53 protein-coding genes (2 of these 53 running past the window's edge) are annotated in these 56739 nt (G+C 60.5%); 32 read left to right on the top strand and 21 right to left on the bottom strand.

All coding sequences use genetic code 11. The features are described from left to right. From EGM97_RS11720 to EGM97_RS11675, 10 genes are all read left to right on the top strand, one after another. On the top strand, positions 1–133 hold the 3' portion of the coding sequence (locus EGM97_RS11720; RefSeq protein WP_238964647.1) for an AraC family transcriptional regulator. 884 nt of this gene lie to the left of the window's left edge; the window shows 133 of its 1017 coding nt (coding positions 885–1017); the start codon falls outside the window, past its left edge; its stop codon occupies positions 131–133. A gap of 209 nt (positions 134–342) precedes the next feature. Then, positions 343–1314, top strand: coding sequence for an NAD-dependent epimerase (locus EGM97_RS11715; protein ID WP_238964648.1), 972 nt, complete (start codon positions 343–345; stop codon positions 1312–1314). Between the two features lie 23 nt (positions 1315–1337). After that, on the top strand, positions 1338–2081 hold the full coding sequence (locus tag EGM97_RS11710; protein WP_238964649.1) for a glycosyltransferase family 2 protein: 744 nt from the start codon (positions 1338–1340) through the stop codon (positions 2079–2081). Position 2082: 1 nt separating this feature from the next. Then, positions 2083–2376 carry a lipid-A-disaccharide synthase N-terminal domain-containing protein gene (locus EGM97_RS11705; RefSeq protein ID WP_053156733.1) on the top strand — a complete coding sequence of 98 codons (294 nt, stop codon included), beginning with the start codon at positions 2083–2085 and terminating at the stop codon, positions 2374–2376. A 67-nt stretch (positions 2377–2443) separates the two neighbouring features. Next, the gene (locus EGM97_RS11700; protein ID WP_238964712.1) at positions 2444–3904 is read left to right on the top strand and encodes an ArnT family glycosyltransferase; all 1461 of its coding nucleotides are present in this window, start codon (positions 2444–2446) and stop codon (positions 3902–3904) included. 247 nt (positions 3905–4151) lie between these two features. Further along, the gene (locus tag EGM97_RS11695; protein ID WP_238964650.1) at positions 4152–5816 is read left to right on the top strand and encodes an AMP-binding protein; all 1665 of its coding nucleotides are present in this window, start codon (positions 4152–4154) and stop codon (positions 5814–5816) included. Between the two features lie 16 nt (positions 5817–5832). Further along, complete coding sequence (locus EGM97_RS11690) at positions 5833–6594, top strand: SDR family NAD(P)-dependent oxidoreductase (protein ID WP_238964651.1); 762 nt, start codon at positions 5833–5835, stop codon at positions 6592–6594. 14 nt (positions 6595–6608) lie between these two features. Further along, positions 6609–7796, top strand: coding sequence for an acetyl-CoA C-acyltransferase (locus EGM97_RS11685; RefSeq protein ID WP_238964652.1), 1188 nt, complete (start codon positions 6609–6611; stop codon positions 7794–7796). A 9-nt stretch (positions 7797–7805) separates the two neighbouring features. Beyond that, entirely contained in the window at positions 7806–8933 is a 1128-nt protein-coding gene (locus EGM97_RS11680; protein WP_238964653.1) for an acyl-CoA dehydrogenase, read from the top strand. A 13-nt stretch (positions 8934–8946) separates the two neighbouring features. Then, on the top strand, positions 8947–9720 hold the full coding sequence (locus tag EGM97_RS11675) for an enoyl-CoA hydratase (RefSeq protein ID WP_238964654.1): 774 nt from the start codon (positions 8947–8949) through the stop codon (positions 9718–9720). A 257-nt stretch (positions 9721–9977) separates the two neighbouring features. Here EGM97_RS11675 and EGM97_RS11670 read toward each other — a convergent pair whose 3' ends face one another. From EGM97_RS11670 to EGM97_RS11640, 7 genes are all read right to left on the bottom strand, one after another. After that, positions 9978–11129 carry an acyl-CoA dehydrogenase family protein gene (locus EGM97_RS11670; protein WP_238964655.1) on the bottom strand — a complete coding sequence of 384 codons (1152 nt, stop codon included), beginning with the start codon at positions 11127–11129 and terminating at the stop codon, positions 9978–9980. 4 nt (positions 11130–11133) lie between these two features. Then, entirely contained in the window at positions 11134–12240 is a 1107-nt protein-coding gene (locus tag EGM97_RS11665) for an enoyl-CoA hydratase/isomerase family protein (RefSeq protein WP_238964656.1), read from the bottom strand. Positions 12241–12374: 134 nt separating this feature from the next. Further along, the gene (locus tag EGM97_RS11660; RefSeq protein ID WP_238964657.1) at positions 12375–13082 is read right to left on the bottom strand and encodes an HPP family protein; all 708 of its coding nucleotides are present in this window, start codon (positions 13080–13082) and stop codon (positions 12375–12377) included. 176 nt (positions 13083–13258) lie between these two features. Continuing rightward, the gene (locus EGM97_RS11655; protein WP_238964658.1) at positions 13259–14638 is read right to left on the bottom strand and encodes a UDP-glucose dehydrogenase family protein; all 1380 of its coding nucleotides are present in this window, start codon (positions 14636–14638) and stop codon (positions 13259–13261) included. Positions 14639–14798: 160 nt separating this feature from the next. Continuing rightward, complete coding sequence (locus EGM97_RS11650; RefSeq protein ID WP_238964659.1) at positions 14799–15719, bottom strand: LysR family transcriptional regulator; 921 nt, start codon at positions 15717–15719, stop codon at positions 14799–14801. Positions 15720–15756: 37 nt separating this feature from the next. Continuing rightward, the gene (locus tag EGM97_RS11645; RefSeq protein ID WP_238964660.1) at positions 15757–16296 is read right to left on the bottom strand and encodes a hypothetical protein; all 540 of its coding nucleotides are present in this window, start codon (positions 16294–16296) and stop codon (positions 15757–15759) included. Between the two features lie 30 nt (positions 16297–16326). Then, positions 16327–17130 carry a putative hydro-lyase gene (locus EGM97_RS11640; protein ID WP_238964661.1) on the bottom strand — a complete coding sequence of 268 codons (804 nt, stop codon included), beginning with the start codon at positions 17128–17130 and terminating at the stop codon, positions 16327–16329. A gap of 341 nt (positions 17131–17471) precedes the next feature. Between EGM97_RS11640 and EGM97_RS11635 the strand changes: the two genes are divergently transcribed. From EGM97_RS11635 to EGM97_RS11620, 4 genes are all read left to right on the top strand, one after another. After that, positions 17472–18713, top strand: a complete 1242-nt coding sequence (locus EGM97_RS11635) for an OprD family porin (RefSeq protein WP_238964662.1) — start codon at positions 17472–17474, stop codon at positions 18711–18713. A gap of 190 nt (positions 18714–18903) precedes the next feature. After that, positions 18904–20958 carry a 2Fe-2S iron-sulfur cluster-binding protein gene (locus EGM97_RS11630; RefSeq protein ID WP_238964663.1) on the top strand — a complete coding sequence of 685 codons (2055 nt, stop codon included), beginning with the start codon at positions 18904–18906 and terminating at the stop codon, positions 20956–20958. A gap of 148 nt (positions 20959–21106) precedes the next feature. Then, on the top strand, positions 21107–21985 hold the full coding sequence (locus EGM97_RS11625) for a hypothetical protein (RefSeq protein WP_238964664.1): 879 nt from the start codon (positions 21107–21109) through the stop codon (positions 21983–21985). Between the two features lie 73 nt (positions 21986–22058). Then, on the top strand, positions 22059–22238 hold the full coding sequence (locus EGM97_RS11620; protein ID WP_238964665.1) for a DUF2986 domain-containing protein: 180 nt from the start codon (positions 22059–22061) through the stop codon (positions 22236–22238). 121 nt (positions 22239–22359) lie between these two features. Here the strand turns inward: EGM97_RS11620 and EGM97_RS11615 are convergent, their stop codons facing one another. After that, positions 22360–22815, bottom strand: coding sequence for a type VI secretion system amidase immunity protein Tai4 (locus tag EGM97_RS11615; RefSeq protein WP_238964666.1), 456 nt, complete (start codon positions 22813–22815; stop codon positions 22360–22362). Positions 22816–23026: 211 nt separating this feature from the next. Between EGM97_RS11615 and EGM97_RS11610 the strand changes: the two genes are divergently transcribed. From EGM97_RS11610 to EGM97_RS11600, 3 genes are all read left to right on the top strand, one after another. Next, positions 23027–24073 carry a class I SAM-dependent methyltransferase gene (locus EGM97_RS11610; protein ID WP_238964667.1) on the top strand — a complete coding sequence of 349 codons (1047 nt, stop codon included), beginning with the start codon at positions 23027–23029 and terminating at the stop codon, positions 24071–24073. A gap of 133 nt (positions 24074–24206) precedes the next feature. Beyond that, positions 24207–25613, top strand: a complete 1407-nt coding sequence (potE, locus tag EGM97_RS11605; protein ID WP_275300737.1) for a putrescine-ornithine antiporter — start codon at positions 24207–24209, stop codon at positions 25611–25613. Continuing rightward, a complete protein-coding gene (locus EGM97_RS11600) occupies positions 25610–27895 on the top strand; it encodes an Orn/Lys/Arg family decarboxylase (RefSeq protein WP_238964669.1) in 2286 nt (761 codons plus the stop codon). Before potE ends, EGM97_RS11600 begins: the two co-directional genes overlap by 4 nt. A gap of 20 nt (positions 27896–27915) precedes the next feature. On the opposite strand, the gene EGM97_RS11595 is transcribed toward EGM97_RS11600, so the two are convergent. Continuing rightward, complete coding sequence (locus EGM97_RS11595) at positions 27916–28869, bottom strand: LysR family transcriptional regulator (protein ID WP_238964670.1); 954 nt, start codon at positions 28867–28869, stop codon at positions 27916–27918. 208 nt (positions 28870–29077) lie between these two features. On the opposite strand from EGM97_RS11595, the gene EGM97_RS11590 reads away from it, so the two are divergent. Both EGM97_RS11590 and EGM97_RS11585 read left to right on the top strand, forming a co-directional pair. Beyond that, a complete protein-coding gene (locus EGM97_RS11590; protein WP_238964671.1) occupies positions 29078–29827 on the top strand; it encodes a creatininase family protein in 750 nt (249 codons plus the stop codon). A gap of 96 nt (positions 29828–29923) precedes the next feature. Then, the gene (locus EGM97_RS11585; RefSeq protein WP_238964672.1) at positions 29924–31360 is read left to right on the top strand and encodes an aldehyde dehydrogenase family protein; all 1437 of its coding nucleotides are present in this window, start codon (positions 29924–29926) and stop codon (positions 31358–31360) included. 76 nt (positions 31361–31436) lie between these two features. On the opposite strand, the gene EGM97_RS11580 is transcribed toward EGM97_RS11585, so the two are convergent. Then, complete coding sequence (locus EGM97_RS11580) at positions 31437–32327, bottom strand: LysR family transcriptional regulator (protein WP_238964673.1); 891 nt, start codon at positions 32325–32327, stop codon at positions 31437–31439. A 167-nt stretch (positions 32328–32494) separates the two neighbouring features. On the opposite strand from EGM97_RS11580, the gene EGM97_RS11575 reads away from it, so the two are divergent. The 5 genes from EGM97_RS11575 (at position 32495) to EGM97_RS11555 (ending at position 38275) form a co-directional block, all read left to right on the top strand. After that, entirely contained in the window at positions 32495–33577 is a 1083-nt protein-coding gene (locus tag EGM97_RS11575) for a 4-oxalomesaconate tautomerase (RefSeq protein ID WP_238964674.1), read from the top strand. A gap of 143 nt (positions 33578–33720) precedes the next feature. After that, positions 33721–35025, top strand: a complete 1305-nt coding sequence (locus EGM97_RS11570; RefSeq protein WP_238964675.1) for a CitMHS family transporter — start codon at positions 33721–33723, stop codon at positions 35023–35025. Between the two features lie 92 nt (positions 35026–35117). After that, positions 35118–36371, top strand: a complete 1254-nt coding sequence (locus tag EGM97_RS11565; RefSeq protein WP_238964676.1) for an OprD family porin — start codon at positions 35118–35120, stop codon at positions 36369–36371. A gap of 134 nt (positions 36372–36505) precedes the next feature. After that, positions 36506–37198 carry a type 1 glutamine amidotransferase domain-containing protein gene (locus EGM97_RS11560; RefSeq protein WP_238964677.1) on the top strand — a complete coding sequence of 231 codons (693 nt, stop codon included), beginning with the start codon at positions 36506–36508 and terminating at the stop codon, positions 37196–37198. Between the two features lie 78 nt (positions 37199–37276). Then, a complete protein-coding gene (locus tag EGM97_RS11555) occupies positions 37277–38275 on the top strand; it encodes a Rossmann-fold NAD(P)-binding domain-containing protein (RefSeq protein ID WP_238964678.1) in 999 nt (332 codons plus the stop codon). A gap of 73 nt (positions 38276–38348) precedes the next feature. Here the strand turns inward: EGM97_RS11555 and EGM97_RS11550 are convergent, their stop codons facing one another. The 7 genes from EGM97_RS11550 to argH form a co-directional block, all read right to left on the bottom strand. Further along, on the bottom strand, positions 38349–39536 hold the full coding sequence (locus EGM97_RS11550) for an MFS transporter (protein ID WP_238964679.1): 1188 nt from the start codon (positions 39534–39536) through the stop codon (positions 38349–38351). Positions 39537–39597: 61 nt separating this feature from the next. Continuing rightward, positions 39598–40485, bottom strand: coding sequence for a polysaccharide deacetylase family protein (locus tag EGM97_RS11545; protein WP_238964680.1), 888 nt, complete (start codon positions 40483–40485; stop codon positions 39598–39600). Then, positions 40478–41317, bottom strand: coding sequence for a polysaccharide deacetylase family protein (locus tag EGM97_RS11540; RefSeq protein ID WP_238964681.1), 840 nt, complete (start codon positions 41315–41317; stop codon positions 40478–40480). Before EGM97_RS11540 ends, EGM97_RS11545 begins: the two co-directional genes overlap by 8 nt. Before the next feature lie 145 nt (positions 41318–41462). Continuing rightward, positions 41463–42287: an ABC transporter substrate-binding protein gene (locus EGM97_RS11535; protein WP_238964682.1), complete on the bottom strand. Its 825-nt coding sequence runs from the start codon at positions 42285–42287 to the stop codon at positions 41463–41465. Between the two features lie 38 nt (positions 42288–42325). Beyond that, entirely contained in the window at positions 42326–43090 is a 765-nt protein-coding gene (locus EGM97_RS11530; protein WP_053156602.1) for an amino acid ABC transporter ATP-binding protein, read from the bottom strand. A gap of 10 nt (positions 43091–43100) precedes the next feature. Next, positions 43101–43979: an amino acid ABC transporter permease gene (locus tag EGM97_RS11525; RefSeq protein ID WP_053156599.1), complete on the bottom strand. Its 879-nt coding sequence runs from the start codon at positions 43977–43979 to the stop codon at positions 43101–43103. A 58-nt stretch (positions 43980–44037) separates the two neighbouring features. After that, positions 44038–45465, bottom strand: a complete 1428-nt coding sequence (gene argH / locus EGM97_RS11520; protein WP_238964683.1) for an argininosuccinate lyase — start codon at positions 45463–45465, stop codon at positions 44038–44040. A 316-nt stretch (positions 45466–45781) separates the two neighbouring features. Between argH and EGM97_RS11515 the strand changes: the two genes are divergently transcribed. After that, complete coding sequence (locus EGM97_RS11515) at positions 45782–46747, top strand: LysR family transcriptional regulator (RefSeq protein ID WP_238964684.1); 966 nt, start codon at positions 45782–45784, stop codon at positions 46745–46747. 13 nt (positions 46748–46760) lie between these two features. On the opposite strand, the gene EGM97_RS11510 is transcribed toward EGM97_RS11515, so the two are convergent. Then, positions 46761–47168: a hypothetical protein gene (locus tag EGM97_RS11510; RefSeq protein WP_238964685.1), complete on the bottom strand. Its 408-nt coding sequence runs from the start codon at positions 47166–47168 to the stop codon at positions 46761–46763. A gap of 113 nt (positions 47169–47281) precedes the next feature. Between EGM97_RS11510 and EGM97_RS11505 the strand changes: the two genes are divergently transcribed. Next, positions 47282–47710 (top strand): DUF1810 domain-containing protein, encoded by a 429-nt coding sequence (locus EGM97_RS11505; protein WP_238964686.1) that lies wholly within the window; start codon positions 47282–47284, stop codon positions 47708–47710. A 599-nt stretch (positions 47711–48309) separates the two neighbouring features. On the opposite strand, the gene EGM97_RS11500 is transcribed toward EGM97_RS11505, so the two are convergent. Then, positions 48310–49011: a glutathione S-transferase gene (locus EGM97_RS11500; RefSeq protein WP_238964687.1), complete on the bottom strand. Its 702-nt coding sequence runs from the start codon at positions 49009–49011 to the stop codon at positions 48310–48312. 137 nt (positions 49012–49148) lie between these two features. Between EGM97_RS11500 and EGM97_RS11495 the strand changes: the two genes are divergently transcribed. Both EGM97_RS11495 and EGM97_RS11490 read left to right on the top strand, forming a co-directional pair. Next, positions 49149–49712, top strand: coding sequence for a TetR/AcrR family transcriptional regulator (locus EGM97_RS11495; protein WP_238964688.1), 564 nt, complete (start codon positions 49149–49151; stop codon positions 49710–49712). Positions 49713–49782: 70 nt separating this feature from the next. Beyond that, entirely contained in the window at positions 49783–50232 is a 450-nt protein-coding gene (locus EGM97_RS11490; protein WP_238964689.1) for an HIT family protein, read from the top strand. A 43-nt stretch (positions 50233–50275) separates the two neighbouring features. Here the strand turns inward: EGM97_RS11490 and EGM97_RS11485 are convergent, their stop codons facing one another. Both EGM97_RS11485 and EGM97_RS11480 read right to left on the bottom strand, forming a co-directional pair. After that, positions 50276–52516 (bottom strand): xanthine dehydrogenase family protein molybdopterin-binding subunit, encoded by a 2241-nt coding sequence (locus EGM97_RS11485; RefSeq protein ID WP_238964690.1) that lies wholly within the window; start codon positions 52514–52516, stop codon positions 50276–50278. 11 nt (positions 52517–52527) lie between these two features. Then, a complete protein-coding gene (locus tag EGM97_RS11480) occupies positions 52528–53001 on the bottom strand; it encodes a (2Fe-2S)-binding protein (protein ID WP_238964691.1) in 474 nt (157 codons plus the stop codon). A 277-nt stretch (positions 53002–53278) separates the two neighbouring features. On the opposite strand from EGM97_RS11480, the gene EGM97_RS11475 reads away from it, so the two are divergent. The 4 genes from EGM97_RS11475 to EGM97_RS11460 form a co-directional block, all read left to right on the top strand. Then, positions 53279–54421, top strand: a complete 1143-nt coding sequence (locus EGM97_RS11475; RefSeq protein ID WP_238964692.1) for a sensor histidine kinase — start codon at positions 53279–53281, stop codon at positions 54419–54421. A 66-nt stretch (positions 54422–54487) separates the two neighbouring features. Then, a complete protein-coding gene (locus EGM97_RS11470; protein ID WP_238964693.1) occupies positions 54488–55660 on the top strand; it encodes a hypothetical protein in 1173 nt (390 codons plus the stop codon). 159 nt (positions 55661–55819) lie between these two features. Continuing rightward, positions 55820–56455, top strand: a complete 636-nt coding sequence (locus tag EGM97_RS11465; RefSeq protein ID WP_238964694.1) for a hypothetical protein — start codon at positions 55820–55822, stop codon at positions 56453–56455. 182 nt (positions 56456–56637) lie between these two features. Then, positions 56638–56739, top strand: the 5' portion of a protein-coding gene (locus EGM97_RS11460) for a VOC family protein (RefSeq protein WP_238964713.1). The gene runs 324 nt beyond the window's last position; only the first 102 of its 426 coding nucleotides appear in the window; the start codon lies at positions 56638–56640; its stop codon lies off the right edge, out of view.

Raw genomic sequence — 56739 nt, 5'->3', positions numbered from 1 at the left:
TGCCGTCAGTTTCGTCGAAATTGCCTCGCGCCTCGGGTTCGCCGATGCAAGCTCGTTCTACAAGGCCTTTCGCAAGTGGTCGGGCTCCAATCCGGGACATTATCGGAGCCTGATTCTCAACGAATCTGATTGATACGCTCGCCGCGCTTTTTTATCCGTCCCCTTGTCTCTTTTCCCTCATAAAACCGTCATTTTTGTTTGATATAAGCCTCTGCAGGCGCTGAAAAAGCCAGACCATCAGGCAGAGTAGTGTATGCGAGTGACCGTTTCAGGTAGCGGCGATGTCGGTTTGAAAACCGTTTCCAATCCTGCTGTTGGTCAAGGTCCACAAGGACCGGACCTATGAAAATACTGGTCACCGGCGTGGCGGGTTTCATTGGTTTCCATACGGCCAGGCGGCTGTGTCATGACGGTCATCAGGTCATCGGCCTCGATAACCTCAACAGCTACTACAGCGTTGAATTGAAGCAGGCTCGACTGTCGCAATTGGCCGCCTACGGCAATTTCCGCTTCCGGTTGCTGGATGTGGCCGACAAACAAGCGCTGCTGGCTATGTTTGCCGAAGGCGCCTTCGACTGCGTCGTGCATCTGGCCGCCCAGGCCGGGGTGCGCCATTCCCTCGACAACCCCGATATTTATGCGCAAAGCAATCTGGTGGGGTTTCTCAATGTGCTGGAAGCCTGCCGTGCCCACAGGCCTGAGCATCTGATCTTCGCTTCGAGCAGTTCCGTGTACGGGTTGAATGAACGTATGCCGTATGCGACGACTGACCCCGTCGACCAACCGGTTTCCTTCTATGCCGCCACCAAGCGCGCCAATGAGCTGATGGCCCACGCTTATTCACATCTTTACGGCATTCCTACCACCGGCCTGCGTTTTTTCACGGTGTACGGACCTTGGGGGCGGCCTGACATGGCCCCGTTCAAGTTCACGGAGGCGATTCTGGGTGGCCGTACCCTTGATCTCTATAACGAGGGCGCGATGTCGCGCGACTTCACCTACATCGATGACATCGTCGAGGGGCTGGTGCGCTTGATACCACTGCCGCCCACCGATGGCGTCGGGGTACCGAACAAGGTCTACAACATTGGCTTCGGTTCGCCGGTAAAGCTTCTGCAATTTGTCGAATGCCTCGAAGAGGCGCTGGGCATGCGTGCGATTAAAAATTTCCTGCCGTTGCAATCGGGCGATGTGGTTGACACCTGGGCGGACACCCGCGAACTGGAAGAACGGGTGGGGTTTCGCCCGCAGGTCGCGGTACCCGTCGGTGTGCAGTCATTTGTCGATTGGTACCGCAGCTATTACGGCGTCTAACCTCTGATTCTTACTGGAATGTCATGCACGAAACCCCTTATGTGTCCGTCCTGATTCCGGCCAAAAACGAAGCAGGCAACCTCGTTCCACTGTTGGAGGAAGTTCGTACGGCGTTGGCCGACGAGGTCTTCGAAGTCATCGTGGTCGACGATGGCAGCACTGATGCCACCGCCGCTGAACTGCGCGCGCTGCAGGCCAATGGTTACCGCCAGTTGCGGGTGCTCAGTCATGCGCGCTCCCTGGGTCAAAGCACATCGGTTTTCCATGCCGCCGAAGTGGCGCGCGGACATTGGTTGGCGACCCTCGATGGCGACGGTCAGAACGACCCGGCGGATCTACCGAAAATGCTCGAACGGGTGCGCGGTTCCGAGGGCAAGCCTGGTGGCGTCAAGCTGGTGGCGGGGCATCGGGTCAACCGTCGGGACCCGGCGAGCAAACGGTGGGCCTCGCGATGGGCCAATAAACTGCGCGCCAGCCTGCTGAAAGACCAGACGCCTGACACCGGCTGCGGGATCAAACTGATCGAGCGCGAGGCGTTCCTGCGGCTGCCGTACTTCGATCACATGCACCGCTTCATTCCCGCGCTGATCCGTCGCCACAACGGGCGGATGCTGGTCCAACCGGTGAACCATCGCGAGCGCGGGGCAGGGGTGTCCAAGTACGGAAACCTCGACCGGGCCCTGGTGGGCATTCTCGATCTGTTCGGGGTGTGGTGGTTGATCAAACGCACCCGTCTTGACGTCAACGCACAGGAAACCGAGGTCTGACATGGGTAGAGAGTCGTTATGGCTGGTGGTCGGCTTCGGCGGGCAATTGGCATTCACCGGGCGTTTCGCCTTGCAATGGCTGTACAGCGAATACAAGAAACGCAGCCTGATTCCCGTGGGATTCTGGTACCTGAGCATCGTTGGCAGCGCGCTGCTGCTGGCGTACGCGATCTACCGCCAGGATCCGGTGTTCATTGTCGGCCAGTCCTTTGGTTTCATCGTCTACCTGCGCAACCTGCAATTGATTGCCAGGCATCAAGAGCGCAACAGCGGCGAACTGGGTAACAAGGGCTGACCGGGTGCGAATACGACTGTCTTCCTCGCGGCGGGAGCTGCTTGCGCTGGTGCTGTTGGCGTTGGTCATGGTGGGCGCCGGCCTGGGCTGGCGCCAGCCGATGAACGTCGATGAAGAGCGTTTCCTCGGCGTTGCCCTGGAAATGCTGCAGAACGGTTCATGGTTCATTCCCCATCGTGCCGGCGAAATCTATGCGGACAAGCCGCCGCTGTTCATGTGGGCCGTCGCGCTGTTCGTGCAACTGACCCACTGGCCGACAGTGGCCCTGTACTTGCCGGCCTTGCTGGCCGGGGCCGTGACCACCGCTTGCCTGTATGACCTGGGTCGGCGGTTATGGGGGCGGCGGGTCGGGGTGATCGCGGCGCTGCTGTTCCTGGCGACCTACCAGAGCTACAGCATCCTGCGGACCGGTCAGATCGACGGGTTCCTGGCCCTTTGGACGGTACTCGGAATCTATGGCTTATGCCGCCATCTGTTGCTCGGTCCCGCCTGGCATTGGTATTACCTGGCGTGCGCGGCGATGGGTTTCGGGATCATCAGCAAGGGGGTGGGCTTTCTGCCGGCGCTGATGCTGATTCCCTACGCCTATGCGGTACGCAAGGGTTGGAAGGGCGTGGTGCCCATGCCCGGCAAGGCAGCCGCCTGGTGGCTGGGGCTGCTGGTGGCATTGGCCGCCATCGCGGTATGGCTCGGGCCGTTGCTGGTGATCGTCTGGCATGGCAGCGCCGACAGCCTGGCCTACATCCAGGAAATCCTGTTCAAACAAACCGCTGGCCGCTATGCCAGCGCTTGGGAGCATCGCGAGCCGTTCTGGTATTTCTTCGCCCAGGTGATCCCCAAGTACTGGTTACCGATCTTTTTGTGGCTGCCCTGGTTGGTGCCGGCCTGGCGCAAGCAGCTGCTCAAGCACGACGGGCGGGTACTGGTGCTGCTCGGCTGGGTGGTGCTGGTACTGCTGTTTTTCAGCCTCAGCAGTGGCAAGCGCAAGTTGTACATCTTTCCCGCAGTGCCCGCGTTGGTCCTGCTGGTGGCGCCGCTGATCCCCTGGCTGCTGCGCCGTTGGTTCAGCCGCCGCCCGAGAGGCCGAACGGTGTTCGCGGTCCTGACGGTGCTGTGGCTGGGCGCCTGGTGCGCGCGCGGTTTCATCGAGCCTCACAAAGAAGGTATCAACCCCCACGAAACGATCATGGGCGAGGTGGCGCGACTGACCGGCAATGCCGATCTGGTGCTGGTAAGCTGGCGCGAAGGACACTGGCTGTTTGCCCGGCAACCCATCGTGCATTTTGGCTTCCATGGCAATCAGTCGCTGGAACAATCGGCCCTGTGGCTACGTAGCCATCCCCAGGCCCATGCCCTGGTGCCGGCGCGGAATCTGGCGCGTTGTTACGACCCGCAGAAGGCGCGCCGCGTCGGCGAAACCTCAAGGGCTGAGTGGTTCCTGGTCGGGGCCGATGCGGATAACCAGCAGTGCCAGCCTTCAGCGCCGGACAAGGTCTATACCTTCGCCTGGCGGCATCCTTTGCCGTAGTTGACACCGGCCTGCGGCCATCGCGAGCAGGGCTCGCTCCCACAGGGATTGGCTAACATCCAGATCACTTGTGGGAGCGAGCCCTGCTCGCGATGAGGCCCTCACTGGCAACGCAATACTCCAACCATGGCCAAACCAGTCAAGCAACTTGATGGCTTTGACCATTGCCGCCCAAGCCCTTCGGCGCGAGTATTTCCCTGCTGTCTACGGTTCCCCCACCAATAAAAAGTACAGAGGGACTCTGCTCATGCGCGATTACTTGTCCGCCACGTCGCAGTTCGATTACCAGCACACTGTCAACGCCGCGCTGTACGGCTCGCTCGAGGCGATGAACGCCTGTGTCGAGTGTTGCGACCGGCACGCCCTGCCTGGCCGTATCGCCCTGTTCTGGGAAGGCCGCGATGGCAGCGATGCGACCTGGACCTACCGTGACGTGCAGGACAACGCGGCACGTTTCGCCAATTTTCTCCTGGCCCAGGGCGTAGGGAAGGGGGACAAGGTCGCCGGGCTGCTGCCGCGCACCGCTGAACTGCTGATCGTGGTGCTCGCCACCTGGCGTATCGGGGCGGTGTATCAGCCGCTGTTCACCGCCTTCGGCCCCAAGGCCATCGAGCATCGTCTCGGCAGTTCCGGGGCACGTATCGTCGTCACTGACCCGGTCAACCGCCCCAAGCTCGACGAAGTTGCCGGTTGCCCGACCATCGTCACGGTGGGCGGCGCCAAAGGGCAGGGGATCGTGCGAGGCGACTTCAGCTTCTGGGCGGAAGTGGCGAACCACCCCAGCCACTGCGAACCAATCATGCTGACCGGTGAAGACCCCTTTCTGCTGATGTTCACTTCCGGCACCACCGGACCGGCCAAGGCGCTGTCAGTGCCGCTCAAGGCCATCGTTGCGTTCCAGAGCTACACCCGCGACGCCGTTGACCTGCGTCCGGAAGACGCCTTCTGGAACGTCGCCGACCCGGGCTGGGCCTATGGCATCTACTTCGGCGTGACCGGCCCCCTGGCCATGGGACACCCGATTACCTTCTACGACGGCCCGTTCACCCTGGAAAGCACCTGCCGGGTGATCAATAAGTACGGCATCACCAACCTGACGGGCTCCCCCACGGCCTACCGCCTGTTGATTGCCGGAGGCGAGCAATTCGCCCGGTCGATCAAAGGCAAGCTGCGCATCGTCAGCAGCGCCGGCGAGCCGTTGAACCCGGAGGTGATCCGCTGGTTCGCCGACAACCTCGACGTAGTGATCCATGACCATTACGGCCAGACCGAACTGGGCATGGTGCTGTGCAACCACCACGGGCTCGATCATCCGGTTCACCTCGGCGCGGCCGGTTTCGCCTCGCCGGGCCACAGAATCGTGGTGCTGGATGAAAACCACCGGGAACTGGGCGTGGGGCAACCGGGTATTCTCGCCATCGACCGCCGCCAGTCCCCCATGTGCTGGTTCGCCGGCTACGAGGGCGGCCCCACCAAGGCGTTCGTCGGTGATTACTACCTGAGCGGTGATACCGTCGAGCTCAACCCTGACGGCAGCATCAGCTTCGTCGGCCGCAGTGATGACGTGATCACCACTTCCGGCTATCGCGTCGGCCCGTTCGACGTGGAAAGCGCCTTGATCGAGCATCCGGCGGTGGTCGAAGCGGCGGTGGTCGGCAAGCCTGACCCGGAGCGTACCGAGCTGGTGAAGGCCTTCGTGGTGCTCAGCGCCCAATACCGCGCCGCGCCGGAACTGGCCGAAGAGCTGCGCCAGCATGTGCGCAAGCGCCTGGCAGCCCATGCCTATCCCCGTGAAATCGAATTTGTCAGCGACTTGCCCAAAACCCCCAGTGGCAAATTGCAGCGCTTTATCTTGCGCAACCAGGAAATCGCCAAGGCTCAAGAGGCTGCGGCGCAGAACGTTTCAGCGTGAACCCAAGGAATCCATGATGCAGATCGACAACAAGATTTTCCTCGTCAGCGGCGGCGCGTCCGGCCTGGGCGCGGCCACCGGCGAGATGCTGGTCAAGGCTGGCGCCAAGGTAATGCTGGTGGACCTCAACGCCGAAGCCGTGGCCGCCCAGGCGCAAAAACTGGGCTGCCAGAGCGTGGTGGCGGACATCAGTAACGAGGCGGCGGCCGAAGCGGCGGTCAAGGCGACCGTCGACACCTTTGGTGGCTTGAACGGACTGGTGAACTGCGCGGGCATCGTGCGCGGCGAGAAGATCCTTGGCAAAAACGGTCCGCACGCCTTGGCAAGCTTCAGCCAGGTGATCAACGTCAACCTGATCGGCAGTTTCAACCTGATGCGCCTCGCGGCGGCGGCCATTGCCGAGACCGAAGCCAATGACGACGGTGAGCGTGGGGTGATCATCAACACCGCTTCGGTCGCTGCGTTCGATGGTCAGATCGGCCAGGCGGCCTATTCGGCGTCCAAGGGGGCCATTGCCAGCCTGACCTTGCCGGCGGCTCGGGAACTGGCCCGCTTCGGTATCCGCGTGATGACCATCGCCCCGGGCATTTTCGAAACCCCGATGATGGCCGGCATGACGCCCGAGGTGCGCGAGTCCCTGGCCGCCGGCGTGCCGTTCCCGCCGCGCCTGGGCAAGCCTGCCGAGTATGCGGCCTTGGCCCGGCATATCATTGAAAACAGCATGCTCAACGGCGAGGTGATCCGTCTCGACGGTGCCTTGCGCATGGCCGCCAAATGAAGGAGGACTTAGCCATGTCCAACGATCCGATTGTCATTGTCAGTGCCGTCCGCACCCCCATGGGTGGCTTTCAGGGCGAGCTCAAGAGTCTTACGGCCCCACAATTGGGGGCTGCCGCCATCAAGGCTGCGGTAGAGCGCGCCGGCATCGACGCTGATGCCGTTGAAGAAGTCCTGTTCGGTTGCGTGCTCGCGGCCGGCCAGGGCCAGGCCCCGGCGCGTCAGGCGGCGCTGGGCGCCGGGCTCGACAAGTCGACCCGCTGCACCACGCTCAACAAGATGTGCGGCTCGGGCATGGAAGCGGCGATCCTGGCCCATGACATGCTCGTCGCCGGCAGCGCCGACGTGGTGGTGGCCGGTGGCATGGAGAGCATGTCCAACGCCCCGTACCTGCTCGATCGCGCCCGCAGCGGCCTGCGCATGGGCCACGGCAAGGTGCTCGACCATATGTTTCTTGATGGCCTGGAGGACGCCTACGACAAGGGCCGCCTGATGGGCACCTTCGCCGAGGATTGCGCCGAAGCCAACGGTTTCAGCCGCGAGGCCCAGGACGCGTTCGCCATCGCCTCCACCACCCGTGCCCAGCAAGCGATCAAGGACGGCAGCTTCGATGCCGAGATCGTGCCGTTGCAGGTCATGGTCGGCAAGGAACAGGTCACTGTAAGCCACGACGAACAGCCGCCCAAGGCGCGGATCGACAAGATCGCCACCCTCAAACCGGCGTTCCGTGAGGGCGGTACGGTGACGGCGGCCAATGCCAGTTCCATATCCGATGGCGCCGCAGCGCTGGTGCTGATGCGCCAGAGCCAGGCCGTACAACGTGGTTTGAAGCCCTTGGCGGTGATTCACGGCCATGCGGCGTTTGCCGACACGCCGAGCCTGTTCCCTACGGCACCTGTCGGTGCAGTGAAGAAACTGATGCAGAAAACCGGTTGGTCGTTGGATCAGGTGGACCTGTTCGAAGTCAACGAAGCCTTTGCCGTGGTCGGGCTGGTGACCATGGGCAAGCTTGAGATCCCTCACAGTAAGGTTAATGTCCACGGCGGCGCGTGCGCCTTGGGTCACCCGATTGGCGCGTCCGGCGCGCGGATCCTGGTGACATTGGTCTCGGCCTTGCGTCAAAAAGGCCTCAAGCGCGGCGTCGCGGCGATCTGCATCGGCGGCGGCGAAGCCACGGCCATGGCTGTCGAATGCCTGTATTAAGGAATCACCATGCTCCCGACTGAAGAACAAACCCAAATCCGTGACATGGCCCGGGACTTCGCCCAGGAGCGCTTGAAGCCGTTCGCTGCCGACTGGGATCGCGAGCACCGTTTCCCCAGGGAGGCCATTGCCGAAATGGGTGAACTGGGTTTTTTCGGCATGCTCGTGCCGGAGCAGTGGGGCGGTTGCGATACCGGTTACCTGGCCTATGCCATGGCCCTGGAAGAAATCGCCGCTGGCGATGGTGCGTGTTCGACCATCATGAGCGTGCACAACTCGGTGGGCTGCGTGCCGATCCTGAAGTTTGGCAACGATGAGCAAAAAGAGCGCTTTCTCGCCCCGCTGGCCAGCGGCGCGATGCTCGGTGCGTTCGCCCTCACCGAGCCCCAGGCCGGTTCGGACGCCAGCAGCCTCAAGACACGGGCGCGCCTGGAAGGTGATCATTACGTGCTCAACGGCAGCAAGCAGTTCATCACCTCGGGGCAGAATGCCGGGGTGGTGATCGTGTTCGCGGTGACCGATCCGAGCGCCGGCAAACGCGGCATCAGCGCCTTCATCGTGCCCACCGATTCGCCGGGCTACAGCGTGGCGCGGGTCGAGGACAAACTCGGGCAGCACGCCTCCGATACGTGCCAGATCCTTTTCGAAGACGTGAAGGTCCCGGTGGCCAATCGGTTGGGTGAGGAGGGCGAAGGTTACCGGATCGCCCTGGCCAACCTGGAAGGCGGACGTGTCGGCATCGCGGCACAATCGGTGGGCATGGCCCGTGCTGCGTTCGAGGCCGCCCGGGACTATGCCCGCGAACGGCAGAGTTTCGGCAAACCGATCATCGAGCATCAGGCCGTGGCGTTCCGGTTGGCGGACATGGCGACCCAGATCGCCGTGGCGCGGCAGATGGTCCATCACGCCGCCACCTTGCGGGACAACGACCAGCCGGCGCTGGTGGAGGCGTCCATGGCCAAGCTGTTCGCCTCGGAAATGGCCGAGAAAGTCTGCTCCATGGCGTTGCAAACCCTGGGCGGATACGGTTATCTCAACGACTTCCCGCTGGAGCGCATCTACCGCGACGTGCGGGTCTGCCAGATCTACGAAGGCACCAGCGACATTCAGCGCATGGTCATTTCGCGCAATCTTTGAACAGGAGTGCTGCATGAATTACGAAACGATTTTGTTGGAGATCAAAGACCGTGTCGGCCTGATCACCCTCAACCGTCCCCAGGCACTGAACGCCTTGAACGCGCAGATCGTCAGCGAACTGAACCATGCGCTGGACAGCCTGGAAGCCGATCCGAAGATCGGCTGCATCGTATTGACGGGGTCGAAGAAAGCCTTTGCCGCCGGTGCGGATATCAAGGAAATGGCTGAGCTGACCTATCCGCAGATTTATCTGGATGACCTGTTCAGCGACAGCGACCGGGTAGCGAATCGCCGCAAGCCCATCATTGCGGCCGTAAACGGCTTTGCTCTGGGCGGCGGCTGCGAACTGGCGCTGATGTGCGACTTCATCCTGGCCGGCGACAACGCCAAGTTCGGCCAGCCTGAAGTCAACCTGGGTGTACTGCCCGGCATGGGCGGCACCCAGCGCCTGACCCGTGCGGTGGGCAAGGCCAAGGCCATGGAAATGTGCCTGACCGGGCGTTTCATCGACGCGGTGGAGGCTGAACGTTGCGGCATCGTGGCGCGGATCGTACCGGCTGACGAACTGCTGGACGACGCCTTGAAAACCGCCGCGCTGATCGCCTCCAAGTCGGTGCCGATCAGCATGATGGTCAAGGAAAGCGTCAACCGGGCGTTTGAAGTGAGCCTGTCCGAAGGTGTTCGTTTCGAGCGTCGGGTGTTCCACGCAGCGTTTGCCACGCAGGATCAAAAGGAAGGCATGGCAGCGTTCGTCGCCAAGCGTTCGCCTGAGTTCCAGGACAAGTAACGCGGCGACCTGACTGACGCTATCGCGAGCAGGCTCGCTCCCACATTGGATTTGAGGTGTCGCAGCTTCTGCATGCATCCTCGAACCCTGTGGGAGCGAGCCTGCTCGCGAAGACGTCGACACATTCAGTATCCAAGTGCCAGACAGACCGCTATCGCGAGCAAGCTCGCTCCCACACAGTCGGACGTCGTATGCAATGGTTGCGTACAACTCGGATCTCTGTGGGAGCGAGCCTGCTCGCGATGCTTTTCAAGCCATCACACCAGGTAGTGCTTCAGCTCCCGGGCGATGACCATCCGCTGTATCTCGCTCGACCCTTCGTAGATCTGGGTGATCCGCGCATCGCGGTAGTAGCGCTCCACCGGGTAATCCTCCAGGTAGCCATATCCGCCATGAATCTGGATGGCGGAGGAGCAAACCTTCTCCGCCATTTCCGAGGCGAACAGCTTGGCCTGGGACGCTTCCGACAGGCATGGCTGGCCGGCGCTGCGTAACCGGGCGGCGTGGAGGACCAGCAGGCGGGCCGCGTTCAGGCGGGTGTGCATGTCGGCCAGCAGATTGGCAATGCTCTGATGTTCGATGATGGCCTTGTCGAACTGCACCCGATCCCGCGCATAGCCCAGGGCCGCTTCGAACGCCGCCCGGGCGATACCCAGGGCCTGGGCCGCTATGCCGATGCGACCGCCTTCGAGGTTGGAGAGGGCGATTGCCAGGCCTTTGCCTCGGGCACCCAGCAGGTTCGCCTCGGGAATGGCGCAGTTGTTCAGGGTCACCGCGCAGGTGTCCGAGGCCCGAATGCCCATCTTGTGCTCGGTGCGGTCCACGATGAAGCCCGGCGTATCGGTTGGCACCAGGAACGCCGAAATGCCTTTCTTGCCCAAGTCAGGATCCGTCACGGCAAACACGATCGCCAGTTTCGCCCGCTTGCCGTTGCTGACGAACTGCTTGGCGCCGTTGATGACCCATTGACCATCCCGCAGTTCGGCACGAGTGCGCAAGTTGTGGGCCTCGGAGCCCGCCTGAGGCTCGGTCAGGCAGAAGCAGCCAATGGACTGGCCGCTCGCCAGTTCGGCGAGCCAGGTCTGCTTCTGCTCATCGGTCCCGTAGTTCAGCACCGGCCCGCACCCCACCGAGTTGTGGATGCTCATCAGTGCCCCAAGCGCGCCATCGCCCGCGGAAATTTCTTCCACCGCCAGCGCATAGGCCACGTAGTCCACGTAGGTGCCGCCCCATTCTTCGGGCACCACCATGCCCAGCAGGCCCAATTCACCCATCTTCGTCACGACACCGTCGTCGATCCAGCCGGCCTTTTCCCAGGCCTGTGCATGGGGCGCGATTTCGCCGCGGGCAAAATCCCTGGCCATGTCGCGGATCATCACTTGTTCTTCAGTCAGTTCGAGGTCGTGCATGGAGTCAATTCCCAAGGTCGTCGAAACCGTCGAAGAAACTCGCTACGTGCCCAGCGTCCAGCGCTTGCAGGGTCGGCGGGTTCCAGCGCGGTTTTTTGTCTTTATCGATCAGCAGCGCGCGCACGCCCTCGATCAGGTCGCCACGCTCGAACCATTGCCGGTCCAGGTGCAACTCCAGGGCAAAGCAGTTTTCCAGGCTCAGATGCCGGCCACGCCGCAACATTTCCAGGGTCACGGCCATGGCCAGGGGGGAGCGGGACGCCAGCAGGTCGGCGGTTTCCAAGGCCCATTCACGGCTGTTGGCGACCGTCACCTGACGCAACTGCTCGACCATGCTCGGTACGTCGGGCAAGGCAAAAAAATGATCGATGGCCGGGCGCAGGGCGTCGAGGGGAGGGGCTGGCAATTGCTGCACGGCAAGCTTGGCCAGCAGGCTTTGCAGGTCCTTGAGCGGCGTATCGCTCCACTCCAGCCGGTCCAGGCGCTCATCGAGTTGCAGGAGTTTGTGGCTCTCCAGATACCAGTCGGCCAGTCCGCAGTACAACGCGTCGGCAGCGCGTATCTGGACCCCGCTGACGCCCAGATAGATGCCCAGCTCGCCGGGAATGCGCGGCAGGAAATAACTGCCGCCCACGTCCGGGAAATAGCCGATGCCGGTTTCCGGCATACCCAGACGGCTGCGTTCGGTGACGATCCGCAGGTCTGCGCCCTGCACCAGACCCATGCCACCGCCCAGGACGAAACCGTCCATCAGTGCAACGATGGGTTTACGGTAGTGATGGATCGTCAGGTCGAGGGCGTATTCCTCGACGAAAAAGTCTTCATGCAGGGTCTCGCCCTGTTTGAAGCTGTCGTAGAGCGAACGTATATCGCCCCCGGCGCAGAACGCCTTCTCGCCAGCGCCGCGCAAGACCACCGCATGGATGCGCGGATCGAGAGCCCAGGTGTCGAGCTGTCGCTGCAAGCGGCGGACCATGTCCAGGGTCAACGCATTGAGGCCGGCGGGGCGGTTCAGGGTCAGATGGCCGATGTGGTTTCGAACCTCGACCAACACCTCGCAGGTCGCGACTTGGACGCTTCCTACGGGTTGTGATGAAACCTGAGCAGTCATCGCTAACTCCCTGCTTTTATTGTTCTTTATGAATTGTGTCGCACGTACCCGGTCTGGATCGTAACAGTGCAAATTTGCATTGCACAACCGGCATACGTGCAGGTCCTTTCTGCATATTTATAGCAGTCACCGAATCATCCGCGACCTGACAGTACCTCTGTGATGCTTCGGCGCTTGGCATGTCGCTCGCTGGCGTGGATCAATTGTTCGAGATCTTCGGGGGTTACGTCGAAAAATGCTTCCATTTCCTCAAGAGCGCGTTTCAAGTCTTCGGCGGTGATGGCCTGGCTGTCGACAGGAGGGTGATCGGCCGGAATGACGGCGACCGGTTCGGCGGCTCGCTTCGGATAGCGCACTCGCGTCAGATTGTTGTAGGCCAAGGCACTGGCGAGCAGGGCCGAACCGGCCAGCATGGCGGCTGCGACACCCTGCCAGTCCAAGGCAATGATGGACGGGTCGGCCAACACCATGGTCGCGGCCAAGGCGCCTGCTGGCGGATGAACGCAGCGCAACCAGCACATCAGCACCAGCGCCATACCGGCTGCCAGACAGGCACTGCCCAGCGTACGGCCCAGCACATGAGCGACCAAAAGCGCCACGACCGATGCGCAGAGGTAGCCGCCAAAAATCGACCAGGGCTGGGCCAGGGCGCCCGAAGACACGGCAAACAGCAGCACCGCAGAGGCACCCAGGGGGCCAATTAAATGTTGAGCCACTTCCAGGCCATAGACCTGGCTGCAGAGCCAGACACTGAACATCGTTCCGAGCGCCATGCCGATGGCGGCGCGGCTCCATTCGGTCGGACGGGTATTGATAGCAGCGGGGATCCAGCGAGCAAGCATTCAGCAAAATCCAAAAAACGAACAAAAAAAGGGGCTTACGGGAAGATCCCAGAAAGCCCTTTAAGTGTTCCAACAGTTGGGGGTGAGGAACGACGTACAGTCTGCCGTTCAGCCCCTTCACTTACAAATTCATATTAATGCTGTTCTAGTGCATTTATTTTGAGTTAAAGAGGCATTCATGCACTGCGAGGCATTTGGAAATGTACGGGGGGTGCGACAGGCAAGTCGCAGGATTGGCCGCGCCCCATCGGAAAGTAGATAAAACCTTTGCTGTTCATGCGCTCCGGGTCGTACAGGTTGCGACCATCAAAGATGACCGGAGCTTTGAGCCGCTGATGGATCAAGTCAAAGTCCGGCGCCTTGAAGGGTTGCCACTCGGTGCAGATGATCAGCGCATCGGCGCCCGGCAAGACCGATTCCGGGGTACCCATCAGCATGAGTTTCGCCTCGTTGGGGTACAACTGCTGGGTCTGCAGCATCGCCTCGGGGTCAAACGCGCGAACACTGGCGCCAGCGGCCCACAGCGCTTGCAGGAGTGCACGGCTGGGCGCATCGCGCATATCGTCGGTATTGGGTTTGAAGGCCAGGCCCCACAGTGCGAAGGTCTTGCCGCGCAAATCGCCCTTGTAGTAAGCCTTGATGCGCTCGAACAGCTTGTGTTTCTGCCGCCCGTTGATGGCTTCCACCGCTTGCAGCAGATCGCTGGCGCAGTGTGCCTGCTCGGCACTGTGGATCAGGGCGCGCATGTCCTTGGGAAAACACGAACCACCGTAGCCGCAACCCGGATAGATGAAGTGATAACCGATGCGCGAGTCCGCGCCGATGCCCAGGCGTACGGCCTCAATGTCGGCCCCCAGATGTTCCGCCAGTTCCGCGATCTGGTTGATGAAGCTGATCTTGGTCGCCAACATGGCGTTGGCGGCGTACTTGGTCAGTTCGGCGCTGCGCAGGTCCATGAACAGCACACGCTCGTGGTTACGGTTGAACGGTGCATACAGGTCACGCATGGTTTCCCGGACTTCCTCGCGCTCGCAACCGATCACGATCCGGTCCGGACGCCGGCAATCGGCGACGGCGGAGCCTTCCTTGAGAAACTCCGGGTTGGACACGATATCGAACTGCAGCAAGCGACCGGCCTTGATCAGGCATTTATTGATGTGTGCGTGCAAAGCATCGCCGGTGCCCACGGGCACGGTGGATTTTTCCACCACGATGACCGGCTGCTCGCGGTAGCGTGCGACGGCTTCGCCGACTGACATGACCTGGGACAGGTCGGCCGAGCCATCCGCCCTGGAAGGCGTGCCGACCGCGATGAACAGGACCTGGCCGTGCTGCACGGCGAGCCGTTCGTCACTGGTGAAATGCAGGCGTCCGGCCTCGACCCCCTCACGCACCAGCGCTGCCAGGCCCGGCTCATAGATGCTGACCTGTCCCTGGCGCAGGCTTTCGACCTTGCGCTCATCGATGTCCATGCAAATGACGTCGTGACCCACTTCGGCCAATACGGCGGCCTGCACCAAGCCGACGTAACCACTTCCGAAGACACTGATTCTCATAGCGGACTCCCTGGCCATCCGAACGGACGAAGATGCACAGCCAGCCGTCGGGCCGTGCGTTCTTCCCAGCGTATGTCCGGGACATTGCAATTCACTTACAGCGGGAAGTCGCAGTGCGAATCAGTGGGAAAAAGGCAGGCAGGTGCCGTTGAGCAACAGATCAGTCTGAATCCAGTCGGTAGGCGACAGGCAATTGCGCAACGAACTCACCCACTACATCCCGGGTGAGGCTGACGATGTCTTCCACCCGTTCCATGCCCGCGCCGGTACGCCAACTGGCGACGATGTCCATCACCGAGGGCAGCGGTACGCCGTCGACCAGTTTCAGTGTGCCTTGGGCCAGTTCGCCCTGGACCAGTGCCGCGGGCATGGCGCCGATGCCAAAACCGTCGCGGACCAGGCGCGTGATGGCCGATGCCGAGTTCACGCAGTTGATGCGTGGCGAAACAATGTTCGCCGAATGCAGCAGGTTGAGGATGTCCTGATGCGGCCGCGAATTGCGCGAGAAGGTGACGATGCGCTCGTGGGACAGGTCATCCAACGATGCGTAAGGGCGGTCATAGACAGAGCCGGTGCGCACCACCCAATGCATCGGGTATCGGGTCAGCAGGGCATTGCGTACGCTGTCCAGGCGCAGGATGTCGGTCTGGAAAATAATGTCCTGGTAGCCTTTCTCCAATTGTGAGCACAGGTTGCTCGCCGTGTCGGCCGACAATTCGATTTCCAGGGCCGGATAGCACTCCATCAGGCGTGTCACCAGGGGGCTGATCCAGGTATGGATCACCGTATCCATGGCGCCGATACGGATCCGGCCGCGGACCTGACGCGGATCCTTGATCACGGCTTTCATGCTTTGCATGGTGTCCATGATGCGCTCGGCGTATTCCAGCACCCGCTGCCCTTCGGACGTCAGCGACACACCTTTGGAGTCGCGCACGAACAGGCGCACGCCCATTTCGTCTTCCAGGGCCGCGATGCGGCTGGAAATCGAGGCCTGGGTGGTGAACAGTTTTTCCGCCGTGAGCCGGAAACTTTTCAGGCGAGCGACCCAGACGAAGGTTTCCAGAAACTTGATGTTCATTGGGACGCTCCTGAGGAACAGATGGGCCATGAGCCGGTTAAAGCATGTCGGCCCTCGCATAGTGGATCACGGGTTGAAGCTCGGTCGCATCCGGTACATTGCTCAGCGCCGCCTGAGGATCGCACCATGGATAGTCCAGCCCGGAAACCCAGGCCATTATCACAGGTAGATTGGCCGCTGGCAGAATTTCCATGTGCTCGATCGTGATCGTCAGACCCTCGACCCGCTTCGACCCAGGTTCGAACTGCCAGTCGTACAGACCACAACCGACACGGACCTCGCCGCTGTTTTTGTCCGACATCGCCACCAGCCATTTGCACTGGAAAGCGTTGGCATCCACGGGGGGCGGAGCTCCCAGGCAAAACGTATAAACGTTCTCGAAGGTCTGGCCAAAGCGCCTGACCAGGACCTCGCCGATGCCCTCGCGACCTTCCACGTGCCCCGGAAAGGAAATGGCGCCGGTGCGCACCACCATGTCCAGGGTAGCCTCGGTCGTGAAAGCCTGGTCGAGCAGGTGAGGGCGGTTGCCATCCTTGGCGTCAATGTAGCGTTGGATCGATAGCCGGGCTGTGTTCATCGTCAGTCCACATCAGGTTGTTCGCTGTGCTTACAACGCACTGTTCCACAAGTCCGTCACCAGCATGCACCCCGGTGCATGGGTGATGCACAGCGGTGGACGGGACGCCTGGACCACCGATTGCGGTGTCACGCCACAGGCCCAGAATACCGGGATTTCGTCCGCTTCGACCGGTACGGCATCGCCGTAATCCGGCCGGTCCAGGGATGCGATGCCGATCAGGGCCGGGTCGCCGATATGCACCGGGGCACCATGGACGTTGGGCATGCGGCCAGTGATCTGGATGGCCTGAATGGCGGCAGCGGCCTTCATCGGGCGCATGCTCACGACCATTTTGCCGGCCAGCCGGGCGGTGGGGCGCGTGTCGATGTTGGTCCGGAACATGGCGACATTACGGCCCAGCTCGATATGCCGCAGATGAATGCCGGCTTCCAGCAACGGTTGTTCGAAGGAGAACGAGCAACCGAGGGCGAAGGCGACCATGTCGTCCTGCCACAGGTGTTCGATGTCGAGGGGGTCCTCGCTCAGTTCACCGTGGCGGAAGACTCGGTAGCGGGGCACGTCATGGCGGATATCGATGGCGCTGCCCAGGTGACGGAAATACGGATCGCCGGGTTCGGTCACGTCCAATATCGGACAGGCTTGGCGGTTCAGTGTGCAGTAGCGCAGGAATTCGTCGGCCCAATCGCCGGGCAAAATCACGATGTTGGCTTGCACCCGGCCCGGACCCAGTCCGCTGGTGTGCCCCTGATAATGGCCGGCGGCGATGCTCTGGCGAAGGGCTGGCGGTTCGTACTGCTGCAGTTGCTCGAAGGTGGGGGCTGGCTGAGTCATCGAAGTGGCGCCTGTTCTTGTTGGATTTTTACCCTAAAAGCCCGCGATGCCGGCGTCCAACAAGGAATGTTGGTGCGTGCGACAAGTAAAAGTTATCGCCAGGGTGTGATTGCCAGCAACTGCAACGATCACTCCGAATCAGAGCCCACGGTGCATCAGATTTTCTTATGGCCGATCCGGCTTTTTTCCCGTTTGACGCTTCCGGATCGCCAAACGAAGAATCCGCACCACGACGCCGCTGATGGCGTCCGTGTCCCCACGACAACGTCTTCACACAACAATAACGAGGCGCACGCAAAGCCCCCCGAAAGGGTTCGCTCGCGTCGATAAAAGGAGCACGCATGCGACATTTCAACCCCATCCAACCGATTTACACCCCGCTTGGCGCGGCATTGGGTTTGAGCTTGATTGGTTTACCCAGCGCCCACGCCGATTTCATCGCCGACAGCAAAGGCAGCCTGGAAGCACGCAACTTCTATTTCAATCGCGACTTTCGCCAGACGGGCGCCCGGGACAAGGCCGAAGAGTGGGCGCAGGGTTTCCTGTTGCGGATGGAGTCGGGATACACCGCCGGCACCGTCGGCTTCGGTCTGGACGCCCTGGCCATGGCCGGTTTCAAACTGGACTCCGGGGGCGGCACGTCGGGCACCAATCTGTTGCCGGCGGATTCGTCCGGAGGTTCTCAAGACCGCTATGGGGAAGTGGGCCTGACCGCCAAGATGCGCCTGTCCAACAGCACCCTCAAGCTGGGCACGCTGCAAATCAAAGACCCGGTGGTCAACTCCAACGACACCCGCCTGTTACCGGGAACGTTCAAGGGCGGCCAGGTGAACGTGCAGGAAATTGACCGACTGAAACTGACCGGCGGGCAGCTCACCCAGATCAACTTCGTCGACTCCACCGATTACCAGGACATGACCGCCAACCGCATCGGCGGCACCAGCGACAAGTTCCAGTTCGCCGGGGCGGACTATCAATTCCTGCCAAATCTCACGGCGCAATACCGTTACGGGAGGCTGGAAGACATCTATCAGCAGAACTACCTCGGGTTCGTGCATACCCTGGACCTGGGCGGCGGTCAGTCCCTCAAAAGTGATGTGCGCTACTCGCGCAGCACAGAGGACGGCAATTTCCGTGACCTGGACAACCAGGCGTTCGGCGCCTTGTTCACCTATAGCCTCGGTGGACATGCCCTGGGCCTGGGCTATCAGCGCATGAGCGGTGACGATCCGTTCCCGTATATCAGCCGCAGTGACCCGTACCTGGTGAACTTCGTGCAGATCGGCGACTTCGCCAACGTCGACGAACGCTCCTGGCAGGCCCGCTATGACTACAATTTTGCTGCGCTCGGCCTACCGGGATTGACGTTCATGACGCGCTACATTTCAGGCGACAACGTGCAACGCACCGCGCCCGGCGAAGGCAAGGAATGGGAGCGCAACACGGACATTGCCTATGTCGTACAGGACGGCACGTTCAAGGGGTTGGGCCTGAAATGGCGCAACGCCTCGGTCCGCTCGAACTTCGGTAATGACCTGGATGAGAACCGCTTGATCGTCAGCTATACGATGTCGCTTTGGTAACCCTCGATGCCCGCGATGGCGCTGCTGCGTGAGCGGCGCTATTGCATTTTATGAAAGGGTGGATTGCGGTTCATGGGTATTCCGCCTCGTCGGCAAACGACAGAAGATGAGCCCATGACAACGCACCTGTGCATCGGGTGCGAACCCACCCACACCGTAGTGTCATCCCTGCGGGCAGGAGGACAGACCCATGGACAACGCCTCGACAGCAACCGGCTCCCCCTGGCATGAAGGCGAACTGACCCTGCAACGCTCCGTCGGCGCGGTGGAGATGATGGTCGGTGTCGGCCAACGGCAGATGTCCCGGACATGGATGCCGGACCAGCATCGGGAGTTCTACGCCCAACTGCCTTTCGTCGTGCTGGGGGCGGTGGATCCTCAAGGTGACGTGTGGGCCACGCTCCGCACGGGACAACCCGGTTTCATGAATTCGCCCGATCCACAGACACTGCACATCGATTTTGCGCCGCAGCCGGACGATCCGGCCCAGGCGGGCATGAACGCGGGTGACGCCATCGGCCTGCTGGGCATCGAATTGCACACCCGTCGGCGCAACCGCATGAACGGCACCATTGTCCGTCGGCTCGACCATGGCGTGGACATCACGGTCCGCCAGGCTTATGGCAATTGCCCGCGCTATATCAATCTGCGTCAGTACCGCTTTGTCGACGTGCAGGAATCCGAAGCGCTTGAGCTGACGGTGGCGGATCCGCTCGTACGTCGCCTGGTCACTGCAGCGGATTCGTTTCACGTCGCCACCTACGTAGAGCGTGACGGCGAACGGCAGATCGATGCGTCCCACCGGGGTGGCAAGCCTGGTTTCGTGCGCATGGACGAGGCCGGGACGCTGACCATTCCGGACTTTTCCGGAAACCTGTTTTTCAACACGTTGGGCAACATCCAGCTCAATCCGCGTGCCGGGCTGCTTTTCATCGATTTCGCCACCGGCGATCTTGTGCAGATGACCGGCTCGGCAGAGGTTTTGCTGGACTCGCCGGAAATCGCCGCGTTCCAGGGCGCCGAACGGTTATGGCGGTTCACGCCGCAGCGCATTGTCTTGCGCCGGGCCGCGATCCCGTTGCGTTGGGACGATCAGGCCGACGGTGATTCACCCAATTCGTCGATGACCGGCAGTTGGGAACAGGCCGCCGAGCGCTTGCAGGCCGAGGCCATGCGCACACGCTGGCGTGCGTTGCGGGTTGCTCGCATCGTGGACGAGAGCCCCAACATCCGTTCCTTCTATCTGGAGGCCACGGACGGTGTCGGTTTGCCCGGCTTCGACGCCGGGCAGCATTTGCCCGTACGGGTAGCGTTGCAGGGCCAGGCGGCCGCGGTGATTCGAACCTACAGCGTCTCCAGCGCACCGTCGGATGATTTCCTGCGCATCAGCGTCAAGCGCGATGGCTCGGTATCTTCCCACTTGCATGACCGGGTACAAGTAGGGGATGAAATCGAAGTGCGGGCACCCCAAGGGCATTTCATCGTGCAAGCCACTGAGCGACGTCCCCTGGTGCTGCTGGCGGCGGGCGTCGGTGTGACGCCGCTGTTGTCGATGCTGCGCGAGGTGGTTTACCAAGGGCTGCGTATCAATCGCATGCGTCCGGTCTGGATGGTGCAAAGTGCCCGTACCGTGGCCGACCTGGCCTTTCGTGAAGAGATCGACGCGTTGGTTGCCCGCTCGGGCGGCAAGGTCCGGGTGTTGCGGATGGTCAGCCAGCCGCCCGTCGGGGCCGACGCTGGCAAAGGCTATGAGGCCGAAGGCCGGATCGACATCGAGCTGCTCAAGCAATGGCTGCCCCTCAACGACTACGATTACTACCTGTGCGGGCCGGGCAGTTTTACTCAGGCGCTGTATGACGGTTTGCGCGGGCTGCGCATCCCGGACGACCGCATCCATGCAGAAACTTTCGGCCCGTCCACCCTGGTGCGTGACGTTGAAATCAGCCTGCCAGCGGTACAGCAAGTGCCTGCCGCGAGCGAACCGGTCAAGGTATTGTTCGCCACCTCGGCCAAGGAAGGGCGTTGGGAGCCCGGCAACGGAACGTTACTGGAGCTGGCGGAAGCCCGGGGATTGAGCCCCGAGTTCAGCTGCCGTGGCGGTTCGTGCGGCACCTGTAAAACCCGCATGACCCGCGGCCAGGTGCATTACCTGAACACGCCGGCCATGCCGTTGGCGCAAGACGAGGTCCTGATCTGCTGCGCGGTGCCGGCCCAAGGCAGCGAGACGCTGGTGCTGGAGGTGTGAAGGGCGCCTCTGGATGCTTTCGGCCCAGATGGCCCGGCGGATGCGCCCGGGCGCTTCGCCATCGGGCAGGGGTTAGACAACGTCGGGGGGATGAGGCTACCGTTATGCCCCCTTCGTAGTAAACCAAACCCAGGACTCCCCCCTCGATATGCCCGCCAATGACTACGACCTGTACGTGGATTTCCATTCGCCCGACGCCAACATCGCTGCCCGTGAACGTGCGCCGATGCTGGATCAGGAAAGGGCCTGGGCGCATTATCGAGCGAGTGTTCACACCAGCGGCTGGCTGCAATGGACTGTGATGCCGCTCGCTATCGGACCTGTATTGCCGGCACTGGTCCTGTTCCTGGGCATCTGGGTCTATCAGGGGCTGTTCGACCCGGACTTCGATATCGATCGCTACGGGGCACACACACTGGGATGGCTCGCGGCGGGCACGGTGCTGTTCGTTGCCGGCTGGGTGGCCTGGAACAGGCACCGCGCTCTACACGACCTAAGGCTGCGTTACTGGCGAGACATGCCCGAGCACGGCGAAGTGGAACTGGAGCGGCACACCCTGATTCGTGGCGTCAGCCTGTGGTCGCTCGATTATGACCCTGACCGGTGCCATATCCCGCAATGGCTCGGCGAGCGCATCCAGGAGATGCCCGACAGCGGCGTCTCGCAATGGATCCTGACGCAAACCGCCGAAGGGCAATGGCTGGTGCTGCGTCACTTCATTGCAGGCAGCTTCGCGGGTTACGGCAAGACCGTGCAGCCCCCGGCGAGCAAGCACCTGCAGGTGAATCGTGACCTGGCCATTGCGTTTGCCCCGCGCACCAACATTTCGTTGGGGCTGCGCTTTTCCGGGATGCCGATTGAGCTGGCCTGCACCGATTACTGGCTCAGCGCGCCCGAACTCGAACGCCTGGACGACGCGGCCCATCACTGGAAGTTTTTCGCGCCGGACCGCTATGGGGTGGTCAATCCGATAGAGGTCCCGTGGATCGAGGCATTGGTTGCGAAAGCCCAGGCAAAGGCCGCGTGACGCGGTGAAGCGGGCGAGGGACTCAATGCGTTAAGCTGTCAGCATTCAAAAACGCACCGGCCGGGCAAAGAAGATGAATCGTCGCAAGAAAATCAAGCAGCTCCTGGAAGCCCACGCCAAGAAAGCCAGCGCCAAACTGGCCCCGCGAAACAAACCCAAGTACATCAGCAAGGCCGATCGTTTGAAACTGGAGGCTGAATCGGCTGCGGCTCAGTCGATATCGTCGAGTGTTGATACGTTGAGCACCGATTGATCCGGGCGACGCAGGGTAGGGGGTGATGTTCCGTAGACCTGTATCGCGTCCTGTTTCGTAGTTGAAACATCGACCTTGATCACGATCCGGCCGCGATCCTGCTTGCGCGAATGCGGGAGAGTCAGTCCTTCCTGGCACCCGGCGGATTGTCCTGGCGATAGGTATGGTCGGGTTTGATCACCCATTGCCTGACCTGCTCGTCCAGTTCTTTGCTGTGATACAGGTCCAGGCATTTGAGCAGGTCAAAGCGAACCCCTTTACGTTCCGATTCGACCAAAGGGTTGCCGTAATCGCGCGCCAGGAACTGCTCAACCAGCGGGTGACTGGCTTGCGGCGCCTGTTCGAAGTCGAAATAGGTCCAGTCCATCAGCGCGCTGGCGCTGCTTCCGGCATCCGCGGCCGCTTTGGGTTCGCTTTTGTAGGCGGTCGCGATGCAGTCTGCCAGTGCCATGTCTTTGTAGTTCTGTGCGTAGCTGCGCCCGGCGGCCTGTGGCGAGTGGCTCGGGTCGTCCTTGGACCAGCTGCTGGAGGGCAGGGATGCCCAAGCCAGGATCAGGGCGGTGGTTAGATACTTCATCAAGGCCAGCTCAAGAGAAAAGCAGCAACTATAGACCCGTGCCGAGATCCACCGGGCGTCGCGTCATACCGCGCCGGTTCTGATCCAGGCATAGACTGGGTATCCCAGCGGTGGCTTTCAGCCCCGCGTGGTTATCCATCCGACCACCGCAAACATTCTTCAGGTTCTTTACGCCCGTGTCGACGGTGGCCTTCTTGCAGGAGGGTACGTAATGGACGAGGCAAAACTGAACGAGTTCATGGGTAAGCTGGTGTCCGACATGGGCGCCTCGGCCATGCTCGCCAATGTGATACTGGGTGATGAACTCGGGCTGTACAAGGCCATGGCCGACAGCCAACCGGTGACTCCCGAGGCGCTTGCTTCCAGGACCGGTTGCAACCCGCGGCTGGTCCGGGAGTGGCTGAGCGCTCACGTGGCGTCCGGCTATATGGAGCACCGAGAAGGACAATTCGTGCTGCCCGAGGAGCAGGCGATGGCATTGGCCATCGAGGACTCGCCGGTGTACGCGGCGGGCGGCGTCATGGTGGTGGCCTCCATGTTCCACGACAAGGACAAACTGGTGGCGGCCATGCGTGGCGATGGCGGGCTGGCCTGGGGCGATCATCACCCCTGTATGTTCAGCGGTACCGAGCGTTTTTTCCGGCCCGGTTACAAAACCTATCTGGTGTCGCAGTGGTTGCCGGCATTGGAAGGGGTCGTGGAAAAGCTCACGGCCGGTGCACGGGTTGCGGACGTTGGCTGTGGGCACGGGGCTTCGACCATCGTCATGGCGCAGGCCTTTCCGGCGTCGCGCTTCGTGGGTTTCGATTATCACGGTCCCTCCATCGTGACCGCCATGCAGCGGGCCAAGGAGGGCGGCGTCGATGAGCGCGTCAGTTTTGCCCAAAACACCGCCAAGGATTTTCCGGGAGAGGATTACGACCTGATCTGCTATTTCGATTGCCTGCACGACATGGGCGACCCGGTCGGTGCGGCGCAACATGCGTATCGGTCGCTGAAAGCAGACGGAACAGTGCTGTTGGTCGAACCCTATGCCAAGGACACGCTCGACGAGAACATCAACCCTGTCGGACGGCTGTTCTACGCCGCATCCACCTTTATCTGCACGCCGAACTCGTTGTCCCAGGAGGTTGGGTTGGGGCTCGGTGCGCAGGCCGGGGAGGCAAGGTTGCGGGAAGTTTTCGAGGCGGCGGGTTTCAGACACCTGCGTCGTGCGGCAGAAACGCCTTTCAACCTGATTCTGGAGGCTCGTAAGTAATCGTCTTGGAATCCCCCGTGCATGGTTTTGAAAGCCATGCACGGCTTGATCGGGTTTGTTCTGCAGCTTTGCTCCACTGCGCCTAAGCTTCTTCACGGACGATCGTGGAGAAGGGACCCCCGTGACGAAAAAAATGACGGTTGGACAGCTCACGATGTTGACGGCCGTCAACATGCTGGGCTCGGGCATTGTGCTGTTGCCCACCAAACTCGCCGAAGTCGGCGGTATTTCGATTCTTTCCTGGCTGATCACGGCCACGGGCTCGCTGGCGCTGGCCTATGCTTTTGCGCGATGCGGCATGCTCAGTCGCAAGACCGGAGGCATGGGGGGCTATGCCGAATACACCTTCGGCAAGTCCGGTAACTACATCACCAACTACACCTATGGGCTGTCCCTGCTGATTGCCAACGTGGCGATCAGCATTACGGCGGTCGGCTACATACAGACCCTCTTCGATATACGACTCGACGCGCTGCAAGTCGGCCTCGCCACCATCGCGCTGCTCTGGATCACCACGTTCGCGAACTTCGGCGGCGCGAGCATCACCGGCAGGATCGGCTCGGTCACCGTGTGGGGCGTTATCGCGCCGGTGGTGCTGGTGTCGACGATTGGCTGGTTCTGGTTCGATGGCAGCGTGTATGCCGCCGGTTGGAACCCTCACGATAAGACCTGGTACGACGCCGCGGGCGCGTCGGTGGCGATCACGTTGTGGGCATTCCTGGGGCTGGAGTCTGCCTGCGCCAACGGCGATGCGGTGGACAATCCCGAGAAGAACGTACCGATCGCCGTACTGGGGGGGACGCTGGGTGCCGCGGTGATTTATATCGCGTCCACCAACGTCATCGCCGGCATCGTCGGCAACGCCGAACTCGTCAGTTCCACCGCGCCGTTCGGCCTGGTCTTTGCCAGAATGTTCACGCCCATGATCGGCGATATCGTCATGGGCCTGATGGTGCTGGCCTGCATCGGCTCCTTGCTCGGTTGGCAATTCACCGTGGCCCAGGTCTTCAAGAGTTCGGCCGATACGGGGTATTTCCTGCCGATTTTCGCCAAGGCCAACCAGCATGGCGTTCCGATCATCGGCATGCTGATCCTGCTGGCGCTGCAAACCGCCATGGCGTTGCTCACCATCAGCCCTGACCTGGCCAAGCAGTTCGACACCCTGGTCAATCTGGCGGTGGTCACCAACCTGGTGCCCTACATCCTGTCGATGGCCACCTTGATGACGCTGCAAAACGTCTCGGGCGTCCCGGCCAGAAAGGCACTGATCACCAATATCGTCGCCGGCATCGCGGCGGCCTACAGCTACCTTGCGCTCTACAGCGCCGGCGCTCAGGCACTGATGCTCGGCGGCGTGGCGACCATCGTCGGCTACACGCTCTTCGGGTTCGTCAACACCCGGTTGATTCGTCTCGAGGCGCTGAACAACAGCGTTCCGACCCAGACCGTCGCGGCGCAACACATCGTGGGTGAGGTTGTCCCAGTCAATGACCTGCCGCCAAAACGCCTGAAAACGACCAGAACGGAGCCTCAATCATGACGGAAAACAGACAGCTGCTTGGCATGCTCGCGTTGCTGGTCTGCAACCAGCCGGACAAGCGTACCGTCTTCGGCCGGGCGTTGATCCAACTGATCACGGACGTTGAGGAGCGCTCCATCAGCGTGTTGACCTCCGAAAGCCTGAGCGATGCGAAGTCGATCCTCAGCAGCGACCCGGCCATCCAGTGTGTATTGCTCAGTTGGGAAATGGACAGCAGCGACGACCATCAGGAGTGCATCGACCTGCTGGCGGCCTTGCGCGAGCGCAACACCCGCGTGCCGGTGTTCCTGATCAGTGACCGCAGCACCGCATCGAGCGTGCCGCTGATCGTGATGCAATACGCCGACGATTTCATCTGGTTGCCGGAGGACACCAGTCGCTTCCTCAGCGGCCGCATCATGGCCGCCATCGAGCGTTATCGCCAGGCTGTGTTGCCGCCCATGTTCGGCGCGTTGCTGAAGTTCGCCCGCGGCTACGAATACTCCTGGCACACCCCCGGCCACGCCGGCGGCACGGCCTTTTTGAAAAGTACCGCAGGCCGCGCATTCTATGAGTTCTTCGGCGAAAACCTGTTGCGCTCCGACTTGTCGATTTCGGTCGGCGAACTGGGCTCGCTGCTCGATCACAGTGGCCCCATCGGCCAGGGCGAGCGCTACGCGGCAAAGGTGTTCGGTGCCCACCGTACCTATTACGTGACCAACGGCTCATCGATGTCCAATCGGGTGATCCTCATGGCCAGTGTCACCCGCGACCAGATCGCCCTGTGCGACCGTAACTGTCATAAGTCCGCCGAGCACGCGATGACGTTGTCCGGTGCGATTCCCACGTACCTGGTGCCCACGCGCAACCGCTACGGCATCATCGGCCCGATCTTGCCGCAAACCTTGAGCGCCGAAGGTGTGAAGTCCGCCATCGCCAATAATCCATTGGTCCAGGACCACATCGATCCAACGCCGGTACACGCGATCATTACCAATTCCACCTACGACGGCCTGACCTACAATGTTCGGCGCGTCGAAGAGTTGCTCGGGCAGAGTGTCGATCGCCTGCATTTCGATGAAGCCTGGTACGGTTATGCGCGCTTCAACCCGCTGTACAAGGACCGTTTCGCGATGCACGGCAACCCGGAAGATCACGACCCGTCCAAGCCCACCGTGTTTGCCACGCAATCGACACACAAGCTGCTGGCGGCGCTGTCCCAGGCGTCGATGATCCACGTGCGTAACGGCCGCAACCCAATCCCCCATGGCCGGTTCAATGAGTCCTTCATGATGCACGCCTCGACCTCGCCCAATTACGCGATCATGGCCTCGTGCGACGTGAGCTCGGCCATGATGGAAGCCCCCAGCGGGCAAATCCTGACCAATGAATCCATCGAGGAGGCCATTGCGTTCCGCCAGGTGATCTCGCGCATGCAGTGTGAGATGTCGACCCATGACGATTGGTTCTTCTCATGCTGGCAACCGCCTTCGGTTCAAGTGGATGCGGTGCAGGTTCCTTTCCATGAAGTCGATCCCCTGCGGCTCAAGACCGATCCGGACTGCTGGGTGCTGCACCCGCATGAGGTCTGGCATGGCTTCGGTGACATCGAGGACGGCTATTGCATGCTCGACCCGATCAAGGTGTCGATCCTGAGTCCGGGCATGGGCGATGACGGCAATTTGCTCGACTTTGGCATCCCTGCCTGTGTATTGAGCGCCTACCTGGGGCATCAAGGCATCGTGGTCGAGAAAACCACGGATTTCACGATCCTGTTCCTGTTCTCCATCGGTATTACCAAGGGCAAATGGGGCACATTGGTTAACGCACTGCTGGACTTCAAGCGCGACTTCGACACCAATCTGGAACTTGAGCTGTGCCTGCCCGACTTGCTGAACGCGAACCAGCAGCGCTACGCCGGCATGGGGTTGAAGGACCTGGCGCAAGAGATCTTCGCGGCGATGAAAAAGACCCGGATCACCGCCGCCATGTCTCAGGCTTTCGGCACCTTGCCCAACGCCGAACTCAGCCCGGTGGAAACCTACGAGCACCTGGTCAAGGGCAAGGTCGAGCAGGTCACCCTCGATGAAGCCGCCGGCCGCATCGCCGCCACGGGCATCGTGCCGTATCCACCGGGCATTCCGCTGCTGATGCCGGGGGAGAATGCAGGGACCTCTGACGGCCCGCTGCTGGCGTATCTCAAGGCACTCGAGAGCTTTGACCGATCGTTCCCTGGCTTCGCTCACGATACCCACGGGATTGAAAGCGAGGCGGGGGTGTATCGGATGCTGGTATTGAAGTAGCGAATAAAGCGCAGCGCCACTCAAGAGGGTGTTTCACTGCTCTTGTCGATAACACGGTTGAATGGGGTAGCGAACATCGGCAAACGCTGCAACATCCAGTTCAGCAATTCCTGGGCAGGAGCCGCCAGCGGGCGTCCGGACTTGACCAGCAGCTTCGCCTCAACGTTCTGGAAAAGTGGATGATCGACGGCCACGGCCGCGAGGCTGCCTTGGGCGATCTCCCGATAGGCCGCCACCTCGCCCAATAACGAAGCAAACTGCCCGCAAGCGACAAGGCGCTTGAGGGCGGCCAATGAATTGCTGACCAGCGCCGGGCGGATCTGAATCTTCTCGGCGTACTCAAGCATCTTCAACGCATGACCGATACCGAAGGTTGTCGGCGTCAGCACCAGCTGGCAATCGAGCAAGTCTGCGACGGTGGCCTTCGCTCCTTTCAACGCCAGCGGGTGGTCCGGGCGAACCAGCAGCACGATGGGTTGACGGGAGGTCGCTTGATGATCGATGTGGGCGTGAGGAGGGGGGTTGTAGGCCAGGCCGATATGCGCCCGATTTTCCGCGATCTCGTTAAGGACATCGTCCACGGGCAGTATGTCCAGCCGGATATCGAGCTTGGGGTACTGTTTGCAGAACGGTGCGAGCACATGGTCGACCAACGTGTCGACATAGCCTTCGCTGATGACGACCCGCACGTGCCCCAGTTGCAGCCCCTTGATGGCCTGGAGCTGGTCCTCGAGCTTTTCCTGATGTGATCGATAGCCCCGCCAGAACTCCAGCAGGTGCGCGGCAGCCTCAGTGGGCTGGACACCGCGGGCCTGACGTTCGAACAGGCGGGCGCCCAATTCCTCTTCCAGCAATTTGATCTGACGGGTTATCACCGAAGGGGACGTGTTGATGCTGTCCGCCGCGCCACGGATCGATCCGTGGGTCAACACTTCATGAAAATACCGCAAGCGTTGCTGGTTGATTTCTCGCATCGGACGTTTCTCCAGGACATGGCGTTGCTCATAAAGCAACAATACATGAACATAGTTGCTCTTGCTGCTGTTCACAGGGGCGGCGCAATATCTTTGACAAAGCCGACGGCACGTCGCGAGCCGGCCTTGAGTGCTCCGAGGGTTGAACGTGCTTTGGCCCCCATACCCATCGTTCCGCAAGGAACCCTTTTGCAAAGAGAGAACGCAGATGCTTTTACATCTATCGACCTGGGCCGAAATCGAAAAATTTCTTGAACGCAGCCGTACTGTCGTCATCCCGATCGGCTCCAACGAGCAGCATGGGCCGACTGGTCTGCTGGGTACGGACTGGATGTGTCCCGAAATCATCGCCCACCAGGCGCAGCAAACAGCGGACATCTTGGTGGCCCCGACTTTCAACATCGGCATGGCGCAGCATCACCTCGGTTTTCCGGGAACGATCTCGCTCAGGCCCTCGACTTTCATCGCCGCCATCGGTGACTGGACACGTTCGTTGGCTGCCCACGGGTTCGAGAAAATATTCTTTCTCAATGGCCATGGCGGCAACATTGCCTCGATTGAAGCGGCTTTCTCTGAGCTTTACGCCGAGGCGAGCTTCGCCCGTCGCCCGGCAGGTTTCGCCTTGAAATTGTGCAATTGGTGGGACCTGGAAGGCGTCAATGAGTTGGCCCGCGACCAGTTCCCGGAAGGTCACGGCATTCATGCCACGCCTTCGGAAATTGCCGTGACCCAGTGGGCCTATCCCCACGCCATCAAGTTAGCTGACTACTCGCCACAAATCGCCAACTGGGGCCCTATCCGGGAGGCCGCCGATTTCCGCGCCCGTCATCCGGACGGCCGCATGGGCTCGGATCCGGCGCAAGCGTCTCCGGAAAAAGGTCGGCAACTGGTGATGATGGCCGCACAAGGATTGGTGCAGGAGGTGCACGCTTTCAGCCGTGAGTCCATGCCGGGCTGAATCATGGCAAAGCCATCGAGCCGGGGCGACACCTGGGCCTGACAGGCGTTGGTGCTTCATTCCGGGCAAGCCCCGTAGTCAATCAGGTACGCCACGATGTGGAAGATCAATCACAGTTACATTGATGGAGCCTTCGTTCCCGTGCACGGGGATGAAACGGTGGAGTGCATCAACCCCGCGACCGAAGCGGTCATCGGTACGGTCACGCTGGCTGATCGTGATGACGCCAGACGTGCCATCGCGGCGGCCTCGCGTGCTCAAGCCTCGATGAGCCGCACCTCCAAGGCCGAGCGTATCGACATGCTCAAACAGTTGCAGGCCGCCGTGCTGGCGAGCACGAATGAAATTCGCGATACCGCCATCGAGGAGTACGGCGCGCCGCTTGCCCGCGCCCAATGGGTCAGCCGTTATGCTTCGCAATCCTTTGCCAATGCGGCGCAGGTGCTGAAGCATTACGAGCTGCTTCGCCCGGTCGGTGACGCGACCGTGGTAATGGAACCGGTGGGTGTATCGGCGCTGGTTGCTCCCTGGAACAGCACCGCCGGGACGGTATGCAGCAAGCTGGCCTCGGCCATCGCCGCCGGTTGTGCTTCGGTGATCAAGCCGAGCGAGTTGAGTCCCTTGCAAACCGACGTGCTCGCCCAGGCGTTGCACCGCGCAGGTTTGCCTGAAGGCGTTTTCAACATTCTGTTGGGACGCGGCAGCGATGTCGGTGACGAAATCAGCACCCATCCACAGGTCGCGAAGATCTCATTCACGGGTTCTACCGCTACCGGGAAGCTGATTGCCCGCGCCGGTATCGAGACCCTGAAGCGAGTGAGTCTGTCGCTGACCGGGAAGTCGGCGTCCATCATGCTCGACGACGCCGATCTCGACACGGCTATTGCGCAGGCATTGAATGCGGCGTTCATGAACAACGGCCAGGCCTGTGTCGCCGGCACGCGGTTGCTGGTGCCGCGCACGCAGGCCAAGCACATCATCGACCGTGTGAAGAACCTGGTCGGGGCCATGGTCGTGGGCAATCCACGGGATCCGGCGACCGTCATCGGGCCGCTGGTCAACAAGGCCCAATTCGACCGTGTCCAACACTATATCCGCCGCGGACTGGCGCAAGGTGCCACGCTGATCGCCGGCGGAGAAGGCCGGCCGATAGGTCTGGACACGGGCTATTTCGTCAGGCCCACGGTCTTTGCTGACGTCAGCAACGATATGGACATCGCGCAAGAGGAGATTTTCGGCCCGGTGCTATCGATCATCACGTATGACTCGCAAGAGCAGGCTATCGAAATCGCCAACGCCAGCCCCTACGGGTTGCAGGCCTACGTCTTTTCCCGACAGCCGCAGCGCGCCCGGCAGCTGGCGGCGAGGCTGCAGGCCGGCTCGGTATTGATCAACAGAATCACGCCGGAGCTGCTTGCCCCATTTGGCGGGGTCAAGCAGTCCGGCGTCGGACGGGAGTTCGGGGTACATGGCCTGGAGGCCTTTCTTGAGGCGAAGAGTATTGTGGCGGATCAGGACGAGCCGGATGAATAACCTGAGCGCGCTTGGCCACATCTGGCCGGGTAGGTGCGTGGACCTCGACCTTCGCACGAAAGTCGCGACCGAGACTTCATTGCGGCCACTGCTCCAGCAGAATCGAAACGAATTTCTCGGCGGCAGGAGACAAAGACGCGCCGCGTCGATAGACCAGCCCCAGTGATCGGTTTACCACCGGCTCGATCAGCGGCACGCTGACCAGCGTCGGATGGTCACCGGCGGGCATCGCCAGGCTGGGCATTGCCGAGACGCCGAGACCGGCCTCGACCAACCCCAGTGACGTCGACAGGTGTTGTACCTCGTAGAACCACTGGGGACGCCAGCTCAAGCCCGACAAGGCATGATCGAGCAGCATACGGTTGCCGCTCAGCCGACCGACCCCGATCAGCCGATAATCGCTCAACTCCGACCAGGTGACGGCGCTGCGTCCAGCCAGTTCATGGTCGCGTCGGCAGGCCAGGACAAAGGGTTCATTGACCAGCGGCACGAATTCAATGTCCGGATGCTGTCCGCTCATCATATTGATGCCGAAGTCGGCTTCGCCTCGCAGTACCGCTTCCAGTCCTTCGTTGGCGCTGAGGTCGAGCAGGCGTATGCGGATTTTCGGATAGCGCTCGTTGTAGAGGCGAATCACCGAAGGCAGGAAATAGAAAGCGGCCGTGGGAATGCACGCCAGTGTCACGCGGCCGATCCGCCGCTCCGCCAACTCGCGGATGTTGAGAATCGAATCGTCGAAGTCATCCAGCAAGCGTCGTGCCTTGGGCAGGAAATCGCGCCCGACGCTGGTCAGGCTGACCTTGCGAGTTGTGCGGTCGAGCAACGCCGTGCCCAGACCCTCTTCGAGTTTTTTCATCCGTCGGCTCAAAGCCGGCTGCGACAGGTGCAGTGCATCGGCGGCTTCGTGAAAACTGCCCAGTTCGGCGATTTTAACGAAAGATCGTATGTCTTGAAGCTCATATTCCATATTGAATTCCACAAGAAAGGCGATGCGTGGTGTGCGTCATCCTACGGCCATTCATTCGTTAAACGCAATAAACTCGCTGATCTTTGCATTGGAAACACTTTTGAAACCCTGCCACTCTTGCCTCCAGAACATCAATTATCCAGATTGATCAACAAGAGTTAGTGTTCATGCAACGAATTCCTTGTGTATTGATGCGCGGTGGCACTTCCAAAGGGCCGGTGTTTCTCGCCTGGGATCTGCCGACTTCCGTCGTCGCCCGTGATGAGTTGTTGCTCGATCTGATGGGGTCCGGCCATGAGCTGGAAATCGACGGTATCGGGGGTGGTAGCCCCCAAACCAGCAAGGTCGCGATCGTCAGTCCTTCACTGCACCCTGAGGCGGATGTGGATTACTTGTTCGTCCAGGTGATGGTTTCTCAACGTCGGGTCGATACGGCTCCCAACTGCGGGAATATGCTCTGCGCAGTCGGTCCGTTCGCCATCGAACAGGGTCTGGTCAAGGCTGGCGGCGACCTGACCCAGGTGCGTATTCGCAACCTCAATACCGGAACCTTCGTTATTTCCGAGGTGCAAACCCCCGGGGGCAAGGTCAGCTATGAAGGCGACACGGCCATCGATGGCGTGCCGGGCACCGCCGCGCCGGTGCAATTGACCTTCCTGGATGCCGCCGGCAGCAAGACGGGGAAACTGTTCCCTACCGGACAAGCGTTGGACTTGATCGACGGTGTCGCAGTGACCTGCATCGATATGGCGATGCCCATGGTGATCGTCGAAGCCGGCCAACTGGGCAAGCGCGGCGACGAAAGCCCCGCGGAACTGGATGCCGATCAAGTCTTTCTGCAGCGCCTGGAGTCCCTGCGGCTCAAGGCCGGCCTGGCGATGGGCCTGGGGGACGTCAGCGACAAGGTGATTCCCAAGCCGGTGCTGGTATCCCCGGCCAAATCGGGCGGTACGCTCCAGGTGCGCTATTTCATGCCGCACAACTGTCATCGTGCGTTGGCAATTACGGGCTCCATCGGAATCGCCACGGCCTGTGTGACTGAAGGCAGCGTGGCCGCTCAACTGCTCGGCGGTGTCCGCGAGCCACGCTTGCAGCGGGTTCGCATCGAACACCCCAGCGGTGGGATCGACGTGGTTTTGTCCTACGTCGGCGACAAAGGAGAGACTATCCGTGCCTCGGTGGTGCGCACTGCACGCCGGCTCTTTTCAGGTTTCGTCTACGCCAAGGCTTCCCACCGACTGGCCGGCTAGCCGGGTAGTTGGCAAAACTCGACATCACGACGTTATGGCATCAATCATTCTGCCAGGCACACATGGATCGTGTTGCCTGGCGGGTTGGGAGTCGTACGCCTGGGTGTTGGCAACACTACTGATAACAACAAGAGATCCGACCTATGCTCGCTTTACTTGGCTTGGCCATGGTGGTGGCCTTTACCTTCCTGATCATGACTAAACGGCTGTCGCCGATTGTGGCCTTGACGCTCGTGCCCATCGTTTTCGCGGTCATCGGTGGGTTCGGCGGGACCACCGGCAAAATGATGCTGGACGGCTTGAAAATGGTAGCGCCCTCGGCCGCGCTGCTGCTGTTCGCGATCCTGTTTTTCGGTCTGATGATCGATGCCGGGCTGTTCGACCCGTTGATCCGCAAGATCCTCAAGCGAGTCAATGGCGACCCGATGAAGATCGCTGTAGGCACCGCCTTGTTGTCGCTGCTGGTGGCACTGGACGGTGACGGCACCACGACTTACATGATCACCTGCGCCGCCATGTTGCCGCTGTACAAGCGTATCGGCATGAACCCCATGATCCTGGCGACGGTTGCCATGCTGTCCCTGAGCATCATGAGCGGCATGACGCCCTGGGGCGGCCCTGCGACCCGTGCGATCGCCGCGCTGGGCCTGGATGCCGGCGAATATTTCGTGCCCTTGCTGCCCACCATGATCGGCGGAGCGATGTGGGTAGTGTTCACGGCGTTTCTACTGGGCCGTGCCGAGCGCAAGCGCATTGGCAATATCCAGCTGCAGAGCGGGGGCGGGAATTGCTATATCAAGGCAATTATCGAGGACACTCCGTACAAGCGCGCGAAATTGGCCTACGTCAATCTGCTGCTGGTGATCGCAGTCATGGTTGCGTTGGTCATGGGGCTCATGCATTCGGCCATTCTGTTCCTGATCGGTTTCGTCCTGGCGCTGATGATCAACTACCCCCAGCTGGACCTTCAGAAGGAGCGCATCCTGGCCCATTCGGGCAACGCAATGGCCGTCGTTCTGCTGGTCTTTGCGGCCGGTATTTTCGCTGGCATCTTCTCCGGAACGAAAATGGTCGATGCGCTGGCGCAGACCCTGGTGGACTGGATTCCTCCTTCGTGGGGGCACCTGTTCCCGTTGGTGGTCGCCATTACCAGCATGCCGCTGACGTTCGTGCTGTCCAACGATGCCTACTACTTTGGCGTGGTGCCCATCCTGGCGAACGCTGCGGCGGCCTACGGGATTGATCCGGTGGAAATCGCACGGGCCTCGATTCTCGGCCAGCCCGTGCATCTGATGAGTCCGCTGGTGGCCTCGACCTTGTTGCTGGTGGGCATGGTCGATCGCGACCTTGGCGACTTCCAGAAGGCTACCGTCAAGTGGGCCGTGCTCACGTCCCTAGTGATTACCGCGCTGGCCTTGCTGACCGGAGCGTTGACGCTCTTTTCCTGAAAAATCAGTTAGTTGAATTTTCTGCCTGACACGCCTCGCAACCGAGGGGTGCGCCGGCCTGCGCGCCGAATAACAACAACGAGAATCTTGATATGAATACCGTCCTGACCCGTGGGGCTTTATTTTCAATGCTAGGCCTGTTGCCGCTGGCCATGGCCAATGCAGAAGGCTTCATCGACGAAAGCAAGCTCAAGCTGCAACTGCGCAATGTCTACTTCAATGAAAACTTTCGCGACGAGCACGGAATGAGCGCACGAGCGGCAAGATCCGCAAAGAGCGAGCGCACCGAGTGGGCCCAAGGCTTCCTGTTGGATTACCAATCGGGCTTTACGCCAGGCACGGTTGGCTTTGGCGTCGATGCCCTGGGCCTGCTCGGTGTCAGGCTCGATTCCGGCCGCGGCCGCAGTGGCACAGGGCTGCTGCCGGTACATAACGATGGCCGGGCTGCCGATGAGTTTGCCAGCGCGGGCATGACCGCCAAGGCCAGGGTGGCCAAGACCACGGTCAAATATGGCACCTTGCTGCCCAAGAACCCGCTATTGATCTACAACGATGCGCGGCTGATGCCCCAGACCTATCAGGGCATGCAAGTCAGCAGCACCGATATCGACAATCTCGCGCTCACCGGTGGGCATCTAGAGCGGTTCAAACTCAGGGATTCCAGCGACAGCATGCCAATCGTGCCCGACGGTTACAGTGGCGATCAGTCCGGCAACTTCAGCTACGCCGGCGCCGATTACAAGCTGACGAAGAACATTCGCTTGAGCTATTTCTACGGTGAGCTTGAGAATTTCTATCGGCAGAGCTTCGCTGGCATCCAGCACGAGCTGCCGCTGGGCGCCGGGCTGTTGACCAGTGACCTGCGCTATTTCAACAGTGTCGATTCAGGGTCGGCCTATGCCGGCAGGATCGATAACGACATGTTCAGCGGCCTGCTGTCCTACGCCGTTGTCGGCCATACGTTCAGCGCGGGTTATCAGAAGCTCAGCGGCGAGGCCGGCTTGCCGTATATCAGCGGCGCCACGGTCTATTCCTTCAGCAACGTGGGTATCGGCAAGTTTATCGAGGAAGACGAGAAGACCTGGATGCTCGGCTATGGTTACGATTTTTCGCGTCTCGGTGTGCCGGGCCTGACATTTTCCACCCGCTACCTCAGTGGTGACGATGGCAAGTCCCAGAGCACCGTGAAGGAATGGGAACGTGATGCCGAAGTCGCTTATGTCGTGCAGCAAGGTACGTTGAAGGGACTGGGCGTGAAGCTGCGTAACTATGTCTACCGCTCGGATTTTTCACGGGGACGTGACAGCAATCGCATCTACCTGACCTATGACATCGCGCTTTGGTAGGACACCGATCCAGCCATGGTGAGGCGCAATCCATCCGGCAAGGGTCGCGACGCGGGAACGTCTACCTCGACACAGCCTCTGAGTGTAATGCAGGGCGAACCACTCGCCCGTTCACGCTCGGAGGCTGGGTTCACATGAAAATCCTGATGGTCCTTACATCTCACGATCAGTTGGGCGACACCGGCAAGAAAACCGGTTTCTGGCTGGAAGAATTTGCCGCGCCTTACTATGTGTTCGTCGACGCCAACGCTGCGGTCACCATTGCCTCTCCCAAGGGCGGGCAACCGCCGCTGGACCCCAAGAGCAGCGAGGAGGACGCCCAGACCGATGCAACCCGTCGTTTTGTCGCGGACACTCGGGCCCAGGCAGCATTGGCTAACACAGTGCCGCTGGGGGAAATCGACCCCTATGACTTCGATGCGGTGTTCTATCCCGGCGGACACGGCCCGCTATGGGACCTGGCCGAGGACACCGACTCCAAGACCCTCATCGAAGCCTTCTATGCCGCGAACAAACCCATCGCGGCGGTCTGCCATGCGCCGGGGGTGTTCAAGAACGTCAACGCGCCGGATGGCCAGCCCGTGGTGAAGGGCAAGAAAGTGACCGGATTCACCAACTCCGAGGAGGAGGCGGTGGGGCTGACGCAGGTGGTGCCGTTCCTGGTGGAAGACATGCTCAAGGCCAAGGGAGGCGAATATTCCAGGGCTGGGGACTGGGCAAGTTATGTGGTCGAGGATGGGCACCTGATCACCGGGCAGAATCCCGCATCCTCGCAAGCCGCCGCCGAAGCGTTGCTCAAGCGGCTGAGGCAGGAACAGAAGGCCTGAGTCATGAGCGTCCCGATTGTCGTCGGGCTGGCGGTCCATGCCTCGGACGACTGAACCTGAACACAAGGAGAACACGACATGTCAATTGATCCTGTCTTGCTCATGGGCGGTTCCGGCGCCATTGGTCACCAAACCGCCCGGGCATTGCGTGCCGCCTGCCCGGACGTCCCCCTGTTGATCGGCGGCCGTGACCTGGCCAAGGCCCAGCAGGCCGCTGAGCGAATGGGTAAGGCGCAAGGCGTGGTGATTGATCCCCACGCAGACGACCTGGGTCTCGGCGCGCGCCCGGTCAGCGCCGTCGCGATTTTCTATATGGACCACGCCCTGGCCGGATTGCGTTATGCGCAAAAGCGCGGGGTACCGCACCTCAGCATTTCATCCGGCATCTTTGAGATCGCGCCGGAGATCGCGACGTACATGCATACGCCTGACGCCTCGCCCATTGTCCTGGGCTACGAATGGATGGCCGGCGCGACGACGGTGTCGACACTGAGCATTGCCGCAACATTCAGCCGGGTACACGCGATCAGCATCAACGCTCTGGTCGATGAACAGGACACCGGTGGGCCAACGGTTGCCGCCGATTTCGAACACTTGAACAAGATGCTGCCCGCAGCGCTGACACGACGCGACGGTGCGTATATCTGGCGCGAAGGCGAGGATTCGAAGGTCCGATTCAACGCAGTGGATGGCACGCAAATCCAGGCCTCCGGCTTCTCGTCCATCGATGTCGTCGGCCTGGCTGCGGCCACCGGCGCGCCCAACGTCCAGTTCAACATGGCCACCGGGGTGAGCTCGACTCGACGCCAGGGCAAACCCATGTCGACCGAGATCATCATCGAACTCGATGGTGAAGGCCTGAAGGGGGAACCGCTGCACACGCGCCATGCCATCATTCACCCGGCCGGCGCCGCGCCACTGACTGGCCTCAGCGTGGCAATGACTCTCGAACGCCTGCTCGGCTTGGATGGTCAGCCGCCGACGCCGCCGGGACTCTACTTCCCTTACCAGATACTGGACGCCACCGGGTTTTTGAAACGTCTGGAAGAAGAGGGCGGTGAGTTACGCAGGCTTTAGGTGTCAGCCTGAATTCGCGGGACTGTGGGATGGCTGAATGACCTGGCGATACGCCCGAGGGGCGGATGGCAGACTACCCGCTGTTATCAACGCGGTTCGCAATCCGCCGACCCGCCATGAAACACAGCGTCCCGCCCAGCGCTGTCAGTAGGCTGAGGGCATAAAACATCGTTGGCGCCGGGGTGTGCAAGAGCAGGAAGCCGCAGATGACCGGGCTCAACGCACCGCCGAGGGCCGCGAGGTTCTGCGCGCCGTAGTAGCTGCCACGCAGGTCCTCCGGGGCCAGGGTGTCGACGAACAGGAATTCCGCCGGGTAGATGATCATCTCGCCCAGGGTGAAGATGAACATCGCCACGCACCAGCCCACCCAGCCATCGGCCAGGCTGAAACCGATCAGACCGAGGATGAACAGGCTGGTGCCACCGGCGATCCAGTAGCGCAGCTGTTCGCGCTTGAGGAAACGGCCGATCTGGTATTGCAGCAGGATCACGCTGACGGCGTTGCAGGCAAGCAGGGCGGCCATGGTTTGCAGGGCGCGCTGGGATTCATTCGTCACCAGCAGGTATTGCGACAGGTACAGGGTGAATCGACCGTGGACCACCGTGCTGAACAGGCAACCGCAGGTGAACATGATCAGGGTGCGGTCGTTCTTGAGGGTGCGGAGGGTTCTCATGAAGCTCGGCGGTTGCCCGATGACGGGCACCGGGGCGGCGTCTTTCGGGATGGCGCTCATCAGGAAAATACTGAGGAACGCGATGCCTCCCGCGATCAGAAACGGGGCTGTGGGATAGACCCCGGCGATCACCACTCCGAGCATCGGGCCGGTGGCGTAGCCGATGTTGGTCAACGTGTAGCGCAGGGAAAACGCCTTGGCCCGCTGGCCCACCGGCAGTTGCTCGCTGAGGATCGCCTTGGAGCCGATCAGGAACAGTGCCGAAGCGGTTTCGGTGACGACCAGGATTGCAGTGGTCAGGTAAAGGTTCTCGGCGAACGTCAGCAACACGAATCCGACGGCACTGGAGAGCATGGCCACGATCAGCAACTGGCGTTTTTCCAGGCGGTCGATGACGTAGCCGCCGTACAACGCCAGCAGGGTGGCGATGAACACCGCGATACCCAACAGCAGCCCTACGTCCTGTTGGTTGAGGCCGAGTTTGGTGCTCAGAAACAGCGTGAGCAACGGACTGGTGATAGCGCGGCTGACGACGATGGTCAGCGAGCAGATCATCAAGCGACGGATGACAAGGGAGTAGCTGCGCACGTGGGGCAAATGTCCTTATTTCGATACTGTTGGGTTCGAGGGCGCACAGTCGCCGTGGGGGTTACACGCCCTGGGTCCGATAATGGCGCTCGTACACGGCCGCCGGATGGTCGTCCGTCACCGCGGCCGCCGTAGTGGCCCACCATTGTGCGACGTCGTCCGCCGTCGCGATCCACACATCCGGATGCTGCCGGATGCCGTGGAGCAAATCACGCAGTACGCCGATGCGCCCCGGCGTGGCAATGATTTCCGGGTGCAGCCGCAGCACATAGCAAAGGCCGAATCGGCGGAACCCGGCAAAGTCCATCCGCAGGTTGCCCAGGGTATGACTGTATGAAGCGATCCGAGATTGTCCTGGCGGCACAGCGGGGCTGAGGTTGAAGGCGAAATAGGGTTCGTCTTCGAGTTCGTAGTGCAGGGGCAACTCGATGACCTCGGGTGCGGTCGGATGCGCGAAGGGGAGGTCGTCGCCGCGCCACGACGAAGACCAGCGGATACCCTGTTGGTGCAACGCCTGGATGAACCCCGGCGCGCCATTTCCCGCGGGAATCCTGAAGCCTGCCGGGCGCATGCCGGTCAGTCGAGTCAACGCTTCGCAGCCCTGGGCGATGTCGGCCACCTGCTCGGCAAGTGTCAGGTTGTCGTAGTTTTGATGACGATAACCGGCGCAGGCAATCTCGTGACCGGCGGCCAGGATCGCCTGGATGTGCCCGGGGTTTTCTTCGCCGACGATGCCGGGAATGCACCAGGTGCCGGGAATTCCCAGTTCGGCAAGCAGGCCGAGCAGACGTTCCACGCCCCGTTGACTGCCGTAGCGCCAGACCGACAGGGTCTTGTCCCGTCCGGCCACTTCCGGGGCCTGGGTGAGAATGCCGTGGATGTCGTTGTAATCGACGGTCACTACCACCGCGCAACGGTAGCCTTCGGGCCAGACACTGGAATCAGCCATGGTGATGCTCCTTGAGCCACCAATGGGCGACCTCTCGGCAGGTGGCGAACCACACATCATCGCGCTGACGCATGTGTTCGAAGAGTTTTTCCAGCAGCAGGATGCGTCCCGGTTTGCCGGTGATCTTGGGATGGAACAAGGTGGTCAGGCACAGGCCTTCGTTCATGGCGCCGTCGTACTCGCGACGCCAATTGTCCAGCGTCAGTTCATAGCTGGCGGTGCGGTCCAGCCCCGAAGGAAAGTCCGGGCCTCGGGTGTACGCGAGGGAGGCGTAGTCGTCCATTTCCCAGCGGCCGGGGATTTCCACCAAGGGGACGTCAAGGCCCGGGACATCGACCAGATAGGGACGGTCATCGCCGCGCATGCTGCTGGAATAGATCACGCCGGCCTCGGCCAGCATCGCCGGGGTTTCGGCGCGCCAGTCACCGGACGGCGTGCGAAAACCTTCCGCGCGGATGTTCAGGTATTTGTCGAACACCTCCCGGGATTTATTCATCACCGCCTTCTGTTGGTCCAGCGTCAGGGCGTAGAAGGACTCGTGCCGGTAGCCGTGGTACGCCACTTCATGCCCACGCTCGATGATCGCCTGGCACTGCCTGGGCCAGTTTTCCACGACCCAGGCCGGGACAAAGAAAGTGGTCGGGATCTGGAAGTCGTCGAGCAGGTCGAGCAGGCGTGGCAGTGCACGATAGGGGCCGTAGCCACCGAAGCCGAAGTATTCGGGTTTTTGCCAGATAGAGCCGTTGAGCATCGCATCGCCGGTCGGGCCGTCAAGGTCGAAGGCCAGGGCGAGGCAGGCTTTGTATCTGTCGGGCCAGGTGGGTAAAGACATCTTTGTGCTCCAACATGTATGAACGCCACCGCAGGTTTGATTGTGGGAGCGAGCCTGCTCGCGATAGCGGTGGCCCAGGCAATCCAGTAGCGACTGATCGGACGCCATCGCGAGCAGGCTCGCTCCCCCAGGGGGCGGGCGCTGGTCACTTACCCGCGTTGATGGTCACGGTCTTGATCGCGCCCAGCTCCAGGTCCCACTTCTTCAGGATCGCCTGGTAGCTGCCGTCATCGACCATGCTCTGCAGCGCGACTTTCACCGCCTCGCTCAGCTCGGGCTTTTTCTTGCTCACGCCCAGGCCGGTGAACTGTACGGAAATCGGCTGGCCGACGGTCTTGTACATGTCCTTTTCCTGGGTCTTGAGATAGGACAGGGTCTCGCTGCCCTGCATCGCCGCGTCGATACGGCTCTGGCGCAGTTGCGCACGGGCGTCAGCCGAGCCTTCGGTGCCGATCACGACGATGGCCGGTTTGCCGGCCGCTTCACAATTGGCCTTGCTGAACTCGGCGATTTCCGCCGGGAAGGTGGTTCGCCGACTGGTGCCGACTTTCTTGCCGCACAGGTCGGTGGCTTCATTGATGTCCTTGTTCTTTTGCAAGGTGTAGAACTGCGGGCCGCTGGTGAAGTAGTCGACGAAGGTCACGCTGGCCTGACGCTCGGCGGTGTCGGTCATGCCCGACAGCACCATGTCCACCCGGTCGGTGGTCAAGGCATTGATCATCTGTTCGAAGCCGGTTTCCTGCCATTTGACCTTGACCCCCAGGCGTTCGCCCAGGGCATTGCCCAGGTCATAATCAAAACCGGTCAGGGTGTTGGTGGCCGGGTCTTTGAAATCCATCGGTGGGTAGTTCGGCATGATCGCCACGACGATCTCGCCCTTGTCCTTGATGCTTGCTGGTAAATCGGCGGCGAAGCTGACGCTGGAAGCCATCAGGCCGGCGAGTACTGCTGGGATAACGAAGTTCTTCATGGTCGTTCTCTTATGTGTGTTGTGACGCCAGATGGCGTTCAGGTTCGAACGGCAGATATGAAGCTTTGGGTGCGCGGGTTTTGTGGACTTATCAGTATTTCTTCGGGGCTTCCAGCCTCCACGATCTGCCCGCCGTCCATGAACACCATGCGGTTGGAAACTTCGCGAGCGAAGCCCAGTTCATGGGTGACGACGATCATGGTCATGCCGGTCTGCGCCAGATCGCGCATGACCGACAGCACCTCACCGACCAGTTCCGGGTCGAGTGCCGAAGTGGGTTCATCGAACAGCATCAGCTTGGGTCGCATGGCCAGGGCACGAGCGATGGCTACTCGTTGTTGCTGGCCGCCCGACAGTTCGATCGGGTAGCTGTTGCGTTTGTCGGCCAGACCAACGCGGGCCAGCAGTTCCAATGCTTCATCGTGCGCTTCCTTGGGCGAACGCTTGAGCACCTGGCAGGGGCCTTCGATGATGTTTTGCAGCACGGTCATGTGCGGGAACAGGTTGAAGCGCTGGAACACCATGCCGGTGGCCAGGCGTTGCCGGGCGATCTGCGTCTCGTTGAGCTCATGGAGTTTGTTGCCGACAATGCGGTAACCCACCAGTTCGCCGTCGACCCACAGGCCACCCTTGTCGATTTTTTCCAGTTGGTTGATGCAGCGCAGCAACGTGCTCTTGCCCGAGCCCGACGGACCGATGATGCACAGTACTTCGCCTTGTTCGACTTCTATGTTGATGTCGTTGAGGGCGTGGTACTGGTCATAGAATTTGTTCAGGCTCACGGCCTTGACGATGCTTCTCATGTCGCTTTCCTCACGAACGCTTGCCGGCGCCGCGAGCGAAGCGGCGCTCCAGGCGGCTTTGACCAAAGGACAGCACCGTGACCGCGGCCAGGTACCAGATACCCGCGACGATCAGCAACTCCATGACCCGGGCGTTGGCGTAGTAGATGTTCTGGGCGTTGTAGAGCAGTTCCGAATACTGGATGACGCTTGCCAGGGAGGTCATTTTCACCATGCCGATGAATTCGTTACCGACCGGTGGGATGATGATTCGCATGGCCTGGGGCAGGATGATCCGGCGCAGGGCCTGCAAACGCGGCATGCCGATGGACTTGGCGGCTTCGTACTGGCCGGTGTCCACGGACAACAGGCCGGCGCGCACCACCTCGGCGGTGTAGGCGCCCTGGTTGATGCTCAGCCCGAGCAACGCCGCCACGAACGGCGTCATCAGGTTCACGGTGTCCATTTCGAACACACCGGGGATGCCGATGGTGGGGAAGATCAACGCCAGGTTGAACCACAACAGCAATTGCAGGATCAGCGGCGTACCGCGGAACAGCCAAGTGTAGGTCAACGCCACGTAGCGCAGGATCGGGTTGGCCGACATGCGCATGATCGCCGTGATCACCCCGAACACAATCCCCAGCGCCATTGCCAGCACGGCCATGACGATGGTGTTGAACAAGCCCCACAGAATGGCCTGGGAGGTGAGGAACTGGCCGATGTACGACCATTCGATCTTGCCCTCGGCGAAGGCCCGCGCCAGGCCCAGCAGGGCTATGACGATGACTGTGGCGAAGAAAATCCGCCCGTAGTAGCGCCGTGGCACATGCTGGTACTGGGTGATGTCGAACTGGTTTTCCGCCAGTTTGCGCTCCGCCTGGAGTTGTTCTGCCTGGGTCTGGCCCATGTGGGTTCTCCGTACTCTTTATTTCGGGTCAAACACTTGGCCCGCAGGGGTGTTTGATTCAGAGGCGAAAACCCTGGTAGTCCTCGGTCCATGCCTGCTGTGCGACGAGGGCGGTTTTCAAGCGAGCGATCTGCTCGCGCACCCGCTGCGGCGCGGTGCCACCCCGGCCACTGCGAGCCGCAATGGCCGCTTCCAGAGTCAGGCTTTCGCGCACTTCCGGGGTCAGTCGCGGATCGATCTCGGCCAACAGTGTCGGGGACGCCTCCCACAATTCAATGTCATGTTTCTCACAGGCCTGGACCAGGGCACCGGTGATTTCGTGGGCCTGTTTGAAGGGCACGCCGCGCATGGCCAGCCAGTCGGCGACTTCGGTGGCCAATGTGAAGCCCAGCGGCGCCTGACGCCGTAGCTCGTCGACATTGACCTGCAGGGTGGCAACCATTCCGGCCATGGCGGGCAATACCAGCAACAGGGTGTCGACGCTGTCGAGCACACCGTTTTTGTCTTCGCTCAAGTCGCGGTTGTAAGACAGCGGCAGGGATTTGAGGGTGGACAGCAAACCCGTCAGGTTGCCGATCAAGCGACCTGCCTTGCCTCGGGCCAGTTCGGCAATGTCCGGATTCTTTTTCTGCGGCATGATCGAACTGCCGGTGGCGTAGGCATCGTCCAGCGTGACCCAGCGAAACTGCCGCGAGGACCACAGGCAGAACTCCTCGGCGAGGCGGGAAATGTTGATCCCGAGCATGCTGGCGATAAACAGGAATTCGGCGACATGGTCGCGGCTGGCTACGGCGTCGATGGAGTTTTCGCACACGCCGCTGTAGCCCATTTCCCTGGCCGAGTGCTCGGGCTGGCGAGCGATGGCGGAACCGGCCATGGCGGCGGCGCCCAGTGGCGAAAGCGAGGTGCGCGCATCCCAATCCATCAGGCGCTGCACGTCGCGCAGCATCGCTTGGGCGTGGGCCAGCAGGTGATGGGCGAAGACGATTGGTTGCGCCTGCTGCAGGTGGGTGAAACCGGGGCAGATGCTCTCGACGTGCTGTTCGGCCTGGCTCACAAGAGCTTGTTGCAAAGCCAGTACTTCGGCAGCCAGGGTGCGGACGTGATCGCGCAGGAACAGGCGCAGGTCGTTGGCAGTCTGGTCGTTGCGCGAGCGTCCGGCACGCAGTTTGCCGCCCAAGGCGCCGAGGCGCTCGGTCAGCAGGCGTTCGATGAAGGTATGGACGTCTTCGTCATCCAGGGTCGGAGCGATGCGGCCGGCGCGAAAGTCGGCGCCGATCCGGTCCAGGGCGTCGAGCATCGTCCGGGTTTCTTCTTCGCTCAGCAGACCGGCACGCTGCAGCTCTCCGGCGTGGGCCTTGGACCCGGCAAGGTCGTAAGGGGTCAGGCGGAAATAACGTTCCGGGCAACGGGACAGGGCCGCCAGGGCTTCGGACGGGCCGCTCTTGAAACGCGCTCCCCAGAGACGGTCAGTGGTTTGGGACATCGGTTTTTCCTCATCGGTAAAGCGAACCTGAAGCGTTCTGCCAGGCCCTGAACATCCGCCGTGGACGGTGTAAATCCATCCGGCGTGACTCGGCTTATTTGTTCATCGGGGGGCAGGGGACAAGCGCAGTTTCGAAGTGGAAAGGGCTGATCGAAGTGTCAGCTTTTAACAGCGGAAAATCAGTGAGTTGGCACTCGGGTGCGAAATTTCTTGACGGTTGCCAAGCCTGGTTTTCTGTGATCATTATTATTAGCCAGCGTTGTTTTTGTTGTTGGACACAGAGTGTTGAATAGGGCGCCAGAGGTAAATAAGCATTATGGAAACCCCACTTTCCAATTCCGGAAACCCGCCGCCCAAACCGCCTCACCGAGCGCCGCTGGCGCTCAGTGGCCTGGACTTCAAACTGCTCAAAGTGTTCAAGGCAGTGGTCGAGGCGGGAGGCTTCAGTGCCGCCCAGAATGAGCTCAACGTGGGGCTGGCAGCGATCAGCAAACAGATATCGGACCTTGAGATTCGCATTGGCATGCGCCTGTGTACCCGCGGTCGCGAGGGCTTTCACCTGACCGAAGAAGGCAAGTTGGTCTATCAGGCCTCGATTGATCTTTTTGCGTCTGTCGACAACTTTCGAGATCGGCTTAGTTCAGCGCAAAATGAACTTGTCGGGGATCTTGGTGTGGGCGTGATTGACAATACAATTACCGATCCGAACTCCCCGTTAGTTGCAGCGCTAAAAAGCATCAACGAGGAATCACCGAAAGTAAGGCTGCAACTTCAGGCGTCTCAGTTGGATGAAGTGGAACGTGGCGTTGTAGAAGGGCGACTTGTCGCCGGCATCGTGCCGGTCTACCAACGACGCGAAGAGTTTGATTACTTTGCCTTGTACGAAGAGCGCTCACTGGTTTATTGCGCGCAGGGCCATCCGTTATTTGACGTGCCCGAGGCCCGAATCGATAGCCAGGTGCTCAAGGAACATGAATGCGTCAACCACCGCTACGCCATTCACCGTGACAAGTTGAATTTCGCCCGTTACGACAGCTATTCCGCCTCGGCGACCCAGGTGGAGGCGGTTGCACTGTTGGTCAAGACCGGGCGCTTCGTGGGCTTCCTGCCTGAACATTATGCCGCCGGCCTGGTGGAACAAAAGCTGTTGCGCGCCCTACGCCCGGACCTGATCAGTATCGTCACGCCTTTCAATCTGATCTTGCGACACAACACCGTGCGCAGTCCGTTGGTCAAGGCATTTGCCCGGGCGTTGGGGGTGGATTTGAAAGTGATACGGTGATGTTTGCCAGCCGTCAGGGCACGTCGAAGTTTTCATACGCCAGGGAGATCGAGTCGCTCTGCGGATAGCTGACGTACACCATCTCTCCGTAGTTATTGGCGACCAGTACGTAGGGCCACTTGCCGTTGGCCTTTCGCAATTGCTCGTACAAGGGCAGGAAGAAGTCTTTGGTCTGACCCTGAGGGTCGTAGGGAACTTCCCCAAGGAAGATGGGATAACGCCCACCATTACACAACTGCACCCGCTCGAGCTTGATACCGTTCTTTTCCAGAACGATGCGGGTGGGATGCTGCCAAGTGGCGAGATCGACGTCCTGGCAGTCGGTGGCTTTCTGGGTGTAGAGCTCGGTGTCCTGGAGAGCGGGGTACGCCATGACCTGGCCAGCCAGGATCGATAATGCCAAGGGAAGCAGACGCAGCATGATTGTGGTCCAGATGAAGGGGAGGAGGATTGTAAGTGGTTTTCTCCAGGATCCAAGGTCCCTGGCAACTTCCGCCGCGTCGCCCAACATTCACTGACCGAGGAGAACGAATCATGCACGACACGTTCAATCTGTCTCGTTTCGTCGAGGCGCAAGCTCCCGTATTGAGTCGAGTCATGACCGAACTGCGCGAAGGCCGCAAGACGACTCACTGGATGTGGTTCATCTTCCCGCAGTTGCAGGGACTGGGGCGTTCCGAGATGGCCAGTCGCTTCGCTCTTTCGGGCATTGCCGAAGCCCGCGCTTATCTGCAGCACGACTTGCTCGGCCCCCGGTTGGAAGCGTGCGTGAAAACTGTTTTGCAACACCGCGACAGGAGTGCCATGCAGATATTCGGCTCGCCCGACGAGCTGAAGTTGCGCTCATGTCTCACGCTGTTCATGAACGCCGGGCCAGGATCCTTACTGTACGAACAAGCGCTCGAACAGTTTTATTCGGGGGAGCCGGATCGCAAGACGCTTCTGCTGCTGGGTCGTCAGTAATAAACCCAAATTCAACGCTGCGTCGAACTAAGGAAGTCCTTTGGCGCCGGTAGAAACCACGCTATCAAGGCTGTTGGCGGTTGGCGCCTTCACAGGGATCAACAATCGCTCACTGCGGCATTTGTATTTAACGCCTTTGCGCGGCGCAATATCCCGGGCCATCGCCATGCACATTTCCCTGGTGGCATAGGTAGGTTCCGTCCTACGTTCCTCCACACAGCCTTCGAAGCCACTGCAGATAGTCATTACCATTACGTAGACGGTCATCATCCTGGTGTTGCTCCCATCGAAGCGATGCGATTGATGCATGCTGCGTTTAGCCCTGCCGGGCTTAAGCGAGTAGCAATGACAGGCGGATGATGTGCCTTTCTTCAAATGGCCAGCAATGGCCAATTAATGCCTTTTGTCGGAAAAACGTCACTATTTTAAAAGATATCGATTTTGTCAAAGTCGACGCCAATATGTTGGCGAATCCGGGGTTTTGAGCAGATGAAATCTATGAGCGGCGGCATGTTTTTCATAGAGACGGTGCCCATGGGAATGAGCCTTGCCGCGTAAGCGCATCCACCCTCGCTCCAGGAGGGCGGATGTCCCCTGTCTCACTCCTGAGGGGCGCCTGCTTCAACCATCGCCCGCCACGTCTGGACGCTGGGACGTGCTTGCATCCTGGCATGCCAGGCGTGCAACGATGCGCATGCTTCAGGTACAGGAAGCTCCACCAGCGCCGCGAAAATCATGCCGCCGAGCAGCGCAATGTCCGCCATCGAAAAGCGCTCCCCGGCGACGAAGGGTTGGTTACGCAAGACACTGTCGAAGTAGTGCATGCCTCTGATGGCCTTGTCGCGCATCCGGTTGCCCCATTCCGGGTTCTGATAAAGCTCGACCCGTGGTCCCAGCCCCGGCGTAGCGTGGTGGAAATACACGCTGACCGCATCGAGAAACTCGATCTCGGCGCGCTTGGTCATCATATGGATGCGACCTTGCTCGACAGGCGTCTGGCCGGTGAGTGTCGGGTTGCCATCGAGCGTGTCGAGGTACTGCGTGATGGCCGTGCATTCGGCGATCAGTGTGCCGTCGTTCAGCTCCAGTACGGGAAGGGTTCCTGAGTAGTTGATGGCGAGGAACTCCGGTTTCTTGTGCTCGCCTTTCCACAGGTTGACCGGCACGAACTCGGTTCGCGAAAGCAGCCCCTTTTCCGCCAGGGCAATGCGCACACGGGCAGGGTATGGGCCGTTAAACCAGTCATGGATATTCATCATCGGAAGCGTTGAAGCATCGGATTGCGATTGGAACGGGGTCATGGAGGTTACCTGCCTGTCAATTGGTAGGTAAAGATTGAGCGCGTGCTTTCGGGCTGTCAAGCCCTACCTGTCAATTGGCAGGTAGCTGACGTTTGGTTAGAATCCTTCGGCAAGCAAAGCGGGTAGAGGGCCTGAAGATGAGCGCAAACGCACGTGAAGCCATCCTGGCGGCAGCGAAAGCGGCGGCACAAATGCACGGCTACAACGGCATCAATTTTCGTAGCATCGGTGAAGTGGTGGGGATCAAGAACGCAAGTATCTATTACCACTTCCCTAGCAAGGCTGATCTGGGCGCCGCTGTGGCGCAACGGTATCGGCAGGACGTGGTTCGCGTACTGGCGGATATCCGTGAGTCGAATCCGGATCCGAAACGCTGTCTTGAGGTCTATCCCTCGATCTTTCGTACCTCGTTGGAAAACGGCAACCGCCTCTGCATGTCCAGCTTTATGGCGGCCGAATACCAGGACTTGCCCGAAGTCGTACAGCAGGAGGTCAAGGCGTTCGCCGATGCCAATGTGACCTGGTTGACGCAGGTACTGGCTGACGCCGGCCTGGGCGATGTCGATCGCTGTGAGCGGCGGGCCCGAGCCATCTACACCGCCGTGGCCGGCGCGCAATTGATCGCACGTACACGACTCGATATCAGCCTGTTCGACGAGTTGGTGCTGAGTTATCAGGAAGCGGGACTGCTGGTGGCATGACGTTTATCCTTGTCAGGTCTATTTTTAGCATCGACAACAACCCGCACTCATACCCACAGAAGGAGCGAGCATGAGCCTCCATGGTCAATATGATTCACGAAACATCTTTGCATTGATCCTGAACGGCGATGCGCCGTGCTACAAAATCTACGAAGATGAACAGGTATTGGCTTTCCTGGACGTCTTTCCCCAATCGTATGGCCATACCCTGGTCATTCCGAAATCATCCCAGGCCCGGAATATCCTCGAAGTCGAGCCCGCCGCACTGAGCGCGATGATGGCGGCAGTGCAACGCCTGACGCGAATCATCGTAGACGAGTTGCAGCCGGACGGCGTCCAGATCGCGCAGTTCAACGGCGCGGCGGCAGGACAGACGGTTTATCACATTCATATGCACATCGTTCCTCGCTGGGAAGGCAAGGAGGCGAGCGAGCATGGCAGAGGCAAGGCCGAGGCCCAGGAGCTCCAGGCCTTGCAGGCGCGTCTGGTGGAGCGGATTTCGGCGCAGGGCGGGGTCTGAGCAAGACAACCGGAAAGGGACCCAGACCTCCGTTTCTTTCCTGTCACGCCAGCCTGAAAGGCAACTGCCGCAGCGGCTTGCCCGTGAGACTTGCAATGGCATTCGCGAAAGCGGGCGCCAGGGCTGGCAGGCCGGGCTCGCCCATTCCTGTCGGGGGTTCGGCGCTGGGCACGATATGGATGGAGAACTCCGGCATATCGGTAATGCGTGGCACGCTGAAATCCGCGAAATTGCTTTGCTGCACGACGCCGTCCTTCAAGGTGATGGCGCCGCCCGGCAGGCACATGGACAAGCCCATCAACGCCGCGCCCTGCACCTGGGCTTCCACGCTGCGCGGGTTGACGACCAGGTTACAGTGCACGCCTGCGGTGACGCGGTGCAACACCGGCCGACCATCCTGTACGGAAGCCTCCACGACGTAAGCCACGACTGAACTGAAGGATTCGTGTACCGCCACGCCCCAGGCGCGGCCGTCCGCGAGCTGGCGCTTGCCATATTCGCTCTTGTCCACGGCCAACTGCAGGGCCGCTCGATGGCGAGGGCTTTGGTCGCCAAACAATTTCATCCTGTAGGCCACAGGATCCTGCCGCGTGGTCCGGGCGATCTCGTCGATCAACGTTTCCATGACGAAGGCCGTGTGTGTGGAGCCCACGCTGCGCCACCAGAGTACCGGCACGTTGAGTTTGGGATGATGCACTGTCAGGCGCATCGGCAAGGGATACGGATTGCGCATGCCCTCGGTCGCGGTCGGGTCGATACCGTTCTTCACCCGTCCACCGAACAGGGTGCCGCTGAGGATCGATTGCCCGACGAGGGCGTGGTCCCAGGCCAGGACCTTGCCTTCGTCATCGAAACCTATTCGCGCGCGGTGCAAGTGCATGGGACGGTAATAGCCGCCCTTGATGTCATCTTCTCGACTCCAGAGCGTACGTATCGGGGCGTTCAGCCCACCCGTGCGAGCGGCCTTGGCCACCTCGCAAGCCAGCACGACGAAATCGCTGGTGGGGACGCCACGGCGACCGAAGCCACCGCCGGCGGTCTGTACGTGGACCTGGACCTGTTCTGGCTTGAGGTTGAGGACCTTGGCGGCCGCGGCCCCATCGCCGCCTGGGAACTGCGTACCGACCCACAGGCGTGCGCCATCCGGGTCAAGCTGCACCGTGCAGTTCAATGGTTCCATGGGGGCATGGGCAAGGTAGGGAAAGACGAACTCGGCTTCCAGGCGATGAGGTGCCGTGGCAAGGGGCGTCATGTCCGCATCGAAATGCAGTGGGCCGGGCTGGTTGGCAAGCTCTCGGTACTGAATCAATTGTTTGTCGCTGTCCACCTTCTCCATGGCGGCCAGGTTCCACTCCAGTTTCAATGCATCTCGGGCGACCTTGGCCTGCCAGTAGCCATCCGCGATCACCGCCACGCCTTCGCCACCACCGTCCAGCGGCACACGCAACACGGCTTTCACGCCTTGGGTGGCACGCGCCGCGCTGTCATCCAGGGCGCTGATCCTGGCGCCAAATACCGGTGGCCGAGCGACGACCGCCGTGAGCTGCCCGGGCAGATGGGTGTCGATGCCAAAGTCCTGTTGGCCGCTGCTCTTGGCCTTGGCGTCAATGCGCGTGGTGGCTTGACCAATGATGCGAAAGTCCTTGGGGTCCTTGAGTGTGACGTTCTCGGGCACCGGCATCGCCATCGCAGCCTCGGCCAACTCGCCATAAGTGGCTTGCCGTCCCGCTGGGCCGAGCACTGTACCGGCCCTGGTGCTCAGGCTCGCCACGTCCACGTTCCAGCGCGCGGCAGCGGCGGCGAGCAACATGGCGCGAGCGCGGGCGCCAAGTTCGCGGTATTGGGTGTAGCTGTTCTTGATCGAATTGGAGCCACCGGTAAGGTGAATGCCGAAAATCGGATCCTGGTAGGCCGCATCGTTGTTGCCGTTGCGACTGCGCACCAGGCTCCAGTCGGCATCGAGCTCTTCGGCGAGAATCATCGGCAGGCCGGTCTGCACCCCTTGGCCGAACTCCAGGCGGTTGATGGTCACGATGACCTCTCCGCTAGGCGCGATCTGCACGAAGGCGGACGGTTGCTGGGCCGGTTTGAGGGGCGTGTCGGCAGTGTCACTGGCCTGTTGGGCCATGGCCAGGTGCGGAAAGGCACCCAGCGCCAGCCCGCCGATGCCGACGATCTTCAAGAAACTGCGCCGGGGCAGGGTAGCGGGCCCATCGGCAAGATCGCGCTCAAACAAGTGTTCCAGCGCACGCGGCGTCTCTGGATGAAAGAGGTCGTTCAACATGGCAGGCTCCGTCAGGCAAGGGCTTTGGCGGCATCCGCCACTGCGGCGCGGATACGGGCGTAAGTGCCGCAACGGCAGATATTGCCGGCCATGGCCGAGTCGATTTCCGCCATGGTGGGCTGCTTGCCCTTGGGTTGCGCCTTGAGGAAAGCGGTGGCGCTCATGATCTGTCCACTCTGGCAGTAGCCACATTGCGCCACGTCGTGCTTGACCCAGGCCTCGTGGACGGCGGTGCCGACCGGGTCGCTGCCATTGGTGGCCGCCTCGATGGTGGTGATGTGCTTGCCCTCGGCGGCGGCAATCGGCGTCACGCAGGAACGGATGGCCTGGCCATCGAGGTGAACCGTGCAAGCGCCGCACAGCGCCGCGCCGCAGCCGAACTTGGTGCCGGTCAGGCCCAGCGTATCGCGCAGGGTCCAGAGGATGGGCGTTGCAGGGTCTACGTCGACCGTGTACTCACGGCCATTGATAGTGAGGGCACTCATAATGGCTGGTTCTCCATACGGGTTAAGTCAGTCCTTGCAAACCACTATAGGGCCCATTGCCCTGGCTGGATTGCACGATCCTCTCGAATCATTGCCTATTCTTGGCGTGGTGCTGGTCGTCCGAGCGCGGTTTGCACCAGGACGCTCATCGCGTCACTGACTGGCGTTGCGACTCCCCTTGTCCGGTGCAATTTGAAATCCCTACATGCCCCCCTACAATTCACAAGCCGCCCGTCGTCCCAGGTTCCTGCATTTCAACCACGACCAGGATATTGACATGCGCTTGCCCGATTTCATCAGCGAGAACACCGAGGCCATTCTTCAAGCGTGGGAGGACTTCGCCGCGTCGATAGACGCGCCTGGTGCACCTCTGGACAGCAGCGCGTTGCGAGACCATGCCGAACAGATGTTGCAGGCAGTCGTTCTCGATCTTCGAACAAAACAGACCGCCCGAGAACAGCTCGCCAAGTCCCAGGGGCATGGTCCGGTGAACGAGTCTCAGACAGCAGCTGAAACCCATGCCGTGACGCGCTTGCTGGCGGGTTTCAGCATCAATCAAATGGTGTCGGAATACCGAGCGCTCAGAACCAGCGTGCTGTTCCAATGGATGAAAGCGAACAAGTCCAGCCTGTCGCCTGATGAAGTCGACGATATGATCCGCTTCCACGAAGCCATCGATCAGGCGCTGACGGAATCGATTGCCAGTTATTCGCGTTTCCAGGAAGCTTCGCACAACCTGTTCATCGGCATTCTCGGCCATGACTTGCGGACCCCGTTAGGCGCTATCCTGCTTGGCTCGGACCGCCTGCGCCGCTCACCCGAGAGCAGCCAACAGGTGACGAAGCTGGCGACGCAGATCCATGACAGCGTGGGCCGTGCCAGCAAAATCGTCGACGATCTTCTGGACCTGAGCCGTTGTCAGATGGGGCCGGGAATCCCTATCAAACCGGAAACGCTTGATTTACTGCCGCTTTGTAAACGAGTACTGGCGGAAGTCCGGACGGTCCATCCTGCGTCTACTTTGCACCTTGAAGCATGCGGATCCGTCGTAGGGGAGTTTGATGGGGCCAGGATGGAACAAGTCTTTTCCAATATCGTCAGTAACGCCGTACTGCACGGTGATCCCACGATGCCAATCACTGTAGAACTGGCTGTTTCAGGGACCCAGGCCTGCTTCTGCGTCCATAATCGCGGAGAGCCGATACCCAAAGAGGTGTTGCCGTTTATCTTCAACCCAATGGGCCGTTTTTCTCAACGTCCAACTGCCGAGCATCCATCGACGGAAGGGTTGGGGCTCGGCCTCTTTATCGCGTCTGAAATTGTTGCATCCCATGGTGGATCGATAGACGTTCAATCCGACGAAACCCAAGGTACGACGTTTTCGGTGAAAGTTCCTCTGTTACGAGACAAGGCTGCTTGAAAGAAATCCGGTTTTTATGATTCTTCCGGTGGTGGTGGATGTCCCATTTCAGGGAAGGAAAATGAATTGAACAAACTGAACAGCTATGACCGAATGGATACGCTCAACACCAAGATACTGGAGAACTGTAACCCTATCGCGACGATAGAAGGCACGGAAATATTGCAGTTCGATTCACGCGGGGGAGATCAGATCGCCCTGTCTTCCCAAGCGTATCCTTATACAACCGTGGGGGCGATTTCCATCGTCAAGTCGAACGACCAAATCAATGATCAGGTCGTCAATCAGTACCAAAACAGATACGGAGCCAATATCGGCTCTACACATCTTGCAAGCCAACTGATCCTGCTGGATTCGACCGATGAAGAACTGATCAAACAGGCCATCAGAAGAGATGCCAGGCACACGGGGCCCAAAAATATCAATAAAGCGGCCTCGGCCGCTGTAGTGTTCGGTCTGAATGATCAGCCGCTCGCTGAAAAAATCCAATGGTTCATGGAGAACAAAGAGGAAGCTCTCGCGGGTTTTGATGCGATGACTCGTCGCGTGAGTCCGCAACCGGAGTTCCTTCGACGGTTCAGCGAAATCGTCTCCCAGAACAGCGCTAATTACGATTTGATGCGAAACGTCAAGTCTTGGCTTTATGGTTCATTTGGCGCGAGCCAGCCAGGGTGGGAAAGATTTGTTCACCACGACTTGTATTCAGCCAGACGGGTCAGGAGACACTTCAAGAACCTGGACAATGCCGGCCAGGCAGAGGCACGCGGTGAATACGCTGCAGCCAAATACCTGCTGACCATTCAAGGTCAGAATTACCAGATGAAAATTGGCAAGGCCGCATCGGGAAGAACCAATGGCATAGACCAGATCTGGATACGCAGGAATATGCTGAGTGGGGCCGTCGAGGAATATTTGATCATCGAATCGAAAGGCAGCCTGGGCGCAAAACTGACCAATACCGAATATGGCCAGCAGATGTCTCCCAAGTGGGTATTTTTCTGCCTGGTTGGATTATTCAGCGACGATCACAGGCTCGCCAGCTCCGCCGCTTCTGATCGTTATGCGAAGAGGGGACTGGTCGAGAAGATCCTGGATGCGATGATCAACAATACGATTCCCGTGACAGGCTACATCTTCCAGGCAATGACAGGGCTGAAGATCGGAGCTGAATCCCTTTCCATCATGAAATTGGGAAGATACAACCTGATTAACGCCTACCAGAAAGCGAAATCCACATGAGGCCCCGGTAATTGGCCCATAGCGAGTGTGCCTCGGCAACGTTCCGAGTGATGCCGGAACAAGGTTGCGCGGGTGATGGCCTTTTGATTTCAACCACATCCGGCTAGAATTCGTGCCCCTGCTCAGTGAGCGGCACGAAAACTACGCAAGGAAGTTGATATGCAATGTGTAAAAGCCATCGGCCTCGCCTTGGCCTTGAGTCTCAGTGGATGCGCCAGTTTCACTAAAGATGAAGTCGAGCCCGTGAACCTGCCTTCGATGGCCAGTTACGCGAACAAGCCGAACGTCTATGTCGATTTTGATTTCTATCAGGGCGAGCCCGACAATGCCAAAGCTACCGAGGTGCCGCAAGCTCGAGACATGCTCAAGCCCGAGTTGAAGCGAGCCTTCGATGAATCCGGCCTGTTCGGGCGCGTGGTCTTCGACGAGTTCCAGAAGCAACCCGGCGACTACAACCTTCGGTTGAAGGTCTACAACCACGCCCCAGGCGGTGGACAACTGGTCATGGCGTTCATCAGTGGGCTCACGCTGACGGTCATTCCTTCCTTGGCAACCGACCAGTACACCATGAGCCTGGAAACGCTGGACGAGCAGGGGAAACCGTTGGGCAAGAGCAGCAATCATGATGCGATCAACACATGGATCGGCATCTGGTTCCTGCCGTTGGCAGGCAATACGCCCAAGGCTGCCGTCACCGACACCTTCAACCGGCAGGTCAATGCGCTGTTGAAGAATTGGGTCGACAACAACCGCACGAGATACTCCGCTGTCGAGACCCGTATTCCACGGGGCTGAGACGGATAAAAAAGAGCCGCAAACGCGGCTCTTTTTTTTGCTCATTGGCGTTGCATTCCTGCAACGCCAGGGGCACAAACGTTCTACGATGCTTCAACGTACCCCAGTCAGCCGATGCCGGTGCGATGCCTGGCCTGGAGCGTCGGGTGAAACCCAACGAAAATCCAACCATTGGAGTTCTAATGAGCCTTTCGCCTTTCCATCTCGCAATCCCTGTTTATGACCTTGCTGCGGCACGCACTTTTTACAGCGAGGTGTTCGGTCTGGAGGAGGGACGTTCCAGC

The organism is Pseudomonas sp. AF32 (assembly GCF_022342325.2).
Taxonomy (GTDB): domain Bacteria; phylum Pseudomonadota; class Gammaproteobacteria; order Pseudomonadales; family Pseudomonadaceae; genus Aquipseudomonas; species Aquipseudomonas uvaldensis.
This window is presented reverse-complemented; position numbering and strand designations above follow the sequence as displayed.

What these genes read in the sequence shown, in the direction of transcription:
- EGM97_RS11685 (WP_238964652.1), top strand. Translation starts at nt 6,609, where the DNA reads ATGTCCAACGATCCGATTGTCATTGTCAGTGCCGTCCGCACCCCCATG.
- EGM97_RS11555 (WP_238964678.1), top strand. Translation starts at nt 37,277, where the DNA reads ATGTCAATTGATCCTGTCTTGCTCATGGGCGGTTCCGGCGCCATTGGT.
- EGM97_RS11705 (WP_053156733.1), top strand. Translation starts at nt 2,083, where the DNA reads ATGGGTAGAGAGTCGTTATGGCTGGTGGTCGGCTTCGGCGGGCAATTG.
- EGM97_RS11645 (WP_238964660.1), bottom strand. Translation starts at nt 16,296, where the DNA reads ATGAACACAGCCCGGCTATCGATCCAACGCTACATTGACGCCAAGGAT.
- EGM97_RS11650 (WP_238964659.1), bottom strand. Translation starts at nt 15,719, where the DNA reads ATGAACATCAAGTTTCTGGAAACCTTCGTCTGGGTCGCTCGCCTGAAA.
- EGM97_RS11510 (WP_238964685.1), bottom strand. Translation starts at nt 47,168, where the DNA reads ATGCTGCGTCTGCTTCCCTTGGCATTATCGATCCTGGCTGGCCAGGTC.
- EGM97_RS11490 (WP_238964689.1), top strand. Translation starts at nt 49,783, where the DNA reads ATGAGCCTCCATGGTCAATATGATTCACGAAACATCTTTGCATTGATC.
- EGM97_RS11660 (WP_238964657.1), bottom strand. Translation starts at nt 13,082, where the DNA reads ATGCTTGCTCGCTGGATCCCCGCTGCTATCAATACCCGTCCGACCGAA.
- EGM97_RS11690 (WP_238964651.1), top strand. Translation starts at nt 5,833, where the DNA reads ATGCAGATCGACAACAAGATTTTCCTCGTCAGCGGCGGCGCGTCCGGC.
- EGM97_RS11585 (WP_238964672.1), top strand. Translation starts at nt 29,924, where the DNA reads ATGTGGAAGATCAATCACAGTTACATTGATGGAGCCTTCGTTCCCGTG.
- EGM97_RS11590 (WP_238964671.1), top strand. Translation starts at nt 29,078, where the DNA reads ATGCTTTTACATCTATCGACCTGGGCCGAAATCGAAAAATTTCTTGAA.
- EGM97_RS11615 (WP_238964666.1), bottom strand. Translation starts at nt 22,815, where the DNA reads ATGAAGTATCTAACCACCGCCCTGATCCTGGCTTGGGCATCCCTGCCC.
- EGM97_RS11570 (WP_238964675.1), top strand. Translation starts at nt 33,721, where the DNA reads ATGCTCGCTTTACTTGGCTTGGCCATGGTGGTGGCCTTTACCTTCCTG.
- EGM97_RS11680 (WP_238964653.1), top strand. Translation starts at nt 7,806, where the DNA reads ATGCTCCCGACTGAAGAACAAACCCAAATCCGTGACATGGCCCGGGAC.
- EGM97_RS11565 (WP_238964676.1), top strand. Translation starts at nt 35,118, where the DNA reads ATGAATACCGTCCTGACCCGTGGGGCTTTATTTTCAATGCTAGGCCTG.
- EGM97_RS11560 (WP_238964677.1), top strand. Translation starts at nt 36,506, where the DNA reads ATGAAAATCCTGATGGTCCTTACATCTCACGATCAGTTGGGCGACACC.
- EGM97_RS11515 (WP_238964684.1), top strand. Translation starts at nt 45,782, where the DNA reads ATGGAAACCCCACTTTCCAATTCCGGAAACCCGCCGCCCAAACCGCCT.
- EGM97_RS11500 (WP_238964687.1), bottom strand. Translation starts at nt 49,011, where the DNA reads ATGACCCCGTTCCAATCGCAATCCGATGCTTCAACGCTTCCGATGATG.
- EGM97_RS11670 (WP_238964655.1), bottom strand. Translation starts at nt 11,129, where the DNA reads ATGCACGACCTCGAACTGACTGAAGAACAAGTGATGATCCGCGACATG.
- EGM97_RS11620 (WP_238964665.1), top strand. Translation starts at nt 22,059, where the DNA reads ATGAATCGTCGCAAGAAAATCAAGCAGCTCCTGGAAGCCCACGCCAAG.
- argH (WP_238964683.1), bottom strand. Translation starts at nt 45,465, where the DNA reads ATGTCCCAAACCACTGACCGTCTCTGGGGAGCGCGTTTCAAGAGCGGC.
- EGM97_RS11625 (WP_238964664.1), top strand. Translation starts at nt 21,107, where the DNA reads ATGCCCGCCAATGACTACGACCTGTACGTGGATTTCCATTCGCCCGAC.
- EGM97_RS11580 (WP_238964673.1), bottom strand. Translation starts at nt 32,327, where the DNA reads ATGGAATATGAGCTTCAAGACATACGATCTTTCGTTAAAATCGCCGAA.
- EGM97_RS11475 (WP_238964692.1), top strand. Translation starts at nt 53,279, where the DNA reads ATGCGCTTGCCCGATTTCATCAGCGAGAACACCGAGGCCATTCTTCAA.
- EGM97_RS11695 (WP_238964650.1), top strand. Translation starts at nt 4,152, where the DNA reads ATGCGCGATTACTTGTCCGCCACGTCGCAGTTCGATTACCAGCACACT.
- EGM97_RS11530 (WP_053156602.1), bottom strand. Translation starts at nt 43,090, where the DNA reads ATGAGAAGCATCGTCAAGGCCGTGAGCCTGAACAAATTCTATGACCAG.
- EGM97_RS11665 (WP_238964656.1), bottom strand. Translation starts at nt 12,240, where the DNA reads ATGACTGCTCAGGTTTCATCACAACCCGTAGGAAGCGTCCAAGTCGCG.
- EGM97_RS11700 (WP_238964712.1), top strand. Translation starts at nt 2,444, where the DNA reads ATGGTGGGCGCCGGCCTGGGCTGGCGCCAGCCGATGAACGTCGATGAA.
- EGM97_RS11655 (WP_238964658.1), bottom strand. Translation starts at nt 14,638, where the DNA reads ATGAGAATCAGTGTCTTCGGAAGTGGTTACGTCGGCTTGGTGCAGGCC.
- EGM97_RS11640 (WP_238964661.1), bottom strand. Translation starts at nt 17,130, where the DNA reads ATGACTCAGCCAGCCCCCACCTTCGAGCAACTGCAGCAGTACGAACCG.
- EGM97_RS11595 (WP_238964670.1), bottom strand. Translation starts at nt 28,869, where the DNA reads ATGCGAGAAATCAACCAGCAACGCTTGCGGTATTTTCATGAAGTGTTG.
- EGM97_RS11505 (WP_238964686.1), top strand. Translation starts at nt 47,282, where the DNA reads ATGCACGACACGTTCAATCTGTCTCGTTTCGTCGAGGCGCAAGCTCCC.
- EGM97_RS11610 (WP_238964667.1), top strand. Translation starts at nt 23,027, where the DNA reads ATGGACGAGGCAAAACTGAACGAGTTCATGGGTAAGCTGGTGTCCGAC.
- EGM97_RS11630 (WP_238964663.1), top strand. Translation starts at nt 18,904, where the DNA reads ATGGACAACGCCTCGACAGCAACCGGCTCCCCCTGGCATGAAGGCGAA.
- EGM97_RS11635 (WP_238964662.1), top strand. Translation starts at nt 17,472, where the DNA reads ATGCGACATTTCAACCCCATCCAACCGATTTACACCCCGCTTGGCGCG.
- EGM97_RS11525 (WP_053156599.1), bottom strand. Translation starts at nt 43,979, where the DNA reads ATGGGCCAGACCCAGGCAGAACAACTCCAGGCGGAGCGCAAACTGGCG.
- EGM97_RS11600 (WP_238964669.1), top strand. Translation starts at nt 25,610, where the DNA reads ATGACGGAAAACAGACAGCTGCTTGGCATGCTCGCGTTGCTGGTCTGC.
- EGM97_RS11710 (WP_238964649.1), top strand. Translation starts at nt 1,338, where the DNA reads ATGCACGAAACCCCTTATGTGTCCGTCCTGATTCCGGCCAAAAACGAA.
- EGM97_RS11545 (WP_238964680.1), bottom strand. Translation starts at nt 40,485, where the DNA reads ATGGCTGATTCCAGTGTCTGGCCCGAAGGCTACCGTTGCGCGGTGGTA.
- EGM97_RS11495 (WP_238964688.1), top strand. Translation starts at nt 49,149, where the DNA reads ATGAGCGCAAACGCACGTGAAGCCATCCTGGCGGCAGCGAAAGCGGCG.
- EGM97_RS11480 (WP_238964691.1), bottom strand. Translation starts at nt 53,001, where the DNA reads ATGAGTGCCCTCACTATCAATGGCCGTGAGTACACGGTCGACGTAGAC.
- EGM97_RS11465 (WP_238964694.1), top strand. Translation starts at nt 55,820, where the DNA reads ATGCAATGTGTAAAAGCCATCGGCCTCGCCTTGGCCTTGAGTCTCAGT.
- EGM97_RS11540 (WP_238964681.1), bottom strand. Translation starts at nt 41,317, where the DNA reads ATGTCTTTACCCACCTGGCCCGACAGATACAAAGCCTGCCTCGCCCTG.
- EGM97_RS11485 (WP_238964690.1), bottom strand. Translation starts at nt 52,516, where the DNA reads ATGTTGAACGACCTCTTTCATCCAGAGACGCCGCGTGCGCTGGAACAC.
- potE (WP_275300737.1), top strand. Translation starts at nt 24,207, where the DNA reads ATGACGGTTGGACAGCTCACGATGTTGACGGCCGTCAACATGCTGGGC.
- EGM97_RS11535 (WP_238964682.1), bottom strand. Translation starts at nt 42,287, where the DNA reads ATGAAGAACTTCGTTATCCCAGCAGTACTCGCCGGCCTGATGGCTTCC.
- EGM97_RS11715 (WP_238964648.1), top strand. Translation starts at nt 343, where the DNA reads ATGAAAATACTGGTCACCGGCGTGGCGGGTTTCATTGGTTTCCATACG.
- EGM97_RS11675 (WP_238964654.1), top strand. Translation starts at nt 8,947, where the DNA reads ATGAATTACGAAACGATTTTGTTGGAGATCAAAGACCGTGTCGGCCTG.
- EGM97_RS11575 (WP_238964674.1), top strand. Translation starts at nt 32,495, where the DNA reads ATGCAACGAATTCCTTGTGTATTGATGCGCGGTGGCACTTCCAAAGGG.